Genomic DNA, 56,916 nt, shown 5'->3' on the forward strand with positions numbered 1-56,916 from the left:
CCACCAGGTGCACGTCCACGCCGGCCGCCTGGGCCTGCTCAACCAGCGCCTGCGCCACCGGGGAAAAGCCCCAGCACCAGGAACACATCGGGTCCATCACATAGAGCAGGCGCGCGGACATGGGTCAGGCCTCGGAAGGGGTTTGCTTGTAGTTGAAGCCAATCGGATGCGGCAGGTTGCGCGCCTTGGCCAGCTCGATCTGCTTCTGCCGGTCGATGGCGCTGCGACGGGTTTTCTCCGGCAGCTTATCCCAGCAATGCGGGCAACTGATGCCGGCCACATAGTGCTCGGACGCACGGTCCTCGACGCTGACCGGTGTGCGGCAGGCATGACACTGATCGTAGTCGCCTTCGCTGAGGTCGTGACGCACGGTGACCCGGTTGTCGAACACAAAGCAGTCGCCTTGCCATTTGGTTTCTGCCTGCGGCACCTCTTCGAGGTACTTGAGGATACCGCCCTTGAGGTGATAGACCTCATCGAAGCCCTCGCTGAGCATGAAGCTGGAGGCCTTCTCGCAGCGAATGCCGCCGGTGCAGAACATCGCGACCTTCTTGTGTACGGCCGGGTCGAAGTGGGCCTTGATGTAGTCGGGAAACTCGCGAAAGCTGGTGGTCTTCGGGTCGATCGCACCTTCGAAGGTGCCGATGGACACTTCGTAGTCGTTGCGGGTATCGATCAACAGCACCTCGGGGTCGCTGATCAGCGCATTCCAGTCCAGCGGTTCAACGTAGGTGCCGACCTTTTTGTTCGGGTCGACGCCTTCGACGCCCAGGGTCACGATCTCTTTCTTGAGCTTGACCTTGGTGCGGTAGAAAGGCTGGTCGTCGCAGTAGGACTCTTTGTGGTCGATGTCGACCATGCGCGGGTCTTTCTTCAACCAGGCCATCAGGCCATCAATGCCCTCGCGGCTGCCGGATACGGTGCCGTTGATGCCTTCCTCGGCAATCAGCAGGGTGCCTTTGATGCCGTTGTCGACCATTGCCTGCAGCAGTGGCTCGCGCAGGGCAACGTAATCTTCGAGGGTGACGAACTTGTACAGTGCCGCCACGACGATGGGGTGGGTCATGGGTGTTCTCTCCAGGTGGCTACCCTCGTAAGGGGTGAACCGGATGCCAAAAAAAACGCGCCGACTGAGCGGCGCGTTGCGGATTCTATCAGGGAAAACCCGTCAATGTCCGCCGGCGCAGGTCGGCGAGGCCGGGGCTGCGTCGATTTTCGCCCATTCATCAGGCGTGTAGGTATGCAGCGCCAGCGCATGAAACTCGCTCATCAGGTCACCCAGGGTGGCGTAGACCGTCTGGTGGCGCTTGACACGGTTGAGCCCCTCGAACTGCTGGCTGACCAGCACGGCCTTGAAGTGGGTCTGCAACCCACGGCTGTGCATGTGGCTTTCATCCAGCACGCTCAGATGTTGCGGGCTCAGGGCGGCGAGCGCGGTTTCGATACGCTGTTGCATGGTCATTCCTGCTTACTTCTTCTTGGCCGGTGCGGCGGCTTTTGGCGTCAGCTCGTTGGTCATGTCTTCCAACAGCTTGTTCACTACCGGCACGGCGCTTTCCAGTTTGGCCTGGGTCATCTGGGCCGATTGCTGGGTCAGCTGCGGCATTTTTTCCAGCACTTTCTTGCCCAGCGGCGACTGGTAGAACGCAACCAGGTCCTTGAGCTCGGATTCGCTGAAGTTGGTGGTGTAGAGCTTGACCATGTCCGGTTTCAGCTTCGGCCAGCCGATGGCCTGGTCGAGCGCGGCGTTGGCCTTGGCCTGGTAGCTGTCCAGTACGGACTGCTTGGCGGCAGGCGCCTTGGTCTGTTCGAAACGCTGGGCGAACATTTGTTGCACTTGCATGTACACCGGGGTTCCCAGCTTGTCGGCATGGGCCAGGGTAAGGAAGGCTTCGGCACTGGCGTTGTGGCTGGCGGTATCGGCAAAAACCTGGCCGCTGGCGCAAACCAGAGCAACCGCGGTACAGATGGCACGAAGACGAGTCATCGAGTTTCCTTTTCTACAGGCGAGGTAAAACCCCAAGGGCGACCATTCTGCGCCTAAAAAACCTCGCGGCTCAACCCCAGGCCTTGTCGGACAAGGATCAGCGCCGCTTTAATCCGATGAAAAGTCTTTTATGGAACCCCCCTGCCCCATCACGGCCTAAACTGCGCTGACTGACTTCAAGGAGAGTGCCCGAATGAGCCGTATCGAAACCGACAGCCTGGGAGACGTCCACGTCCCGGATGACGCTTACTGGGGCGCCCAGACCCAACGTTCGCTGGTGAATTTCGCCATTGGCGAGCAACGCATGCCACTGGCTGTGTTGCACGCCCTGGCCCTGATCAAGAAAGCCGCCGCGCGGGTCAACGACCGCAACGGCGACCTGCCCGCCGACATCGCCCGCCTGATCGAACAGGCCGCCGACGAAGTGCTCGCCGGTACTCACGACGACCAGTTCCCGCTGGTGGTATGGCAGACCGGCAGTGGCACCCAGAGCAACATGAACGCCAACGAAGTGATCGCCGGACGCGCCAACGAACTGGCGGGCAACAACCGCGGCGGCAAGAGCCCGGTGCATCCCAACGACCATGTGAACCGCTCACAAAGCTCCAACGACTGCTTCCCCACCGCCATGAGCATCGCCACCGTAAAAGCGGTGCACGAACAATTGCTGCCAGCGATCACCGTATTGTCCGGCGGCCTGGCGGAGCTGGCGGCGCGGCACATGAAGCTGGTGAAGACCGGCCGCACCCACATGATGGACGCCACGCCGATCACCTTCGGCCAGGAACTCTCGGCCTTCATCGCCCAGCTCGACTATGCCGAACGCGCCATCCGCAGCGCCCTGCCCGCCGTGTGCGAACTGGCCCAGGGCGGCACTGCCGTCGGCACCGGGCTCAACTCGCCCCACGGTTTTGGCGAAGCGATCGCCGCCGAGCTGGCGGCCCTTTCCGGCTTGCCGTTCGTGACCGCGCCGAACAAATTCGCCGCCCTCTCCGGCCACGAACCGCTGGTGACCCTGCACGGCGCGCTGAAAACCCTGGCTGTGGCCCTGATGAAAATCGCCAACGACCTGCGCCTGCTCGGCTCCGGCCCCCGCGCCGGCCTGGCCGAAGTCAAACTGCCGGCCAACGAACCCGGCAGCTCGATCATGCCCGGCAAGGTCAACCCCACCCAATGCGAAGCCCTGTCGATGCTGGCCTGCCAGGTACTGGGCAACGACGTCACCATCGGCATCGCCGCCAGCCAGGGCCACCTGCAGCTCAACGTGTACAAGCCGGTGATCATCCACAACCTGCTCGAATCCATCCGCCTGCTGGCCGACGGCTGCAACAACTTCCAGGAACACTGCATCGCCGGCCTGGAACCGGACGCCGAACAAATGGCCGAACACCTGGAACGCGGCCTGATGCTCGTCACCGCGTTGAACCCACACATCGGCTACGACAAGTCCGCACAGATCGCCAAAAAAGCCTATGCCGAAGGCCTGACCCTACGCCAGGCCGCACTGGACCTGGGCTACCTCACCGACGAAGAATTCGACAAATGGGTACGCCCTGAAAACATGCTGGAAGCCGGCCATTAAAAAGCCTTTGATCCGCTCTTGATCTTGATCTTGATCTCAGGCGCCCCGTCAACCACGCTGGCCGAACGCAGGCTTGAATCCGTGGGTAACCCGGCAGGACGCCGGGTTAGCCGCACTGGGCCAGGGATGGCCCATTGCGGCGGCCCACGGATTCAAGCCTGCGTTCGGGCACACCGAGCCTGAGCGAGGTGCCGAGTGGTGGGGCGAGGACCTTTTGGTTACTTTTGGGTCCTTCCAAAAGTGACCCGCCGTAAGGGCGGAACCAATAGCCGCCATAACCGCAGCAACGGATATGTACACAACCAAACCACCATCGGGAGCAAGCCCCCTCCCACATTTGAAACGCTGTACGCCCTCAGGAAGCCAGTCTTAACCGACGAGCCCTGAGCCCCGCAATCAAAGAAGGCGCCAAGGCGACCATCGCCGACCCCATCACCACCACCAACGCCCCAAAATACCCCAACGCATTAATCTCCTCAGCCCGCACAAACCCAGGCCACCACCACGCCGCCAACGCCACCGCCACAAAAGTCACCAACGGCGTCAACGCCAGGGTCGCACTCACCCGGGATGCCTCCCAGTGTGCCAGCGCCTCCGCAAACGCCCCATACGCCACCAACGTATTCATACAACACGCCAGCAGCAACCACCCCTGCAACGGACTCAACGCCAACGCCTCCAGCGGCTGCGCCCATGGCGTCAACAACGCCGCGCAAAACAGATAAATCACCATCATCACCTGCAGCGAATTCCACACCGTCAGCAACTGCTTCTGCCCCAGCGCATAAAACACCCAGATCGTGGTCGCCAGCAGCACCGTCAACACCCCGGCCGTATAAGTGCCCATGGACGTGAGCAACTCCGCCAGACGCTGATTGAAGAACAACCCGAAGCCCACAATCAACACGACCAACCCCAAGCCTTGCCCCAGGCTGAAGCGCTCCTTGAACACAAAAACACTGGCGACCATCAGAAAGATCGGCCCCATCTGCACCACCAGTTGCGCGGTGCCGGGGCTGAGCATTTTCAGGCCCACCAGGTACAGCACGTAGTTGCCTACCAGTCCGCACACGGCCATTGCCACCAACCCGCCACCTCTGGGGCCCAGCACTTTCAAGCTGGGCAAGCGCCGGGTCGCCGCCAGGTAGATGAACAGGCAACCGCCGGCCACCATCAGGCGAAACCAGGTGACGGTAATCGGGTCCATCACTTGCAAGACCTGTTTGAGCTTGATCGGGAGAATGCCCCAGAGCAATGCGGTCAGCAGGGTCAGGAGAAAACCGTAGACCCAGCGACCGGAAGAGATGTGCATGAGGTGCCCCGAATGCCTGAGGTAGAAGAGCCTGCATTCTAGGGGCAAGCAAACAGATCGGGCTATGCCCTAATGCCGTTCAGTCAAGCGCAGATCCCCTGTGGGAGCAGTGGGTCAGTCAACATCAATGTTTGCTGGGCCGACGCCTTCGCAGGCAAGCCCGCTCGCCACAGAGGCTCCAGTTTGCTGCGCGACAGCGCTAGTTCAGCGCACAGCTTCAAAGAGTCCGCTCGCGCCCATGCCGCCGCCCACGCACATGGTGACGATGCCATAGCGCAGATGACGCCGCTGCAGCTCGCGCACCAGGTGCCCCACTTGCCTGGACCCGGTCATGCCGAACGGGTGGCCGATAGCGATAGCACCGCCATTGACGTTGTACCTGGCATTGTCGATTTCCAGCCGGTCACGCGCATACAGGCACTGGGACGCGAACGCTTCGTTGAGTTCCCACAGGTCGATATCCGCCACCTGCAAGCCTTTCGCCTTGAGCAGTTTGGGCACCGAGAACACCGGCCCGATGCCCATCTCGTCGGGTTCGCAGCCGGCCACGGTAAAGCCACGGAAAAACGCCTTGGGCTTGAGCCCCAGTGCCAGCGCTTTCTCCAGGCTCATCACCAGCGTCATCGAGGCGCCATCGGACAACTGCGAGGCATTGCCCGCCGTCACCGAGCCGTCTTCGGCAAATACCGGCTTCAAGCCGCTGAGGCTGGCTAGGGTGGTGTCGGGGCGGTTGCAGTCGTCGCGGTCGACCACACCATCGAGAATCTGCACGGCGCCCGTGTCCTTATCCTCGACCCGGTACTTGACCGCCATCGGCACGATTTCATCATCGAACAGGCCATCCGCCTGCGCCTGCGCGGTGCGCTGCTGGCTTTGCAGCGCATACGCGTCCTGCGCTTGGCGGCTGACGTGGTAGCGGCGCGCGACAATTTCGGCGGTCTGGCCCATGGGGAAATAGATGCCCGGCACCTGTTCCTTGAGCAACGGGTTGATGAGGTTGTCAGTGTTGATGCTCTTCAGGGTCAGGCTGATGGACTCGACGCCGCCGGCGACAATGATCTCGCTGCAGCCCGAGGCAATCTGGTTGGCCGCCATGGCAATCGCCTGCAGGCCGGACGAACAGAAGCGGTTGAGCGTCATCCCCGCCGTTCCTGTGCCCAACCGCGACAACACCGCCACGTTGCGCCCGATGTTTTGGCCCTGGGCGCCTTCGTTGGAGGCCGCGCCGACGATGCAGTCTTCCACCGTCGCCGGGTCAATGCCGTTGCGGGTGAGCAGCGCGTTGACGCAATGGGCCGCCATGTCATCCGGGCGAGTCTGGTTGAACTTGCCGCGAAAGGACTTGGCCAGGCCGGTTCGAACGCTGTCGACGATCACTACTTCACGCATGGGCTACCTCGATCTTGTGGTTGTTGGCAGATCAATCGAGGATAGATCCAGACCCGCCCCACCGCGATGATCATTCACCCGGCCTATACAAAAGCATGGTGATCAGGCTGCCTGTGGCAAACGGCCGGCGGTTATTTCTTTTTCTTCTTCTCGCGCTTGCCAGCGTGCTCGAACGCCTCTTCCAGCGCCCGGTTGATCGTGCGCAACACCTTGACCCGCGCCCAGCGCTTGTCGTTGGCCTCCACCAGCGTCCAGCACGCAACCTCGGTGCTGGTACGGTCGACCATATCGCCGACGGCGGTGCGGTAGGCGTCCCACTTGTCGCGGTTGCGCCAGTCGTCCTCGGTGATCTTGAAGCGCTTGAACGGAATCTCCTCGCGCGCCTGGAAGCGTTCGAGCTGGGTCTGCTTGTCGATGGCCAGCCAGAACTTGACCACGATCACCCCGGCGTCGCTCAGTTGCTCTTCGAAGTCGTTGATCTCGCCATAGGCGCGCATCCAGTCGGCCGGGGTGCAAAAACCCTCGACCCGCTCCACCAGCACACGGCCGTACCACGAGCGGTCGAACACGGTGAACATGCCGCGCGCCGGAATCTTCTGCCAGAAGCGCCACAGGTAGGGTTGGGCGCGCTCGTCCTCGCTGGGCGCGGCAATCGGCACGATGTGGTACTGGCGCGGGTCCAGCGCGGCGGCGACCCGGCGGATGGCGCCGCCCTTGCCCGCCGCGTCGTTGCCTTCGAACACGGTGACCAGCGCGTGCCTGCGCATGCGCTTGTCACGCATCAGGCCAGAGAAGCGCGCCTGCTCGGTAATCAGTTGTTCTTCGTAGTCGTCCTTGTCCAGGCTCAATGTCATGTCGAGGCTGTCGAGCAGGCTTTTTTGATCGACCGAGGTCAGCAACGGTGCCGGGTTCATCCCACTGGTTTTGGCGTTGGGCAACTTCAATGCACTTTGCAGTCCCTCGAGGAGAATTTTGCCCACGGTGAGGCTGCGATAGTGCGCATCGACGCCCTCGATCACGTGCCACGGCGCATAGTCGCGGCTGGTGCGACGCAGGATGCGTTCGCCAAAATGGACAAACTTGTCGTAAGTCTTCGATTGCTGCCAGTCCAGCGGGCTGATGCGCCAGCTGTGCAGCGGGTCGTCGGCCAACGATTTGAGCCGCGCCTTCATCTGTTTTTTGGACAGGTGGAACCAGAACTTGAAGATCAGCGCGCCTTCGTCACACAGCATTTTCTCCAGCCGCTCGGCACCGGCGATGGCCTGGTCGAGCCGGGCATCCTTGATCTGCCCGTGCACCCGGCCCTGCAGCATCTGGCTGTACCAGTTGCCGAAGAAAATGCCCATGCGCCCCTTGGCCGGGAGCTGACGCCAGTAGCGCCAGGCCGGCGGGCGCGCCAGTTCTTCGTCGGTCTGCTGGTCGAAGGTGCGCACCTCGATCAGGCGCGGGTCCATCCATTCGTTGAGCAGCTTGACGGTTTCGCCCTTGCCGGCGCCTTCGATGCCGTTGATGAGGATGATCACCGGGAAGCGCTTTTGCTGGTGCAGCTCGTACTGCACTTCCAGCAGCGCTTCACGCAGCGCGGGAACCTCTGCCTCGTAGGTGTCTTTGTCGATGGCGTGACCGATTTCGGCGGATTCGAACATGGGCAGCTCCGTTTCAAGATGGCTCAAGACTAGCGGATTGGGCAACGACACGCGGGAGGAAATTCCACCAGCGCCTGTCATCGGGCAAATCATTGTCGGTTGATCGGCTAGAATGGTCGCCTTGCCTTTGCCGAGCCGCCCATGAACCCCGTAACCCACGCCCAGCTCGACTGGGACGACCAAGGTCGCCCACACTCGCGGGTCTTCGACGACGTGTACTTCTCCGACCAGTCGGGCCTTGCAGAAACCCGCTATGTGTTCCTTGAACAAAATCGCCTGCAGGAGCGCTTTGCTGCCCTGCCTGCGGGCGGTCGGCTGGTGATCGGCGAAACTGGCTTCGGCACCGGGCTGAATTTTCTATGCGCCTGGCAGTTGTTCGAACAGCACGCCGTGGCGGGCGCGCGGCTGCATTTTGTCAGCGTCGAAAAATACCCGCTGAGCCACGCCGACCTGCAACGCGCCCTCGCCCTCTGGCCGGAACTTGCACCGTTCGCCGCACAACTGCTGGCCCAATACATTGCCATCCACCAGGGTTTCCAGCGCCTGGTGCTGGACAATGGCCGCGTGACCCTGACCCTGTTGATCGGCGACGCGCTGGAGCAGTTGCCGCAACTGGACGCGCAGATCGATGCGTGGTTTCTCGACGGGTTTGCCCCGGCGAAAAACCCGGACATGTGGACCGCCGAGTTGTTCGTCGAACTGGCGCGTCTGGCCGCGCCGGGGTCGACCATTAGCACCTTCACCAGCACCGGCTGGGTACGCCGGCTGATCAATGCTGCCGGGTTCAAGATGAAACGCACGCCGGGCATCGGGCATAAATGGGAAATTTTGCGCGGTGAGTTTCTTGGCTGGCCGGCGCAATCACCCGCACCGCCCACGGCCAAGCCCTGGTTCGCACGCCCCCGGCCATCGAAGGCGAGCGCCACGCCATGGTGATCGGTGGTGGCCTGGCAGGTTGCGCGACGGCCGCCAGCCTCGCCGCACGCGGCTGGCGCGTCAGCCTGTTGGAGCGGCACGCCGCCCTGGCCCAGGAAGCTTCCGGCAATCCCCAGGGCGTGCTGTACCTCAAGCTGTCGGCGCATGGTACGGCCCTGTCCCAACTGATACTCAGTGGTTTCGGCCACACTCGGCGGTTGCTTGAACACTTGCATCGCGGCGTCGACTGGAACGATTGTGGCGTACTGCAACTGGCCTTCAATGCCAGGGAAGCTGAACGCCAGGCGCAGTTGGCCGACGCATTTGCGCCGGGCCTGTTGCACCTGCTGGACCAAACCGCGGCCCAGGCACGCGCAGGTGTGACCCTGGATCAGGGTGGCCTGTTTTTTCCGGAGGGCGGCTGGGTGCATCCACCGGCGCTGTGTCAATGGCAGGCGCAACACCCGCTTATCGAAGTGCTGACCCATCATGAAGCCCTTGAGTTGCAACGGGTCGAGGGCCAATGGCAGGCGCGGGCCGACGACACACTGCTGGCCAGCGCCAGCGTGGTAGTGCTCGCGGGCGCCGCCGACATCAAGCGTTTCCCGGCCAGCGCCGACCTGCCGCTCAAGCGTATTCGCGGGCAAATCACCAGCCTGGCACAAACCCCCGACAGCCAGGCGTTGGCCACCGTCGTGTGCGCCGAGGGCTACGTCGCTCCCGCGCGCCTGGGCGAACATACCCTGGGCGCCAGCTTCGACTTCAAGCGCGATGATCTTGCGCCCACAGTTGCTGAGCATATTGGCAACCTGGAAATGCTGCGGGAAATCTCCACCGATTTGCTGCAACGCCTGCGCGCCGAGCAATTGCCGCCGCAACAGCTGCAGGGCCGCGCGGCGTTCCGCTGCACCAGCCCGGACTACCTGCCGATTGTCGGGCCATTGGCCGATCACGCTGCCTTCGACCGAGTCTACGCCGCCCTGCGCAAGGATGCCCGCCAGGTGCCCGACGCCGCATGCCCCTGGCTCGATGGTCTGTATATCAACAGCGGCCACGGCTCGCGCGGTCTGGTCACCGCGCCGCTGTGCGCGGAGCTGCTGGCGGCCTGGCTCGACGATGAGCCGCTGCCGCTGCCCGCCAGCGTGGCCGAGGCCTGCCATCCGAACCGGTTTGCCCTGCGCGGATTGATTCGCGGCAAAGCCCATTCATAGAAGTGGGGCGCGGCAGACATTCAGTCGATCAATCTTGAGCGCATCCTCGGTCAGGCTTTCAAGCCTGGCTTTTTCAGCCTGGGCCTGCTCACTCAGCACCTGTTCCATCTGCACACGGTAATCGGCGTCATCCAGGGTCAGCACCTGGTCAAACACCTCCTGCATGCGTTGCTCGAACGGCTGGTTCAAACGTTCGAACTGGCGGTTGAAGGTTTTCTTCAGATAGCCATTCCACAGCGGCAACTCGATCAGGTATTTCAACAACGCCGGGGACAGCTCCGCCGTTTGCAACTGGCCAGCCGCTGACGCAATGACCTCGGACGTTACCCCACCCAGGCGGGCAAAGCGCATGTGCTTGGGTTGGCCCGGCAAATAGAAGCGGTCGGCCAACCCGGTGCGAAAGGCCAGGCTCACTTCCAGCGGGTCGACACTGGGATGGCCTGCAATGTGGGTTTGCGCGTACCGCTCAAGCTGATCAAGCCGAAACAATCCCTTGCCCAGGCGCAACAGCGGTTTGGCCGTCAGCACCCCGCCCTCAACGCCTTTGGCCGCTTTATGTACCTCAGTCAGCACTTCAAGGTTGGCAAAGCTCACCGCTGCGGCATCATCACAATTGAGCGGTGTGGCGGCGCGTTCGAAAATCTCTGCACGCAGTTGCGCGTCGGCTTCAGCTGCGCTCAACACACGCCACACCCGCTGGCTCAAGTCCTCATGGACCTGGCTGGCATCCGCCGTGCCACCCAGTTCGGACAGCAGTTGAAACAGCCCGTCAGAGCCGCTTTCATCCTTGAGCCCGTTCCAGGCGATTTTTCTCGCGGCATAATCCGTCCGGCTGCTGTCCAGCCATAGCTCGCGGGCTTTCTGCTCGTTCAAGCGGGCGATGTCGTCTTCCAGGAAGCCCATGCCGATGCCGGTGCGCCGACGATAATTACTCAGCAACTGACGACTGGGACCGTCCAGTGGATTCTGTCGCAGGTTAAGAGGCCGTGCAGCGTTACGAGGGAGATCGAACAGCCACTTGGGCAAGGCTGCGATCTCATTGTCACGCAGGTCGAGGTAGTCCAGGTAAGGCAGCTTGCGCAGAGCGACGGGCAAGTCCGTGAGCCGGCAGTTACGCAGGAACAGCTCACGCAGGCTGAACATTCGATCGAGCGCAGGCGGGTCCAGCAGCGGGTTGTTGCTCAGGTTGAGCACCTGGAGGTCGGTCATGCCCGCCAGCTTGGCGCGGGTGTATTCGGTAAGTTGCAGGCGGTTGTCGTCCAGGTACAAGCGCTTCAGGTCAGGCATCAGCGACAGCGCTTCGGGCAAGCGGCTGATCCGGTTGTCCTGCAGTTCAAGGGTTTCCAGGCCCTTGAAGTGCTTGAGGAAATATCCCACATCGTCGCTGAGTTCCAGGTGATTGAGCGACAACTGGCGGATATGGCCAAAGTTGACCGTATTCGGCAACGTCGGCAGCGGCCCCATCACCATGCCATCCAGGTCCAGCGTCGGCACCCTGACACCCTGTTGATCCGGAGCGAGGATCATGCGCCTCCAGGCATTTTCGATCCGGTGCCTCACGTAATAGCGACTGACGCGGTAATCCTCCACCGGATAGGGTAGCCCTCGCAGCGAGTTATTATCGCGTTGCCACACCTTGAGTGCCCGGTGCAGGGCATCAAACTCACGCTCCAATGCCTGCACCGCCCTGGCGCGCGACAGGTGGTCAGTGCCTTGCTCGTCGAGAAACGCCGTTATCTGCAGCTCATCGAATAAGGGATACAGCTTTCTGACCTTGGCCACCAACGGCTTCGGATGCTGCTGGACATTGACCAGTGCCTGCGCCACACACAGCGGCTCAGGCTCGGATTCCGGCGCAGTATGCTCCGGCCGCAGATACCGCGAAATCTTCCCTCGCTGCGCTTGGGCCTGCGCCCACAACGAGTCGCGCAAATGGCTGCGGGCGCTCGGCCCGGACATCCTCAACACACCGCGTTGCTCGGCGGACAGCGCATCGAGCATGGCCTGATACAGGCCCTCATGTCCCTCGGCCACGCTCGCCAGGGCCTTGCCCTGCTCATCAAAGGCCTGAACACCTTGGGCCGACTTGACCAGGGTGCGCTTCATCGTTGCCGACTGGTTCCCCACCTCGCCCATCAGGCGCCCGTTAAAAGTTTCGGCGCGCACCTGCAGCGCAAGCTCCCGGGGCCAACCGGGCAAACGCGCGAGCAGGCCCGTGGCCATGCGCGTCGTGTCTTCGGTGGCCAGTTCCGGGAGCAACAGGCCGAGCAATGCGTGATCTTCCTCGAAGGTCTCCAGGGTTTCGCGAGCGTGTTGCGCCAGCAGCAACGGCACACGCCGGGTGTCCCGCATTTGCCGGCGATGCCGTAGCGACATTTTGAACAGCAAGTCCCTGACCATGCGGTTCGGCAAACGAGGGTAGCGCGACTTGAGCAGATCATAGGCGGAATGCGCCGGTTCATCGGCGCTCACATACAGCTGCTCATACACCTGCCGATGCGTGCGTTTGAGCGAAGCCAGCAGCTTGCGCGTCAAGGTTGCCTGGCGTTCGCCCGCCTCGACCTCGCCTCCCAGCAGCGTTTCGGCTTCCTCAGGGTCAAGCGCTGCCAGCAGGGTCGGCATCACTTCACCGTCCTCTACCTGTTGCTCGGTGATGTGGATGCTCAAGTCCTCGTAGTCAAAAGGCGACGTGTCCGGATAGCGTTCGAGCAAATTGCCATGGTTGTCCAGCACCTCGAAAAATCGGCCTTTGGGCCAGCCCTCCAGCAACGGCAGAGCCCGCAACTGCGCAAGGGCCGTATTGGCATCCGGCCGGGGCTGGTGTTCAAGCTGCCACGCCAGGTCACGCACCTTCTGGTTTTGCCGCAGACGCACCACACCGTCGCGAAAGCGTTCCGGCAGCGGCATGCTTTCTCTGGCCAGGGTTCGAAGACGGGGGAGGGTCAAGCCGGTGATCGACGCGATGCCGCGCAATTGATCTTCGGGAATGGAGAGGAGGCCTGGATCGAGCCGGACCAGCAAATGGCGTTCATCAAACCATTGATCCGCACGTTCAAACGTGAACTGCCAGCCACCTTGGCCGTTGTGCCGCAACGGGGGGCGATACGCGGTATTACGCAGAGCATGACGGGCGCGCCAGTGCCCCAGCCGCGCGTCATAGGTAATCGAATACAACGCGCCGTCGACCTTGATATAGGACTGGCCGTTGGCCTGGTAGATACCCTGCGAATTGGCGATGGCATGCGCATCGATTTCCCACAGCTGACGGTAGGCACCCAAGCGCCGTCGCCATAATCGAGGCGTGTCACCCGGGTGCCGAATGGCCTCCACCTTGTCGAAAAATGCCGCAGGCGCGATCTTTGTCGCCTTGATCACTTGACTCACCGTTTTCACGCCAGCGGCGAACAAGACCATGCCTGCAATGTTTTCCACTACATTCAGCACATGCTCCAACGCTTGGGACTGCTCGCCATGGCTCCAGTCCTCCACCGCTTCGAACATCTCCCCAAGCATCTCCCCCACGGCCACGCCCATCATCAACTGCCCGAACACCGGCACCACCAGCCCGGCGAGGTTCAACAAGGTCAGGCCGGCCTCCAGGTAGGCCTGCAAACGCTTGCGGCGCGCTTCTTCGTCGACCTCTGCCGTCGGCACCGCCAGCACCTGGGCATCGAGCTGGATCCTGCGGGTCAGGGCGCTGAAGAAAAACCCCGATGGACTGGCCAGCACCGACATTGGTGCCACGCGCTCCAGTGTCTTGTTTTTGTCAAAATGCTGGAGAAACTCAAGGCGTTCTGACTCATCCAGGTAACGCGCGAAAAAGCTGCAATAAGCCGGCACTTGCAGCTTGAGCGTCAGGTAGGTCTTGAAGTCCTCAATCGTGGGGTATTCAAACCAGGGCCGTGTCGGTTCATTGGGCATGTAGACCAGTAAAGGCCCGGCGGGGAATCCCTCGGCCGCTCCATGACTGAAGATCAACACGCCCCACACGCAAGCGTCATGGATCGACAAAGCCTGCCAGATTAATGGCTTACCTTGGAACGACAGGCCCTTGAGCTCAGCAGCCGGTAAGTCGGCCTTGAGCACCTTCAGCAACGCCGCATAGGCATGCTCACTGATGTTCGCCTTGGCGAAGGCAATATGCAGATCGATTTGCATGTCCATCGACTTGCATCGACCTATGTCGCCAACTGCCGGGTTATAAGCACTCGACACGCTCTGCCCATCGTCAGAATCGGACAGTTCGAACACATCGCGCAGATGCTGTTGATAGGCCTCGCCCACGTCCGCTTCCCGGCAGTAAGCCGCGAAGGTCTCAGCGCCCAGGCGAGGCTCCACCTGCTGACTGGCAGCCAAGCGTATCAGCGACCCTCTGGGCATTCCCCCCTTGACGGCCTGGGCCGAAGTGAAGTTGTGCATGGCAGCCTGCAGCAGGCTGTGCTTTTGCACCGCCGTCGTGCCAATCGTGAGCCCGGGAAAACCGCCAACGCCAATGATTTCGCGCACCGGCATCTCTATCTGGTCATTCTCGATGTCCAGATGAGCAAACCCCTTGCCCACCAGCAAGGTGCGCAGACGTTCGGCGCAAAATCGATCAAGCGGCGTGATCCGGCTCAGCAACGCCTCAGCCCGTTCGCGCGGCTGCTGACTGGCCAGGTGTGCGTCCTTGAGGGCGTGGCGGGTGGACGGGGTGGCTGTCGTCAGCCACGGCGGCAGGGTGTTTTGCAGTACCTGGGCCTTGTCGAGATCTCCGGTTATTTCCAGCAATGCCCCGGTAATCTGGTCCTCGGTCACAGGGGCGGGCGTCCGGGCTACAGCCTGTTGTTGCGTCATGGGCAACGGTCCTTATTGCGTTGAAGAATGACCCCCGACAATAAGCATTGCGCTGCCGTGGAAGGGTTCAAATAACCGTTCGATCACAGGCCGCACCCCACCAGAACTTGTATCTCTCCTTGACCTTTTTACCGCCACTCACCCGCCACCCGCGACGCCCGTTACGTGGCTGGCTGCCAGTCAAGGCGGATTGCCTTATAACGGATTGTTCTAAAACTCCGCCAATCTGCTCGGGTCAGTCTCTGGGTACCCGTCATTTTGGCGCGGTGCCTTTTATCCCTCCCCAACGGAAAAACCGGTAAGGAATATATGTGCGGATTAGCTGGCGAGTTACGTTTCGATCTTCAACCTGCCGACCTGGCAGCCGTGGAGCGAATCACCCATCACCTGGCCCCACGCGGCCCTGACGCGTGGGGCTTTCATGCCCAGGGGCCGATTGCCCTGGGCCATCGCCGCCTGAAAATCATGGACCTGTCGGACGGCTCGGCGCAGCCGATGATCGACGCCCAACTGGGGCTGTCCCTGGCATTCAATGGTGCGATTTATAACTTTCCGGAGTTGCGTCAAGAGCTGGAAGCCCTGGGCTACGCTTTCTATTCCGGCGGTGACACCGAAGTGTTGCTCAAGGGCTACCACGCCTGGGGCGAAGCCTTGTTGCCCAAGCTCAACGGCATGTTCGCCTTCGCCATCTGGGAGCGTGACGCCCAGCGCCTGTTCATCGCCCGTGACCGTCTCGGCGTCAAGCCGTTGTACCTGTCGCGCACCGGTCAGCGCCTGCGCTTCGCCTCGGCCTTGCCGGCGCTGCTCAAAGGCGGCGATATCAACCCGATCCTGGATCCGGTGGCGCTGAACCACTACCTGAACTTTCATGCGGTGGTCCCCGCGCCGCGCACCTTGCTGGCAGGCATCGAAAAACTGCCGCCGGCGAGCTGGATGCGCATCGACGCCAATGGCGATACCGAGCAGAAAACCTGGTGGACCCTGCCCTACGGCCCCCACGAGGATGAGAAAAACCTGAGCCTGGAAGACTGGACCGACCGCGTGCTCGACAGCACCCGCGAAGCCGTGGCCATTCGTCAAAGGGCGGCAGTGGACGTGGGCGTGCTGCTCTCCGGCGGCGTCGATTCGAGCATGCTCGTCGGCCTGTTGCGCGAAGTGGGCGTGCAGGACCTGTCGACCTTCTCCATCGGCTTTGAAGATGCCGGCGGCGAGCGTGGCGACGAATTCCAGTATTCGGACCTGATCGCCAAGCACTACGGCACCCGCCATCACCAATTGCGCATTGCCGAAAGCGAGATCATCGAACAACTGCCGGCGGCGTTCCGCGCCATGAGCGAGCCGATGGTCAGCCACGACTGCATTGCCTTCTACCTGCTGTCGCGGGAAGTGGCCAAGCATTGCAAGGTGGTGCAGAGCGGCCAGGGCGCCGACGAACTGTTTGCCGGCTACCATTGGTACCCGCAGGTGGACGGCGCCAGCGATCCATACGCGGCCTATCGCGATGCGTTTTTCGACCGCAGCTACGACGATTACGCCGCCACCGTCGCGCCGAAATGGCTGACCGCCAACGACGCCGCCGGGGATTTCGTGCGTGAACACTTTGCGATGCCCGGTGCCGATGCCGCCGTGGACAAGGCCCTGCGCCTGGACAGCACGGTGATGCTGGTGGACGACCCGGTCAAACGCGTCGACAACATGACCATGGCCTGGGGCCTGGAAGCGCGCACGCCGTTTCTGGACTATCGCCTGGTGGAACTGTCGGCGCGGGTACCGGGTAAATTCAAGCTGCCCGACGGCGGCAAGCAGGTGTTGAAAGAGGCGGCGCGCCGGGTGATCCCGAGCGAAGTCATCGACCGCAAAAAAGGCTATTTCCCGGTGCCGGGCCTCAAGCATTTGCAGGGCGACACCTTGAACTGGGTGCGCGAACTGTTGCTGGACCCGAGCCAGGATCGCGGCCTGTTCAACCCGGCCATGCTCGACCGCCTGCTGACCGATCCGCAGGGCCAACTGACCCCGCTGCGCGGCTCCAAGCTGTGGCAACTGGCGGCGCTGAACCTGTGGCTCAGCGAACAAGGAATCTGATTGATGAAACAGAACGCCGCGGCTTACAGCCAACGCTTGCTCAAGGGCCAGGCGCCGACCTATGAGCGCCTGCAAGCCCGCCTGGCCGAGGACGGCAACCCGCAGAGCCCCGGCCATATCGCGGTGCATTGCGGCTGGGGGCGGCTGTTGATCGGCCATACCTTCCCGGACCCGGCGAGCCTGGCCGAGGAACTGCTCAATGAACAAGCCGGTGAGCGCGACATTGCGTTGTATGTAGCCGCCCCCCAGCAGATCCTCGGGATTGATCCGCAGCAGTTGTTCCTCGATCCGTCCGACACGTTGCGCCTGTGGTTCAGCGACTATCGCCCGGCCACTCGGGTGTTTCGCGGCTTTCGCATTCGCCGGGTGCAGAGTGAGGCGGACTGGCAGGCGGTCAACCGCCTCTACCAGGGACGCGGCATGTTGCCGGTCGATACCGAACGCCTGACCCCGCGTCATCAGGGCGGCCCGGTGTACTGGCTGGCCGAGGACGAAGACAGCGGCGCAGTGATTGGCAGCGTGATGGGCCTCAATCACCAGAAAGCCTTCAACGACCCGGAAAACGGTTGCAGCCTGTGGTGCCTGGCGGTCGATCCGCAGTGCACGCGCCCAGGCGTGGGCGAGGTGCTGGTGCGCCACCTGGTGGAGCACTTCATGAGCCGTGGCCTGAGCTACCTCGACCTGTCGGTGCTGCACGATAACCGCCAGGCCAAGAGCCTCTACGCCAAGCTGGGCTTTCGCGCGCTGACCACCTTTGCGATCAAGCACAAGAACGGCATCAACCAGCCGCTGTTTCTCGGTCCGGGCCCGCAGGCGGGGTTCAACCCGTATGCGCGGATCATTGTCGAAGAGGCGCATCGGCGCGGTATCGATGTGCAGGTGGACGACGCCGACGCCGGTCTGTTCACCCTCAGCCATGGCGGGCGCCGCGTGCGTTGTCGCGAATCGTTGAGCGACCTGACCAGCGCCATCAGCATGACGTTGTGTCAGGACAAGAGCCTGACCCACAAGGTGCTCAAGGGTGCCGGCTTGAACGTGCCCTCGCAACAACTGGCGGGCAGTGCCGATGACAACCTGGAGTTTCTCGACGAACACCAGCGCATCGTGGTCAAGCCGCTGGACGGCGAGCAGGGCCATGGCGTGGCGGTGGACCTGCGCACCATCGAAGAGGTGCAGCAGGCCATCGAAGCGGCGCGTACGTTCGACAGCCGTATTTTGCTCGAAAGCTTTCACGAAGGCCTGGACCTGCGCATTCTGGTGATCGGTTTTGAAGTGGTGGCCGCAGCGATCCGCCGCCCTGCCGAAGTCAAAGGTGATGGTCAGCATTCCATCGGTGCGTTGATCGAGGCTCAGAGTCGGCGGCGCCAGGCCGCGACCGATGGCGAAAGTAAAATCCCCGTGGATGCGGAAACCGAACGCACCCTGCACGCCGCCGGCTACGACTACAGCAGCATCCTGCCCCGAGGTCAGACCCTGGCCGTGCGCCGCACTGCCAACCTGCACACCGGCGGCTGCCTGGAAGACGTCACCGCGATCCTGCACCCGACGCTGGTGGACGCTGCCGTGCGTGCCGCTCGCGCTCTGGACATTCCCATGGTGGGCCTGGACCTGATGGTGCCCGCCGCCGACCAACCCGAGTATGTCTTTATCGAGGCCAACGAACGGGCCGGCCTGGCCAATCATGAGCCGCAGCCGACTGCCGAGAAATTTGTGGATCTGTTGTTTCCACACAGCCAGTCAACGGTTTGAGAGAGGCGTTGCCTGATCGGCCGCCTCGCGGGCAAGCCCGCTCCCACAGGTTGACCGCATGCCACTGTGGAAACCGGCTTGCCCGCGAAGGCGCCGATACCGGCGCCACCCTCCCTCAGGCCTGCCACTTCACCAGGAGTCCTTATGACCCGAACCATCCCCGAACCGGACCTGAATTACCTGCAGAAAGTCCTGCTGGAAATGCTCGCCATTCCCAGCCCCACCGGCTTTACCGACACCATCGTGCGCTACGTCGCCGAGCGCCTGGAAGAACTCGGCATTCCGTTTGAAATGACCCGGCGCGGCACCATTCGCGCCACCCTCAAGGGCCAGAAAAACAGCCCGGACCGCGCCGTGTCGGCGCACCTGGACACTATCGGCGCCGCCGTGCGGGCGATCAAGGACAACGGTCGCCTGACCCTGGCCCCGGTGGGCTGCTGGTCGAGCCGATTCGCCGAAGGCAGCCGCGTCAGCCTGTTCACCGATAACGGCGTGATCCGTGGCAGCGTGTTGCCGCTGATGGCTTCCGGGCACGCGTTCAACACCGCCGTCGACGAAATGCCGGTGAGCTGGGACCACGTGGAACTGCGCCTGGACGCCTACTGCGCGACCCGTGCCGACTGCGATTCGCTGGGCATCAGCGTGGGTGACTACGTAGCCTTCGACCCGCTGCCCGAGTTCACCGAGAGCGGGCATATCAGCGCGCGACATCTGGACGACAAGGCCGGCGTGGCCGCCCTGCTCGCGGCACTCAAGGCGATCATCGACAGCGGCGAGCCGTTGCTGATCGACTGCCACCCGCTGTTCACCATCACCGAAGAAACCGGCAGCGGTGCCGCGGCCGCCCTGCCGTGGGACGTGAGTGAGTTTGTCGGCATCGATATCGCCCCGGTCGCGCCCGGTCAGCACTCCAGCGAACATGCGGTGAGTGTGGCGATGCAGGATTCCGGCGGGCCGTATGACTATCACCTGTCGCGTCACCTGCTGCGCCTGGCGGCGGACAACGACCTGCCGGTACGCCGCGACCTGTTCCGCTATTACTTCAGCGATGCGCACTCGGCGGTGACCGCCGGTCACGACATTCGCACCGCCCTGCTGGCGTTTGGTTGCGACGCGACCCACGGTTATGAGCGCACCCACATCGACAGCCTGGCAGCGTTGAGCCGTCTGCTGGGCGCTTATATCCTCAGCCCGCCGGTGTTCGCCAGCGATGCGCAACCGGCCCAGGGTTCACTGGACCGGTTCAGTCATCAGATCGAGCATGAAACGCAGATGGAGAGCGACACGCGCGTGCCGTCGGTGGACAGCCTGGTCGGGAACAAGACCTGATACTGGCAACTCGGGTCCCGGCACAGTAGCATCGCCGGGACCCGCTACCTGAGGCTTGTATGCTGATTCCCTACGATGCACTTGAAGTCGACACCCTGACCCGCCTCATCGAAGATTTCGTGACCCGCGACGGTACCGACAACGGTGACGACACACCCCTGGAAACCCGCGTATTGCGCGTGCGCCAGGCGCTGACCAAAGGCCAGGCGCTGATCGTGTTCGACCCTGACAGCGAGCAATGCCAGTTGATGCTCAAGCACGACGTGCCCAAGCATCTGTTTGACTGAAACCCTGCAATCAGGGATTGGGCACCGGCACTGGATGGGTGTTGGCGTCCTGGCTACGCTGGATTTTCTGGTAGACCTCGGCGCGATGGATGTTGACGTCCGCCGGCGCCGCGACGCCAAACTTCACCTGGCCTCCATTGAGTTCAAGAATGTGCAGAGCGATGTCATCGCCGATGGCAATGATTTCGCCCACTGCGCGGCTTAATACCAGCATGTCGGTTGTCCTTTTCGAATGACAGGACCTCGACCATGCGCGCTTGGGGGATGTTGCGACAATGGCGCGCGATCAAATCAGACCTCACCCACACCGCTGGGTAATTTGCCTGACAGACCACGCCCAAATCAGCCTTTAACGGCCTGCGCCTTGGCGCGCATTTTGTCGGCCATCGTGGTCATTTCGTCATACAGCAACTGGGGATTTTTCTGCTTCAATGTCCAGGCCATGCGCCCTTGCTCGTGGGGCAGAATCATGAACTCGCCTGCGGCCACGCGCTGGTAGATGTAGTCAGCGATGTCCGCCGCCGAAATCGGTGAGCTTTCGAGCAACTTGCCTACCTGCGCTTTCATCGCCGGGGTCGGCCCGCGGAACGAATCCAGCAAGTTGGTCTGAAAAAACGAAGGGCACACCACGTGCACCCCCACTTCCTGCTGCTTGAGTTCCACCAGCAGGCTTTCCGACAGCGCCACCACGCCGGCCTTCGCCACGTTGTAGTTGCTCATCGCCGGCCCCTGCATCAAGGCGGCCATCGACGCGATATTGATGATGCGACCCTTGCTCTTTTCCAGCAGCGGCAGGAACGCCTTGCAGCCCTTGACCACACCCATCAGGTTGATCGCGATCTGCCAGTCCCAGTCTTCCAGGGACAGCTCGGCGAAGAAGCCACCCGAGGCCACGCCGGCATTGTTGACGATTACATCAATGCCACCTAGCTTGACCTCGCACGCCTGGGCCAGGGCGGTGAGCTGGCTGTAATCACGCACGTCGCAGCGCTGGGTGAAGCCGTCACCGCCCGCCTCGCGTACCCTTTTCAAGGTGTCCTGCAGGCCCGGCTCGCTGACGTCCGACAAGGCTAGCTGCCACCCCTCACGGGCCCAGCGCAGAGCGATTTCACGACCCAGGCCGGACCCGGCGCCAGTGATCATCATGCGATTTTGCATAGGAAAGCTGCCTTGTGGTTCACGGAAGAAGTGAGCGGCAGTGTAGCGAAGGATTTTGCGCCAACCACGCACCATCAGGGTGATGAATGCCCCAGGCAAACCTTCGGCCCGGTCGGCTGACGATCTATCGTCAGAGGCCATTTTTTCAACTAAGGGGAAGGTTTTTTGTTGAGTGAAAAAGAAATAAGCAACTAATCGAAATACTTTAAAAAAATACTGAATTTTTTATCGCACCCTCTAGTCCGAGTTGTTAAGGCGTACGCAATTAACGGTGCGGGCCTATTGTTAAATAACCGGTCTCGCTGAAGGCCTATAAGGAAATAAAACCATGAGCCTCATTCTGATCATTATCCTGATTCTGCTGCTGGTCGGCGGTCTGCCGGTGTTCCCGCACTCGCGTAACTGGGGTTACGGCCCGTCGGGTATCCTGGGCGTTGTTCTGGTAGTACTGGTGGTGCTGTTGTTGCTCGGCCGCATCTAAAAGCCGGACAAAAAAAGAGGCCTTTTAAAGGCCTCTTTTTTATTGCCCGTGAATTAGTCGGGCTTGCCGTCCACCACGCCGGCGGTGTTATCCAACAGGCTCTTGGTGGCCGTTTGCAGGAACGATTCAAGTTTCTGCTTCAATACGGCTTCGTCCGGCGATTCAGCGATCACTTTACCGGTCGGGTTGGCGCCCAGTTCGTATTGCCACAACTTCGGCGGCATCTCTTTAGGCAATACCAGAACGCGGTCGCCGGTGAGCAAGGCCACGGTCTGGTCGCTGCCCGAAGGCTTGATCACGCCGAAGCCCTTGTCGCCTTCGGGCAGGTTCAGCAGGTCGCGGCCCCAGCACTGGTGCAGGGTATCGCCACCGAGGCGGCCCATGATGGTCGGCACGATATCGATCTGGGTGCCCACGGTGTGGTCACGCTCGCCGAATTTTTCCTGCATGCCCGGTGCAATCATCAGCATCGGCACGTTGAAGCGGCCCAGGTCCATTTCGGTGATCTGCTGCTCATTGCCAAACCCGTGGTCACCGACGATCACGAACAGGGTTTCCTTGAAGTAAGGCTCCTTGCGCGCCTTTTCAAAGAACTGGCCCAGGGCCCAGTCGGAGTAGCGCATCGCCGTCAAATGCTCGTCGAGGCTGCCACGGCCGGTGACTTTGTCCACCGGCAAGGGGTTGGGCAACGCGTACGGCGTGTGGTTGGACAGGGTTTGCAGCAGCGCGTAGAACGGCTTGCCACCTTCGCGGGCTTTGAGCTCTTCAAGGCCACGGTTGAACATGTCCTGGTCGGACACGCCCCACGTCGGGTCGGAGAACACCGGGTCGACGAAGTCATTGCGCCCGATGAAGTTGGTCATGCCCTGGTTGCTGAAGAAGCCCGACTGGTTGTCCCAGGCGAAATCGCCGTTGTAGACATACACATCGTTGAAGTCACGCGCGCTGAGCAACTGTGGCAGGCCCGACAGCTTGTGGCTGCCTTCCGGGGTCTGCATCAGGTATTCGAAGCCCGGCAGGTTCGGGAAGCAGGCCATGGTGGCAAACATACCCTGGTGGGTGTGGGTGCCGTTGGAGAAGAAACGGTCGAACAGCAGGCCTTCCTTGGACAGTTTGTCGAAATAAGGCGTGATGTTGCCCGGACGGCCCAATGCGCCCACCGAGTGACCGGCGAAGCTTTCCATCAGGATCACTACGACGTTCTTGATCGGCAGGGTCTTCTCGGCCGGTGGCGTGTAGTCGCGGCGCACGGCGGCGGTGTCGGTATCCACCAGTTTTTCGCTAGGCAGTACCAGCATGTCGCGCACGGTTTGGGTGGCCAGCGGCTGTTCCAGGGTGGCTTTCCACACGTTGTCGCGGTGCTCGGAGAAACGTGCCTTGGCGGCGCCGATCAACGACAGCGTACCGTTGAGGCCCAGCTGGTTGGCGAAGTTGGAATCGGTGGTGTACACGTCACCCCAGCGCAGCGGCGGGCCCTGGCGCAGGGTGCCACGGGCGGCGACCACGGCGATCAGCAGGCACACCACAAACACGGCGATGCGGCTGTACCACGGCGCCACCTGGCGGGTGCCGATACTACCGCCGCTGAACGGGCCGCGCGGACGGGTGGCGCGGTCGGCGCCCTTGAACGCCATACTCAGGATCAGCGTGCCCACGGCCCAGGTCAGCAGGTAGCGCACCACCGGAAAACCGTACCAGAGCATGCTCACTACGGTCTTGGGGTCTTCCTTTACGTACTGGAACACCAGGCCATTGAGACGCTGGTGGAACTCGCGGTAGAAGTCCATTTCCATCAGGCCCAGGAACAGCGCGATGCTCGAGGCAATGGTGAGCCAGAAACGGAAGAACCCGCGCGCCGCCATGGCTCGCACGCTGAACAGCGCCAGCAACAACGGGATCAGCAGGTACACCACCAGGCGCAGATCCAGACGCAGACCATTGGCGAACGCTTCGAGGAAGGTCGCAGCCGGCGTGTCGAGGATCATCTCGCGGTTGTAGACCAGCAGCGCCAGGCGCAGCAGGGAGAACATCACCATCATGACCAGTGCACAGAGCAGCGTATAAGCCAGATGGGATTTGACGGTCGGTTGCAGCAGGCGATTCGAAGCTCGCTGCTGACTCAGGGCGTCCGGGTTTGCCATGTCGTTTTCAGGACCCATTGGAAGTTAAGTGACGAAGCATTGCAGTGGCGCGAATGGTGCCCGATCAGTGCCGGCAAGGCTATTAATTACTGAACGAGTAACGCTGCCACGCCTTTAAAAGCGCCCAGGGCAGGCCCGTGGCCAGAGGATACAGCCAGCGAATTCTCTTGGATGAAATGTGAAAATTCTGTGCAGCGAATATTTCGACACACAAATCTCCCCTGGCACCGTAATGCAAATGTGGGAGGGGGCTTGCTCCCGATAGTGGTATTTCAGTACCAGATTGACTGGCTGAAACACCGCTCTCGGGAGCAAACCCCTCCCACACTTACCGTGCCCACTCCAGCTATAGAGGGGTGTCAGATCCGCACGTTGCCCCGTGGCCCGGCGATTGCCCAGATGATCAGGCCAAGCACAGGCAGCAGCAGAATCAACAGGATCCACAACACTTTGGCGCCGGTACTCGCACCACTTTTGAACACGTTGATGATCGCCCAGATATCCAACGCCAGGATGATCAGGCCAATCAGGCCATTAAAGGTAGAACCCATGGTGTCGCTCCTTAAGTGAGGTCATGCCTGTTTAGGATAGGCGCTGCCGGCCATCGTTCCGTTTTAATTCAGACATGTACGGCCACACGCAGGGCTTCCAGGGCCGGTTCAGCCTGGATGCCGACCTCCGCGCAGCGTTGCAAGACGCGCGGCAGGTGATTGCCATGCACCAGCACCACCTGAATGGCGTCATCCAGCAACTGGCTGAAATTCACCAGCACATAGCCGCCGTCTTCGGCACTCAACGCGCTCATCTGGATCTGAATGCGATTGAGCGCCGTGAGGTCGTCGGCCTTGACCAGTTGCTTGGGCTTGAGATTAAACGCCACGCCTGGGCCGAACGAGGCAACGATCTGCGCGAACAGGTCAGCATAACTGTCGGCCTGGAACAGCACGGTGTCCGGCAGGCTGCCGACCACCACCCACTCGCCCAAGGGGATTGGGAAGCTGTCGTCATAGTTGATGTCCGGGTTCGCCGCCAAAAACGCCGCCGGGTCGGCATACGCCTGGGCGGCTTCATCGGCGATGCGCGCCACCTCGTCCTCGCCCATGACGCCGGCGCTGATGTGGCTGATGAGTTCGACGAGGGCGGTTTTCATGGGGCAATCCTGTTGCGGGCGGGTTTTGGAGGGCGCAAAGCCTACACCAGTTTCTGCAACTTCGCCGCCGCATCCACCGCGCCCATGGTCTGCGCCGCCGCCAGCGCCGTGGCGCCCTGTGCATCGGTCGCCTTGGGGTTGGCGCCCTGTTCCAGCAGGTAGTCGAGCATTTCGATACGGTTGAACATCGCCGCCATCATCAATGCGGTACGGCCATCGGTGGATGCGGCCTCCAGCGGGGTGCCACCTTCTATGAGCGCCTTGACCACGGCCATATGGCCCTTGAACGCCGCGCCGGCAATCGGCAGTTGGTTCTTGTCGTTGGCAATCAGCGGGTCGGCCTTGAATTCGAGCAGCACCTTTACCGCTTCGGCGTGGCCGTGATAGGCCGCGAGCATCAGCAAGGTGTCGCCATTGTGATTGCGGAAGTTGGCGGGCAACCCCTTGGCCAGCAGCGCGGCGAGCATGGCGGCGTCGCCTTTGCGGGCAACATCGAAGACCTGCTCGGCAAATTCGGCAGCTTCGTCGTCGGTCATCTGTTTGGGTTGGTCTGACATGTGAGGCTCCTTGATCAGTACTGAATAGGCGCCAGTGTTGCGAGGGAGTTCCCGCCTGTCATGGCTTTTTTGTCAAAAGTCGTCATAGCCACAATCAATCACCTGTTCAGACCGGCAGCAACGACAGAAGGGAATTTAACCGTATGTTTCGAGTCTTTTAGCTTAGGGACCTTGCAGCCGCCGCTGACCAGACAGCGCAAAATGCAGGGGTGCACGATGGCCCTTCATGCAATTTGCACGAAACCGAAAATTCCGTATAAGTTCAAGCCATTGATTTATAACAATATTTTAAATAGCCATTAGCTGGCACAATCACTGCACCTATCACTCCATGCTTGCCAACTTGAGCCAACGGAGCTGATAGACATGAGCCTGATCCAAGATAAATTCGCTTCAGTATTTTCCCAATACGACGTCACCACTCAGCCCCGTCCGGACGGCGGCATCCTGTTGACCCTGCGCAACGGCGAAGGCAAACAGGTCAAGCGCTCGATCTCCTATCAGCAGTTGCACACTGCCGACCAGTTGACCTGGGTAATCAGTGCCATCCGCCGCGACCTGGCTGAGCAAGCCAGTGATCTGCCGCAGATTTCGATGCTGCAAAGCCAGAACCGCTTTGCCCTGCCGACCTACCATTCGGCTTAAGCAACGGCTTTTTAAGAGAAGGGCCGCGACGTCGTTGAACGTCGCGGCCCTTTTTCATGCGTTCAATACAGCCGTTGGCGCACCGCCTCATTGACTGCCTGCACGCGATTGCTCACCTGAAGCTTGCCGTAGATATTGCGCAGATGAAATTTGACCGCCGCCTGGGAGGTCGCGCGAATCTTGCTGATTTCCCAGACGGTCTTGCCCTCCGAGGCCCAGCGCAGGATTTCCAGTTCCGTGGGCGTCAGGGGTTTGCCGGACAGACTCAAGCGCTTACGCGCCGCCATGGGCGTGTCGCACAGCCCGGTCGCTGGTGGATACAACTCCTGTGGGCCACTCATGCCGCTCTCCTTCTTGCTAAGCGCTTGGCGGATGCCCATACCGACCTTCGGATTCCTCCTATTGACAGCCGGGATAAGCACCGAAGCTTGAGAGCGTTACATAACCCACGCAGCCGTACGCTTGGTCGCGACATAAATAGCCGTCACCTACACGTAAATACGGCTCTTCCCACAAAAAACTCCAACTCTTTGGGGTTGAACATTTACCTGGCTATTGCACTACCTCGCCCTGTCAGCGCGTACGGACCATCAGTCATCCAGTCCCGGTAAGCCTGCAGTCACCGCGCCCACCGTGAACTCGGGCGTCAGCCCCTGCACACTGTTGGACAGGCACAACGTCACGCAGCAGGGGTTCTCACCTATGTCGAACCCGTGTGACAAGCCGGCCGGAATCACCAGCAGGTCGTTTTTTTCACAGCGCACCGCATACAGGTAGTCACCCACTTGCAAGGTGTACAACCCCTGCCCTGCGATGAACAAACGCGCATGCTCCTCGCTGTAGCGTCGCGCCTTCAGGTGCCTGGCGCGCAACTCTTGCTTGTGCGGCTGATCGCTGCCGACGCTGAATACCTCGACCGCGCCGTAGCCCAGGGCGTCGATCTGCGGCTGGCACGCGGCAATCATTTCCGCCTCGCTGGCGCCCTTCTCCAGCGGACCAGGCTGCCAGCGCTCGAACCGCACACCGTGGTCGGCCAGGGTCGACGCAATGTCTTCGGCGTGGGTAAGGACTTTGTTCGGGGTATCCAGTGTGGCTAGGGCGTAGACGGCGACATGGCTCATGGGACGGTTCCTTGATTCTGCTCGTGCAAGCGAAGGCCGATGATAACGGCGGCGGCCAGGGCGGCGGCGCTGGCGATGCCGAATGTGAGGGTCGGGCCCAGCAGGTTCCAGCTGTAGCCCGAATAGAGGGCGCCGAGGGCGCCACCGGTGCCGACCAGGGCGGCGTATAGCGCCTGGCCCTGACCCTGCTGTTTATCGCCGAAGCTGCGTTGCACAAAAGCAATCGCTGCGGCGTGAAAGCTGCCGAAGGTCGCGGCGTGCATCACTTGCGACAACAGCAGCACCCAGAAAAATTCGGCAAAGCTGCCCAGCAGCAGCCAGCGCAGCGCCGCCAGCAGGAAACTGGCCAGCAGCACCCGGCGCAGGGAAAAGCGCATGAGGATGCGGCTCATCGCCAAGAACATCAGCACTTCGGCTACCACGCCCAGGGCCCACAGCAGACCGATCATGCCACGGCTGTAGCCCAGGTGTTCGAGGTGCAGGGTGAGAAAGGTGTAATACGGGCCGTGGCTCAATTGCATCAGCGCCACACAGGCATAAAACGCCAGCACGCCGGGGCGGCGCAGCTGTTTGAGGAAACCGTCGCCGGCCAAGCGGTTGTCGTGGCCGACGGGTTGCGCGTTCGGCACCCACAGGCTGGCCACGATAATCCCGGCCATGATCACCACGACCACCACCGGGTAAATGTCCAGGCTCAGCCAGTCGAACAGGCGGCCCATGAGCACCACGGTGAGGATAAAGCCGATGGAACCCCACAGCCGCAGCTGGCTGTAGCGTGCGGTCTGCTCGCGCAGGTGCGCCAGGGTGATGACCTCGAACTGCGGCAATACCGCGTGCCAGAAGAACGCATGCAGGGCCATGACCAGCGCCAGCCAGGCGTAGGTTTTGCTCACGAAAATCAGCGCAAAACTGGCCAGGGTGCACACCGCGCCAAAGCGCACGATGGCCAGGCGCCGGCCGGTGTAGTCGCCCAGCCAGCCCCACAGGTTGGGCGCGATGCAGCGCATCAGCATGGGGATGGCCACCAGCTCGCCAATGCGCGCGCTGGAGAAGCCCAGGTGATCGAAGTACAGCGCCAGGAACGGCGCAGTGGCCCCCAGCAGGGCGAAGTAGAACAGGTAGAAGCTTGAGAGGCGCCAGTAGGGGAGCGTTGAAGTCATAGGTTACAGGGGCCGCTTCGCGGCCCAACGCGAGCAAGCTCGCTCGCCACAGCGGACCGTCACAGCTGGCCCAGCACCGGGGTGTTCACGTGTACATCGGCGTTCTGCCCACGGTGGCGCAGCAGATGGTCCATCAGCACGATGGCCATCATCGCTTCGGCAATCGGCGTGGCGCGAATGCCCACGCAGGGGTCATGGCGACCCTTGGTGATGATGTCCACTGGATTGCCGTGCACGTCGATCGAGCGGCCTGGCGTGGTGATGCTGGAGGTGGCCTTGAGCGCCAGGTGCGCCACGATCGGCTGGCCCGAGGAGATGCCGCCGAGGATACCGCCTGCGTTGTTGCTGAGAAAACCCTGCGGGGTCAGCTCGTCGCGATGCTCGGTGCCGCGTTGGGATACGCAGGCAAAACCGGCGCCGATTTCCACGCCCTTCACTGCATTGATGCTCATCAGCGCATGGGCCAGCTCGGCGTCCAGGCGGTCGAAGATCGGCTCGCCCAGGCCCGGCTTGACCCCTTCGGCCACCACGGTGATGCGCGCGCCGACCGAGTCCTGGTCGCGGCGCAACTGGTCCATGTAGGCTTCCAGTTCCGGCACCTTGTCCGGGTCGGGGCAGAAGAAGGCGTTGTCTTCGATGCTGTCCCAGGTCTTGAACGGGATTTCGATGGGCCCCAGTTGGCTCATGTAGCCACGGATCACGATGCCCTGGCTCGCCAGGTATTTCTTGGCGATGGCGCCGGCGGCCACGCGCATCGCAGTCTCGCGGGCCGAGCTGCGGCCACCGCCACGGTAGTCGCGTTCGCCGTATTTGTGATGGTAGGTATAGTCGGCATGGGCCGGGCGGAACAGGTCCTTGATCGCCGAATAGTCCTTGGACTTCTGGTCGGTGTTGCGGATCAACAGGCCGATGGCGCAACCGGTGGTGCGGCCTTCGAAGACGCCGGAGAGGATCTCGACTTCGTCGGGCTCCTGACGCTGGGTGGTGTGGCGGCTGGTGCCGGGCTTGCGGCGGTCGAGGTCACGCTGCAGGTCGTCCAGGGACAACTCAAGCCCGGGCGGGCAGCCGTCGACAATGGCGACCAACGCCGGGCCATGGCTTTCGCCCGCGGTGGTGACAGTGAACAACTTGCCGAAGGTATTGCCGGACATGCAGGGCGCTCCGTGAAATCAGTTGAATCAAGTCAACCGTAATAACTTAAGGCGGCCAGTATACGCAGGCTAACCGACTAGTTCATCCTCGAAACCTTAGCGGTGGACACGGGTCCAACCGGCACCTTCCAATGATGGCGCGATGATGCTTCGAGTTCTGCTGTTAGCCCTTACCCTCTTTACAAGCCTGGCCCATGCCGCCTCCCCGGTGGTGCTGCAACGCCCCATCAGCCTCGACACCGGCAGCGGCGAGCTGTTCGGCTCGCTGCTGTTGCCGCAATCGGAAAAACCGGTGCCGGTGGTGCTGATCATCGCCGGCTCCGGCCCTACCGACCGTAACGGCAACAGTGCCGACGGCGCGCGCAACGACAGCCTCAAGCGTCTGGCCTGGGTGCTTGCGCGGCATAACATCGCCAGCGTGCGCTACGACAAGCGCGGCGTGGCCGCAAGCCTTGCGGCCACACCCGACGAGCGCAACCTCACCCTCGACGCCTACGTGGCCGACGCCGTGGCCTGGGGCAAACTGCTCAAGGCGGACACCCGCATGGGCCCGCTGATCGTGCTGGGGCACAGTGAAGGCGCACTGGTCGCCGCTCTCGCCGCGCCGCAACTGGATCCGGCCGGGGTGGTGTCGCTCTCCGGCAGCGCGCGCCCGGTCGACCAGGTGATTCGCCAGCAACTGGCCGACCATCTGCCCCCTGCCCTGTTGCTGCGCAGCAATGAAATCCTCGACCACCTCAAGGCCGGCCAGGTGGATGCCGATGTGCCAGCTCCCCTCGAAGGGATCTTCCGGCCCAGCGTGCAACCTTACCTGATCAGCCTGTTTCGCGCCGACCCATCGGCCGCGTTCGCCAGGCTGCGCATGCCGGCACTGATCATCCAGGGCACCAACGATATCCAGGTCGGTGTGGGCGATGCACGGCAACTGCAACAGGCCAAGCCCGACGCGCAGTTGACCATCATCGAAGGCATGAACCACGTAATGCGCATCGTGCCCAATAACGTGAAGCAACAACTGGCCTCCTACAACGACCCGAAACTGCCGCTGGCCGCCGAGCTGGGCGAGCGTCTGGTGCGCTTTATCGACGGACTGCGCTCCCGTTAAGCAGGTATTGGCCTCCAGTCCTGGCAAAACCGGCCGATAAGCCCTGGGTCGACAGTAAAAAGACTGTTGGCTTGCACGGCTTGGACAGGATCGCGCCGCATGACAATCACCGAAGCAACACCGGAACCGACCACCGACACCCCGGCCGACGCGCCCGAGGCCGTCGAGGCAGCGGCCCTGCCGTGGGCGGACGTGCAGGCCGAACATTTCAAGATGCTGCGCCTGGCGCCCCTGGCAATCGACCGTGCCACCGGAGCACGGCCCTTGCGCTTTGTGCAGTTCGGCTACGCCGAGCGGCATGATGCGCAACGCAGCCTGTTGCGCATGGTCATCGAGTTGCCAAGCCAGCGCGTGCGGCGTGAGCAGAACCAGCTCGACGTGTGGGTGGACCACGAAACACACCGCGTGCACTTCGGCCCGGGCAACAGCCTGGAGATCGAACCGGTCAACCGTGGCCTTGGTCGCTTCCTGGTGGCGCAGGCCGCCGCCTGGGCGAAAAGGAAGTGGTCACACTATCGCGTCGACGGCGTGAGCCTGGCCAACAAGGATGCGCTCAACGAGGCCACGCGCCTGCGCCGTGATCACTTCCTGCGCATTCAGGGTTTCGATGTGGCCTACGCCGATGTGCAGCATTTGAAAGGCAATGTGCAGCCGGGCAAGGTCAGCGACGTGCTGGACAGTTGGAACACCGAGAAGGTGCAGTTCGTGCAGATTCTGGAAGCGGCGCAGATGCTGCAACAGGCCGAGCAGAACCTGCAGGAGCAGGAAGTGAAGCTGCGCAAGGAGGAGGAAAAGGTCACCAAGTTCAAGCGCGAGGACAGCGGATTGCGCTTTACCATTACCTGCCTGGTGGCGTTTACGGTGTTTCAGGCGGGACTGTTGATCTGGATTGCCACGCACCGCTGATAAATTGCAATGAGATCAACATGTGGGAGGGGGCTTGCTCCCTCCCAACATTGACCTCACTTCCTCAGCTAGACCCGGGCGGCAAAGACGGCCTGATGCTCGCGGCACTGCTCAGCTGTGAGCATGAACACGCCATGGCCGCCGCGCTGGAAGTCCAGCCAGGCAAAATCCACTTCCGGGTACAGCGCCTCGACGTGCACCTGGCTGTTGCCCACTTCGACAATCAGCAAGCCCTTCTCAGTCAAGTGGTCCGCCGCCTCGGCGAGCATGCGCCGTACCAGGTTCAAACCGTCGTCACCGCAAGCCAGGCCCAGCTCCGGCTCGTGCTGATATTCGTCGGGCATATCGGCAAAGTCTTCGGCATCCACGTAGGGCGGGTTGGACACGATCAAGTCAAAACGCTGGCCCGGCAGGCCATCGAAGCCATCGCCCTGCACGGTGTACACACGCTGATCCACGCCATGGCGCTCGATGTTCTGGTTGGCCACCTCCAATGCTTCAAAGGACACATCACCCAGTACCACTTCGGCCTCCTGGAACTCGTAGGCGCAGGCAATGCCGATGCAACCGGAGCCGGCGCACAGGTCGAGGATGCGCGCAGGCGGCTGGGCCAGCCAGGGTTCGAAGCGGTTTTCGATAAGTTCGCCAATCGGTGAACGCGGGATCAACACGCGCTCATCGACGATAAACGACAGACCGCAGAACCAGGCTTCCTTCAACAGGTAAGCAGTGGGCACGCGCTCATGGATGCGGCGATGCAGCAAACGCTGCACGTGGGAGATTTCCTCTTCTTCGAGGTTGCAGTCCAGATAGCTATCGGCAATTTCCCAGGGCAGATGCAGAGCGCCGAGCACCAGTTGCCGGGCTTCGTCCCAGGCGTTGTCGGTGCCATGGCCAAAAAACAGGTCTTCCCCATGGAAACGGCTGACAGCCCAACGGATATGGTCGCGCAAGGTGCGCAGGCGGGAAGTGATCACGGGGCAAGCTCCTGGAAAAAACGACTGGCGATTCTAACAGCCTTCGCCGGGACCGACGATGAGTGCAGTGCTCTCGCCATCTGTCGGATTTCATCCAAATGGCTGCCCTCTGGTTAAACACGGCAGTCTCTTGACAGGGCTGCACGCCAGCAACGGCGTAGCTTGCGATGGTAGCGATTCACAGAACCGCTCTGCCAGTGGACAATGTCGCAAACGCCCCCCTGACAGGAGCCCCAGAATGTCCGTTCCAAAGACGATGTTTCAACTCAGCGGTCGTGGTTACGCAGCAGCGAACCTTGCCCATGCGACCCTCGTGATCATCGACGCCCAGAAGGAATACCTCAGCGGCCCGCTCGCCCTCTCGGGCATGGATGCGGCCGTCGCCAACATCAGGCAACTGGTGACCTCGGCGCGCAATGCCGGGCGCCCGATTGTGCATGTGCGTCATCTCGGCACCGTCGGCGGCCTGTTTGATCCCCAGGGCGAACGCGGCGAATTCATCCCGGGCCTTGAGCCTGAGGGTGACGAAACCATCATCGGCAAGCTGTTGCCGAGCGCCTTCCACGGCACCGGCCTGGAAAAACACCTGCAGGACCTGGGCTCGCTGGACCTGATCGTCTGCGGTTTCATGAGCCACTCCAGCGTCAGCACCACCGTGCGCGCTGCCAAGAACCTGGGCTTTCGCTGCACGCTGGTGGAAGACGCCTGCGCCACCCGCGACCTGCCTTGCAAAGGCGGTATCCTGAGTGCCGAGCACGTGCAGCAGACCGAAATGGCCATCATGGCCGACAACTTTGCGACCCTCGCGCTGACCAAAGATCTGATTTGATCGACCTGCGGGTGAGCGGTGTGTTTAAACCCCACTCATCCGCAAAGCCCTTTCATTTGGCGCATTTACCCCTCCACCCGGAACAACCTGTGTATCTTCCGGTCGAAGGGCCGATACCCTGGAGGAAAGGTCGGAATGAAGATATCCGATGGTTTTGATGCTCGTCGCTTGCGCCCCAAGGGCCCGAGCAACTGGCGTCTGCGTCTGGTGGCGTGCTTTGCCGCGCTGCTGACGATGTGTGGTCTGTTGTTGGCCGGCGCTGGTGGCGCCGGTTTGTTTGGTCACTCGCCGGCTCTTGGCGAGCTGAATGCCAGCCCCGGTGGCTCGGCGATTCTGCTGGTAATCGGCCTGCTGGTGCTGTGGTTCGGCGTATGGCTGTGGCGCCGCAGCCGTCGGAGAATGCGCCAGACCTCGTCACTGAATATCGCCTCGCACCTGATGAAAAAGCACGACTGATGGCGCCTGGATAGCGTTTCCTGCGCCCTGGCCGCCGCGATTAGGTAAACTGCCCGCCCCTCGCGGAGGCTGACATGCAAGACGACGACTTTTCCCTGTTCAAAAACGAGCTGCGCGGCGTCAAGCCGATCAAGCACGACCGCGCCGACACTGGCAAACCCAAAGCTGACCGGGCGCAGATCGCCAAGCTGCGCCAGGCCGCTACCGTGCGCAACGATGCCACCACCGTGGATGGTCTGTCGGACCAGTTCGTGATCGATGTCGGCCCCGAAGACGAGCTGATGTGGGCCCGCGATGGCGTGCAGGAAAGCCAGATGCGCAAGCTCAAGCTCGGCCAGATCCCCTTTGAAGGCAGCCTCGACCTGCACGGCATGACCGTGGAAAAAGCACGGGAAACCCTGTGGGCCTTTCTTGCCGAAGCCACGAAATTCGAAATCCGCTGCGTGCGCGTCACCCACGGCAAGGCTGTGCGCCTGGACGGCAAGCGGCCGATGATCAAGAGCCACGTCAACACCTGGCTGCGCCAGCATACCCAGGTGCTCGGCTTTACCTCCTGTCAGGCCCGCCACGGCGGTGCCGGTGCGGTGTATGTGATGCTCAAGCGCACCATGATGGAAGGCCGCGACGAGTAACAAGTGCCATCGTCAGGCTTGCAGCGATGTGTCCGCCCCCGTAACCTTGCGCTTTGCGAAAATCCAACAGGTAGTTTCATGTCCCTGGAACAGAATTACACAGAGATTCTCGGCCAGCTCGGCGAGGACGTCTCCCGCGAGGGCCTGCTCGACACGCCAAAGCGTGCCGCCAAGGCGATGCAGTACCTTTGCCGCGGTTATGAACAGACACTCGAAGAAGTCACCAACGGTGCCTTGTTCAGCTCCGACAACAGCGAGATGGTGCTGGTCAAGGACATCGAGCTGTATTCGTTGTGCGAACACCACCTGCTGCCCTTTATCGGCAAGGCACATGTCGCCTATATCCCGAGTGGCAAGGTGCTGGGCCTGTCGAAGGTAGCGCGGATTGTCGACATGTACGCGCGCCGCCTGCAGATCCAGGAAAACCTCAGCCGTCAGATCGCCGACGCGGTACTGGAAGTGACCGGCGCGCTGGGCGTGGCCGTGGTGATCGAAGCCAAACACATGTGCATGATGATGCGCGGCGTGGAGAAACAGAATTCGTCGATGATCACTTCGGTGATGCTCGGTGAGTTCCGCGAAAACGCGGCCACCCGCAGCGAGTTTCTCAGCCTGATCAAGTAACCGGCTGCCTCGATAAAAAAACCGGCGTTCATCGCCGGTTTTTTTTCGCCTGCAGAATTCAGGTAAGCTGCCACCCCTCAAGTTTAGGGCCAGAGGTTTCAGCCATGTTCGTCAAAGCACTTCGAGTGGGCCTGGGCCAACTCATCATCGCGGGCGACTTTCTTACCCGCCCCCGCAAGAAACAGCGTCCCGCCGAGCAACAGGCCCAGGTGAATGCGGCGGCCAGGGACCTGACCCTGTACCAGTTCCACGCCTGCCCGTTCTGTGTGAAAACCCGTCGCACCCTGCACCGCCTGAATGTGCCGGTGGCCTTGAAGGACGCGAAGAACAATGAACACGACCGCCAGACCCTGCTGGAGCAAGGCGGCCGGATCAAGGTGCCGTGCCTGCGCATCGAAGAGAATGGCCAGACCACCTGGATGTATGACTCCAAGGTGATCATCGACTACCTCGACAAGCGCTTCGCTGCGGTCTGACCGCCCTGCGAATATCCCTGTGGCGAGCAGGCTTGTCCTGCGTTGGGCTGCGCAGCAGCCCCTAAACAATGTGCTGCGCAGTAGCCTCTAAACAATGTGCTGCGCAGTAGCCTCTAAACAATGTGCTGCGCAGCAGCCCAAAACAATGTGCTGCGCAGTATCAGGTACACCGCGTTTTGCTGGATTGGGGGCGCTTCGCACCCCAACGCGGGGCAAGCCCGCTCGCCACAACATGCCCGCTTGCCACTGTTCGAAGATTTGGTCACCTTCAGTCAAATATTGTCAGCTCCAACAACGCCGAGCCCAGGCACTTGCCATGGGCATCCAGCGCCAGCGAGCGGGTCACGCCGCCGCGCAGGATCCCCGGCAGCACGAAGTTCAGCGCCTGCACGTTGGGCAGTTCATAGCGCCGCACCGGCGCAGCTCCCGGTTCGCGCAAGCCTTCGAAAAACTGCGCCACGCGTTCGGCGGTCAGTTGTTCACATAACAGCGGGTAGTCCTGCGCGCGGTAGGCAATGATCGAGATGTTCGACGTGTCGCCCTTGTCCCCGGTACGGGAGTGGGCCAGGGTGTGCAATTTCATGCTTCGATCCTCGCGTTGACCTTGTCACGGGGCAGCATCAACGATGCCACCGCCACCACCTGGCGTACGCTTTTGCTTGCGCCCCCGCCGCCGGCCGGGCCATTGGTGTAAAGGGTTTCCACTTCATTGCCGACGCGCACCGCGTCGCTGCGCTCATCACAGCGCGCCGCCACACGCAGGCGCACTTCCCAGGGTTCGACGCTGCTGCGCGGGCCATGCAGCGCGTCCATGCCGATCAGTTCGGCGCGCACCTCCTGCATCTGTACGCCCGTCAACGCCAGGCGCTTGAGGACGATGTCCCGCGCCAGTTGCGCCCGCGCGACCGCTCCCGGCCCGCCATAGGACATTTGCCCCTCGCCGATCCAGCCATCCAGATAACCGACGCTGACTTTCAGCTGCTCCGGCCGCGCCCGCCCCGACGCCCCCTCGGCGCGCACGCGGTCGATGCCCTCCTGGGTAAAGGCCACCTGGGAAAAGTCCGCCGTCACGTCCGGGGTCAAATACGCCGCCGGGTCATGCACTTCATAGATCAACTGTTCGGCGCAGGTAGCAGGGCTGACGAGACCACCGGAGCCAACCACCTTTGTGATCACCGCAGCACCGTCTGCGTCGACCTCGGCCAGCGGAAAGCCCAGGCGCGCCAGATCATCCACGTCCTTCAAACCGGGCTCGGCGAAGTAGCCGCCGCTGACCTGCCCCGCACACTCGAGCAGATGCCCGACCAGAGTGCCGCGCCCCAGCAGTTCCCAATCGTGCGCCGCCCAGCCGAATTCAAACATCTGCGGTGCGAGAAACAACGAAGGGTCGGCCACCCGCCCGGTGATCACCACATCGGCATCCTCGCGCAGGGCATCAAGAATGCCATCGACGCCCAGGTAGGCATTCGCCGAGATCAGCCGCTCGCCCAGCGAGCCGAGCGTCTGGCCGTTATCCAGCACATGCTCGGGGCGCAACCCCTCCAGCACATCATCCCCGACCACGGCCACGACCTTGCAGCTCAGGCCCAACTCACTGGCGATGCGCCGTACCTCGGCGGCCGCCGACACCGGATTGGCTGCGCCCATGTTGGTGATCACCCGCAGGCGTCGCTTGCCCGCGAGGCGACCCACAAATGGCAATACCCGGCGCATGCGCTCGGCCAGCAACGGGTCGTAACCGCCAGCAGGGTCGCCGATGCGCGCCTGCTGGGTCAGGGCGATGGTGCGTTCGGCCAGGCATTCGAACACCAGATAATCCAGGTCGCCCTGCTCGGCCAATTCCACCGCAGGTTCGATACGGTCGCCGGAGTAACCGGCGCCGGAGCCAATGCGCAAGGTTTTCATCTCAGATAACTCCCAGGAGCAACGCGGTGAGGGTCATCAACACCGACGCGGCAAACAGAAACGGAATGGTGAAACGCTGGTGATCGGCCAACTCGATCTTGCACAGGCCCACCAGCAGAAACGTCGCGGGGGTCAGCGGGCTGACCGGAAAACCGGTGGTGTGTACGCCGAGCAGCGAAGCCTGGGCCACCTGCAGCGGGTCGACGCCCAGGGCCTTGCCGACTTCGGCGATCACCGGCATCACGCCGAAGTAATAGGAGTCGGGGTCAAACAGCATGCTCAGCGGCATGGAGATAAAACCCACCACCGCCGGGATCAGCTTGCCGTGACCGGCCGGAATCTGTGCCACTGCCACTTCGGCAATCGCCTTGAGCATGCCGGTGCCTTGCATGATGCCGGTGAATACCCCGGCGGCGAGCAGGATACTGGCCATGGTCAGGGCGGTCCTGGCGTGGGCGTCGATGCGCGCGCGCTGGGCATCGACGTTGGGGTAGTTGATGCACAGCGCCAACACCGTGCCGAGCATGAACATCACCACCGGATCGACCCAGCCGGCGATCATCACCACCATCACCGCGAGTGTCAGCATCAGGTTGACCCAGAACAGCCGTGGCCGGCGCAGCTTGATGTCGTCGTCGCTGAGCACCCGTTGCGGCACCGCGTCCACCGTGGAACCGGCGCCCAGGCCCAGGCGCTTTTCTTCACGCCGGCCCAGCCACCACGCGCAGGCGAATACGAAAATCAGGCCGACGATCTGCACCGGGATCAGCGGCTGGAACAGGTCTGCCACCGGCACATGCAGCGCCGCCGAAGAGCGCAGCACCGGGCCGGTCCAGGGCAAGAAGTTGACCCCGGCGGCCATGGCGCACACGCAGGCCAGGATGCGTTTGTCGATGCCCAGGCGGGTGTACAGCGGCAGCATCGCTGGCACCGTCACCAAAAAGGTCACGGCGCCGGAGCCATCCAGGTGCACCAGCAGCGCCAGGGTCGCGGTGCCCACCACAATGCGCGTAGGACGCGTGCCGACCGTGCGCAGGATGCGGTCGATGATGGGGTCGAGCATGCCGGCATCGGTCATGATCCCGAAGAACAGAATCGCGAACACGAACATGCCCACCACGGGGGCGACGTTCTTGATACCGGTGATGATGAACGCGCTGGTTTGCAGACCGAACCCGCCGAGCAGCGCGGCGATGATCGGCAACGCGATCAGGGCGACAAGGGGCGAGAGGCGTTTGCTCATGACGGCAGCGAGCAGGCACAGAATGGTGATGACTCCCAGAGTGGCGAGCATGGGTTACTCCAGAGCGGCCTTGGTGGCCGGTTATTGTTTTCCCCGGAGTATCAAAAGCACGCCAGCCTTTGTAAATTGGAATATTCAGCCCTGTGTGTTCGGAAAAACAAAATGAAAAACTCAGTCCAGCATATCCAGGCCTTCCTCGCGGTGGCGCGCCTGGGCAGCTTCGTTAAAGCCGCCAACGAACTGAATCTGTCGCCCTCGGCCCTCACCGTGCAGGTGCAGCAATTGGAAGAATGGCTGTGCGTCGCCCTCCTCGACCGCAGCCCACGCCATCTGAGCCTCACCGCCGCCGGCCGCGACGCCCGTGGCCCCATGGAAAAACTGCTGCTGGACCTGGACAACATCGTCACCGGCTCGCGCGATCTCGCGGCCCTGCGTCGCGGCGTGGTCACCCTCGCCGCCCTGCCCTCGGTGTGCGCCGACACCCTGCCCCCGGCCCTGCGCCTGTTTCGCGAGCGCTTTGCCGGGATCGAGGTGCGTCTGCATGACCTGGTGGCCCAGCGCATTCACGCCGAGGTCCGCGCCGGTGCAGTGGACTTCGGTATCGGCGTGCGCGCCAAACTCAGTCATGGCCTGGACTTTATGCCGGTGTTCAATGACCGGTTGTGCGCATTCGTGCCGCTGGATCACAGCCTCAGTTGCCACCGCCGGGTGACGCTGGCACAACTAGCCGAGCACCCGATCGTCCTCACCGGGCGCGACAGCAGCGTGCGCGAGCAAGTGGACAGGCTGTTCGATGAGACACGCTTGACGATGAACGCGGGGATTGAGGCCAACTACATGTCAACAGTGCTGGCACTGGTGCGCCAGGGATTGGGGATCAGTATTCTGCCGGAGTCGGCGGCGGACAGCCTGGAGGGATTGAAGCGCGTTGACATCGATCATCCCGGCGTTAACCGGGAGATCGGGTTGATCAGCCGCACGGGGATCGCGTTAAGCCCGGCGGCACAGCGCTGTTTCGAACTGCTGCATGAGCACTTATCTGAATAACGTTCGAACTGAATGTGGGAATCAGCGCATGGATCAATCCAGCATCGCCACATGCCCGGGATGGTCGGCCACCCGTGCCAGCCACGCCTGCACGCCCGGATAGGCATCCAGGTCAAACCCGCCCTCATGGGCCACGTGGGTGTAGGCATACAGCGCCACATCGGCAATCGAGAACTGCTCCCCCACCAGGTACGGCGTCAGCTGCAACTGGCGCTCCATCACCTTGAGCGCCTTGTAGCCGCCTTTGTGCAACTTCTTGTATTCCTCCTGACGCTCCTGGGGCAGCCCCAGGTAAAACTGGATGAACCGCGCCACCGCAATATACGGCTCGTGGCTGTATTGCTCGAAGAATTGCCACTGCAGCACCTGGGTACGCAGGCGCGGCTCGCTCGGCAGGAACTCGCTGCCGTCAGCGAGGAAGTTGAGGATCGCGTTCGACTCCCACAGGCAGGTGCCGTCTTCGAGTTCCAGCACAGGGATCTTGCCGTTGGGGTTCTTTGCCAGGAACTCGACGGTCTCTGTATCGCCGTTGAGAATATCCACGTCGATCCATTGATACGGGATGCCCAGCAGGTTGAGCATCAACTTGACCTTGTAGCAGTTGCCCGACTTGTAATCGCCATAAACCTTGTACATGAAGCTCCCCTTATGCCGCTTGCGCGAGCTGTGCTTGACGGACCACCGCGGCCAGACGCTTGAGCCCTTCATCCAGGCGGGCCGGGTCGATATGGCTGAAGTTGAGGCGCAATGAACCCAGGTGCAGGTCCGGCTCGGAAAAGAACGGCTCTCCGGGCATGAATGCGACGTCCTGCTCCAGTGCTGGCGCCAATAAGGTGCGGGTGTCGAGCGGTTGTTTCAAGGTCAGCCAGAAGAATAATCCCCCCTGGGGCACTTGCCAGTCGGCGAGGTCACCGAAGTGGCGCGTCAATGCAGTCTGGAATGCGTCGCGACGCTCGCGGTAAAAGCTGCGCAGTTCGGCCAAGTGCTGCTGATACTGTTCGGTACCGATCCACTGCATCGCCTGCCATTGGCCGACGCGGTTGGTGTGCAGGTCAGCCGATTGCTTGAGCTTGAGCAGGTGCGGGAACAGGTCCGGGCTGGCGATCAGGTAGCCCACACGCAGGCCCGGCAACAAGGTCTTGGACACAGTGCCGGTGTAGATCCAGCTGGCCTTTTTCAGGCGACCAGCGATGGGCTTGGCACTGCCGCCATCGAAGGTCAGTTCGCGATAGGGCTCGTCTTCGATCAGGGTCACGCCGAACTCGTCGAGCAGCGCCGCGACGGCTTCGCGCCTGGCTTCGCTGTAGCGCACCGCGGAGGGATTCTGAAACGTCGGGATCAGGTAGATGAACGCCGGGCGATGGCGTTCGAGGTTGGCGCGCAAGCTGACCAGATCGGGACCGTCAGCTTCCAGTTGCACAGTGAGGCAATCGGCGCCGAACAGTTGGAATATCTGCAAGGCGGCCAGGTAAGTCGGGCCTTCCAGCAGGATTTTAGTGCCCTTGTCGATATACAGCTTGGCCGCCAGGTCCAGGGTTTGCTGTGAGCCGCTGACCACCAGCACCTGGCTGACCTCGCACGGTACACCGAGGGCGCGCGCCTGCGCGGCGAGCAGTTCACGCAGTTGCGGCTCGCCCTCGCTCATGCCGTATTGGCCGATATTCAGCGGCATGTCATCCCAGTTCAGCGCCGGCAGCATGGTCTCGGCCGGCAGGCCACCGGCGAACGACATCACATGCGGGCGCTGGGCCGCCGCGAGGATTTCACGGATCAGGGAGCTTTTTAAGCGCGAAACACGTTCAGAGAAGGCCATGAAAGTCACCGGTAGCGAAGGCTGTGGGAAATACGTCAAACTGCTTGACCGAAATTACGACGACTTGCGTGGATACGTCAAGATGATTGACCTTAAAAATTCAACCAGCCAGCAGCAGGCCATGGAAGCATTCTTCTTCGGCTATCAGGCCTTTACCGCCAAGGCCGATGAAATGCTCGAGCGCCGGGGCCTGAGCCGGGTACACCAACGCATCGTGTTTTTCATCGCGCGTTACCCGGCCTTGAGCGTTAAGGAGCTGTTGGAATTGCTGGGCGTGAGCAAACAGGCGCTGAACATACCGCTGCGCCAATTGCAGGAAATGCACATGGTGGACAGCGTGGCGTGCGACACCGACAAACGTAAGCGCCTGTTGCAACTGACCGACGAAGGCCTGCGTTTCGAGCAGTCGCTGCGCCGCGAACAGGTGAAGTTGTTGCAGCGCGCATTCAGTGAGGCCGGCGAAGCAGCGGTGATGGGATGGCTGGCGGTCAATCAGGCCCTTGCCCGATAGCCTTGCACGTTCTCTGGTCAAGTTAATCGAAAACACTATTTGCTTTATTTGTATACAAAAGCATAATTCGCTTCGTGCTAGTTTCTGACCATATGGTCAACAAACTCGCCACTCCCTCACAGCGCCGCAGCCCAATCAGGTGAGCAGCGCTGGACATAACAATAAAATGCTTGAGGAGTACTCGCTGTGGATAGCCGCAAACCCGAAGCTTCTACGCTCGACCTCGCCGCGCCACGCAGCGGCTTGCTCGAACGCCTGTTCAAACTGAGCGTGCATGGCACCACTGTGAAGACCGAACTGCTCGCCGGCCTCACCACCTTCATCACCATGGCCTACATCATCTTCGTCAACCCCAACATCATGGCGGACGCCGGCATCGATCACGGCGCGGCATTCGTCGCCACCTGCATCGCCGCCGCGCTGGGCTGCCTGTTGATGGGCCTGTACGCCAACTGGCCGGTGGGCCTGGCGCCCGGCATGGGGCTCAATGCGTTCTTTACCTACACCGTGGTCGGCACGATGGGCTACAGCTGGGAAACCGCACTCGGCGCGGTATTCATCTCCGGCGTGCTGTTCATGATCCTCACCCTGTCGCGCATTCGTGAATGGCTGCTCAACAGCATTCCGGTAAGCCTGCGCCACGCGATGGGCGCCGGGGTTGGCCTGTTCCTCGGGGTCATCGGCCTGAAAACCGCCGGCATCATTGTCGACAGCCCGGCCACCCTGATCCGACTCGGCTCGTTGCATGAGCCGGCGCCGCTGCTGGCGGCGGTGTGCTTTCTGCTGATCGCCATTCTGAGCTATCACCGGGTGTTCGGCGCGATTTTGATCAGCATCATCGCCGTGACCCTGGCCGGCTGGGGCCTGGGCCTCGTGCACTACAACGGCATTCTCGCCGCCCCACCGAGCCTGGCACCGACCTGGATGGCAATGGACGTGATGGGTGTGTTCAATGTGAGCATGATCAGCGTGGTATTTGCCTTTCTGTTTGTACACATGTTCGACACTGCCGGTACACTGATGGGCGTTGCGCAACGGGCAGGCCTGGTGAATGCCGACGGCAGGATCGACAACCTGTCCCGCGCCTTGAAGGCCGACAGCGCGTCCAGCGTGTTCGGCGCCATGGTCGGTGTGCCGCCGGTGACCAGCTACGTGGAAAGTGCTGCGGGCGTCGCGGCGGGTGGGCGCACCGGGCTGACGGCGGTGACCGTGGGCATCCTGTTCGTGGCGGCGATGTTTTTTGCGCCATTGGCGGGCATGATCCCGGCCTATGCCACCGCTGGCGCGCTGATTTATGTGGCGATGCTGATGATGGGCAGCATGGCCCATATCAATTGGGATGAGGCCACCGACAGCATTCCGGCGATCGTCACCGCGATCATGATGCCGCTGACGTTTTCGGTTGCCGACGGGATTGCCCTGGGTTTTATTACGTACGTGGCGCTCAAGGCGGGTACCGGCAAGTACCGTGAGATTTCCGTCAGCCTGTGGGTGCTGTGTGCAATCTTTATCGCCAAGTTTGTATGGTTATGAAAACGTGCAGTCGCCAAACACTGGAGCAATGAAATGACGCTTGAAACCTGGCTGCTGTTCAGCGGCGCCGCACTGATCGTGATCCTGATTCCCGGCCCATTGTCGCTGCTGATGATCAGCAACAGCCTCAACTACGGGCTGCGTCGCTCGTACCCGGCGTTTCTCGGCGGGGTGTTTGCTTCAATCTGCCTGCTGAGCGCTTCGGCGCTGGGCCTGGGCGCGTTGCTGCTGGCTTCGGAGCACCTGTTCAACGCGCTGAAAATTGTCGGCGCGCTGTACCTGTTCTACCTCGCCTGGCAAAGCTGGCAGCAGTCGCGCCTGCCGGCCCAGGCAACCAACGTGCCGCAGGCGCCAGCCGTGCCGCGCTTTCGGGCGCTGTTTGGGCGCGCCTTCGTGCTGGGGGCCAGTAACCCCAAGGACATCCTGTTTTTCGCCGCCTTCCTGCCGCAGTTTCTCGGCAGCCAGCAGCCGTTCCTGCCGCAACTGCTGATCATGATCGTGACCTGGACGGTGCTCGACCTGCTGTGCAAGCTGGCCTACGGCCTGGGCGCCCATGGCGCGGCGCGCTACCTGCGCAGCGGCGCCGGCCAGAGCTGGTTCAATAAGGTCAGTGCCGCGTTGTTTTCCTGTGCCGGCGCGGCCTCGTTGATCAGTCGGTAACCGCCGTTTCCAGGCGGACTCATCCCAGATCTGCCGGTCGCAAAAAATACACCGTCGCTGGATCAATGCTTTGAATACCTGCAAACAGCTTGACCAGTCGACCCTCGTTCAGAGCCGCCATAACCGGCCTGAACGCGTGCGGATACACGACGCTTTTGTCTTGCAGCCAGGCATTGGAAAGTAATCGACCCCTACCCCTCTTCATGTCCAAACTTCTGGTATCCATCCATTTGGGCACAATGTAATAAAGGTTACCGGATGAGGGGTGTGTAGCCAGAAGATGGGGAAGATTGGGCGCATAAGCAAACTGCAGGGGAGGCTCCATGTGAAATCCCAGCGTCTGCAGCGTTCGCGTGGCGGCGTCGGCAGAAGCGGCTGCGCGCCTGAAAGTGACGGGGTCGCGGCCTGTGGTCTTGCGCAACAATGACGCGTCAAGGGCATGAGGCAGGTAAAAATCAATCCGCTCAAAACCGCCCACCTCACCGTCAACGCCGATGTAGAGACTGGTCACGCGCCGCGGATTCACAGGTCGAAGCATTGTCAATAAATCATCAGTGCGGGCCATCTGCCCTGCCGCTGCGGGCGTCCACCTGTCCAATGCGGCGCGTATGTTCAACAAGCGAGTGGTCGTCAGGGACGTCTGACCTGGATCAGCCAGTTCAACCAGCCTGTGTGCCGCCTGTTGAACGCTGGCGTTGGTCATGTCCGGGAACCTGGCTTTTATGGAGGCAGGCAAAGGCTCGCTGAACAGCGGTGCGCGGGCAGTCCACCGCAGGTCTTCGCCGAAGGTAAACAGCACAGGTTGCGCAACGGAACTGTCCCCCAAGCGCGCACCAATCCCTTCCAGGCGGTCAAAAAGCGATCCCGGCGGCTTGATGAACCTCACATTGGGATGGGCCTGCGAGCCGGCCGGAAAGGTCTCATAAAAAAACTCGCCTATTTTCAGACTTGGATTGACCGCACCTTGAACGCTGTAGAGTTTGCTGCCTGGAGATACGGGTGTCGCCTTGGCGGAGTCGAGCACTTGCCCCCATTCGCGCCAGGCACTCGACAGGTTGCGCGCCCGTCTGGCCAACTCTGCAGACGACACCCTGGGTGGCGCGCTCCAACTGACCGGAGTACGCAAAGGCGTAGGAGGCGCTTGCAATGGCGTAAGGCGCGAGCTTGGACCCGGCGTCGGCTCCGGGGCATCGGCCCCCAACAACCACTGGCGCGGCTCATCAATCAACAAAAACAGCTCATTTTCTCCAGGGGTCTGTCTGTTTTTGAAACGAAGCTGTTGCTCCCCTTCGCGCCGATACACGCCATAGCGCGAGCCTTCGGCATTGGTCATGAATTGTTCGCCCTCTTTGACAAACGAACCTCTATGGTTCGGCCTTTTCAGTTCGATCGCATCAGTGACAATCCCAGGCATTTTGTAGGGTTCCAGCCCGTTGCTGGTGATGGGTGATGGGGGCCGGTTAACGGACCATTCGCCCTGGCCTCGGTGGCGTCGCCTCAACTGTTTGAAGCCCTTGCTAAATAAGCCGGCAAAGGACCTCGCACCGACTTTGCCTAGTTGCGCAGTGCTCGCGGAAATAAACGTCATGGCTATTTCCAGGAGGATCTGGTGCAGGGCGATCAGCAAGTCCACCGCATTGTCGGCAGTGGTGCTGTGATAAAAACGCCGAGCGGCGAGCAGCGCTTCGTAGGACAACACGGCTATGGACACAAACGGTATCAGTGACAAAAACCCTCTGATCCTGCGACCTGCCTGTTCATCCAGTCGCCACTCACGATAAGCGTCCAGATACTCCCGGGAATTGGCTTCGGCACGGCCCTGGCGCTGCGCCTGCAAGACCTTTGCATGGGCCAGAGCGCCTACCATATTACGTGCGTCAGTTTCAGTCAGAGCCAACCAATTCGAGGGGTCTGCCCTTTGCTGCTCAAGGATCTCCGCTTGTATCTCGGTCAATGCCGTCGCCGGAAACACGCGGTGCGACTCAAACCATCGGTAGAGATGCCTGGCCAATAAAACCTCACGGGGTTCGTCAATCGGCGGCACCGCAAAGAGATTCAACTGCTCCAACATGGAGCGCCAAAGCCACTGCGGTTCAACCACCGGCCTGAGCTCACCCGGATAACCGGCAAGCGCCCTGAACTCGGAATCGGGCGCGATGTAGTGTGCCAGTTCGATGGCTTTTTCCCGGGGCTGCAAGTGAGTCATCAGCGCTGCAAGCAGCGCCTTGCGGTCGGGATATTCCGACAGCGCCGGGTAGTCGAACTGGCCTGGCCAATAAAGAAGGCACTGCTCACCCTCGCGGTCCTGAATCACTACAATCCCGGCAATGTGACGCGCCCATGGCACGGTCAGCGCCTCAAGCCTCAGGAAACAAAACCGCAACCCCGTTTTTGCCTTCACTGCGCGCTTGAACAGGCGCATGCCGTGCTCGCTCAGCTTCAGGTGTTCGGCATTGATCATGTCCAGTCGGGTTTGACGCTGAACGGGCCTGCGCAGCAGCTCATGGAGCAGAGGCGCGGTGTGCGCAGTCGTCTCGCGATCGCCCTCGCCATAGCAAACGTCGAGGATCCTGCGATCATATTGCCCACTTATGTCCAGCGCCGAGATGGTCTTGATCAGGTAATCCACAGACAAACGCGTGCGCCATGCCGGATCAAGGTAGCGCGCGCGGTTCAGCCGCCACCGCGTCCAGGGCGCCTGCGGATCGAGGTTGCTCAATGCAAGCTGCATAAAGCTGAACGTGCTGCGCTCTTTGCTGACCACGACTTTTGGCCCCGACTCACCTATGGTGCGTTCAGGATGACTGGCCCAGACACTGCTCACGTCATCGGGAATGTCGAACAATGGCTTGTCGATATCCAGCTCCGGATAAAAACCATCGACGGTCAACTGCCGGATCAGCAGCGCGCGAGCGAAGGTTTGCACGTCTCCCAGTTGCGTCACCAGATAACGCTGCAAATTGAGCTCACTGCGTTGCTGCTGACGTAAGTGACGTTCGTATCGCTTGCGCTTGGAGACCGGCAGACGGGTATGCCATGTCGGTAGCCTGGTCGCGAGCCTCGCGGCGACCATCACTGTATTCACCTGGGTCAACGCCTGCTCCCTCGCCTCGCTGGTCGGGACCTGCAGGCTTTGGGCGAACTCTACGGACAACAATGTCGTCGCCAGGACAGCGTCTGTGACCTCAGTAAATACCTTCGTGCCCTGCAAAATGTTCTGCCGCGCGTCAGTAAAACCTTTGATCTGTTCATTCAAGCCGGTCAGCAATACCTCACCTTCAATGTCCTCGAAGGTCAGCACCATCGGCTCGTCCGCCCTCAGCCCTCGGGCCCAGGCTCGCGCCGCGTTACGCTCGCCACGCCCGATGCACTGCCACAGCGCACCCGGTTCGCGCGCCTTGAAGCTAGCCTTTAAGCACCGCTCCAGCAGCGTAAGAGTCCTGAATCGTTGCAGTCCGCCTTCCACACCCGGCACATAGAGCAACGCCGCCTGACGGGCGTCTAGAGTTGAGGAAGCCGCATCCCTGACCAGCACGAACGCCGCCTGCAAGCGGTATCCGGGTTGACCGCGAGCACCGACGCTCATCGACAGTGCCCTGAAGCCGCAGGTGCGCCATTGCAACGGGTTCTCGACCAGCAGGCGGAGCCCATCCAGCAGCGTTTTGTCGATGAATTTCAATCGATACTGCAACTGGGCTTCTTTGATCAGGGCCGCGCCTCGGACCGATAGCAGGCGGCGTTGAATGCTCTGCTGGTCGTTGCAATCAGCGGCCCAGAATGCGTGGTCACCCAACCTGTGCTTGCTGCCTTCAAGCAAGGCCGATCCTTGCGCACGCAATGCCAACCATTGCTCGTGCTCGGCGGTGAAGGCCACATAGTCCGCGCTTTGCGCCTCAGGTTTCTGCGGGTCGAGCAAGGCGCCAACAGCACGTTCATACTTGCGCTGCTTCATTTCACACATGCGCAATGGCAAATGCCTGGAGAGGCTGGCGAAGCTGATCTCCAGATGTCGCTGTTTTTGATCGCGCACCAGTAGCTGTGCAAGCGCCGACCTCAAGCCCGGGGTTACAACGATCTGCCTGCGCCCTTGCTCCACCTCCAGCAAGCGCTCCGAGGGGCTCATGTACGCGCCCTTGATCGCATTGCCGGGAAACAGAAACGCGATATTGATATCCATCAGGGTTGCCAGTTCGTTATCCCATTGCACGTCCAGAAGCGCCGTGGCGCTGTGGGTGATGGCATCTTCGACGATCAACGGGCCCGCCTCACCCACCACGATGGGTAGCAACGACGCGGCGGTCACATCGGGCAGCTCATGGCGCCTGCGCAGCGGCAGCAGCGGCCACAATGCTTGCACATGAGCACTGACCAGCCTGGGAAATCGCCGCTGCCACTGCTCCAGAGTGTCGAACTCGTAAAACACCGGCGTCAGGCCCGGCAGGAACAGCACCTGTCGCGGATCGCCCTGCGCCCCGTCGTAGTAAAGATGCAAGGCACCGCTGAAGGGAATCGAGCCCTGCGAGCGGCCCGGACAGACCACTTGCGCGACGTTCAAATGGGCCCATTCGCCTCCTGCGCGTGCGCGCTGCGCAGGTGTCGGCGCTTCAACCATCGCCATGATCATCGCCAGTCCAGCATCGGACAATTGATTCAAGCCATGTGCCAGAACGGCCTGGTCAGCGATGAACGACCCGTACAATTCGCACCAGTGCTCCTTGCGGGAAATGAAGCGGCTGTTGGACAGCGCCTGCCAGGCGGCCGGCACCGAGGATTCGATCCGCTTCAGTAGATCCACATTCAGTACACGTCCCAGAACATCATCGGCCAGTTGCCTGGCCTGGCACGCCTCGCTCGACAGGCCCTGCCTGACGCAAGCGCGCTCGGCCAGCAACCTCATCACCGTATCGGTCAGACTGCGGCTCCACCGGGGTGCATGGGGAGACAGCGGCACATTGAGCAGCAACGAGTCGGGGTCCATCTGGAAGGTGTCGCGCAAGGTCTGGCGAATCAAGCGACTGATCCTGGGGGATGCTCTTTGCGCCTGTTGCAACAAATGGATATGACGCTCGCAACGTGAGTTGACCAGGTAGAGCTCATTGAGCTGCCGGCTGGATTTGGGCGTGGCGGTGAGATGATCAAGCATCAGACTGCTGTCGTGCTCACTGCGTCGTTGCCGTGGCGTGCTCTCACTGGCCGATGCCTGCTGTCCGGATTCCATGTCTACGTCCACTTCTGCTTGAAAAAAGCAGGGTAGAGAGGCGGCAGCGGACCCAGGCGCTATTTAAATAACGGCTGGCGGCGCGCCCTTTTGGGCAGACAAAAAAAACCCGCCGTGTGGGCGGGCAAAAAACCAACGAAGCGCTTGTGAGGCATGAGTCGAGATGACGCTCAACTGCCGCGATACGTTGAGTAGCTGTAAGGCGAAATCAACAAGGGAACGTGGTAGTGATCCTGTTCGGCGCTGATGCCGAAACGCAGCACCACCACATCCAGAAAAGCCGGCTCGGGCAACGGTACACCCCGAGCGCGGTAGTAATCGCCGGCGCTGAACTGCAACTGATAGACGCCGCTGCGGTAGTCGTCGCCCTGCAGCAGCGGCGCGTCGCAACGGCCGTCGCTGTTGGTCACGGCCGTGGCCACCCGTGCCAACTGCGCCCCCTCGACGCGGTACAGCTCGACCTGGATATGGCTGCCGGGGCAGCCGTGTGCGGCGTCCAAAACGTGCGTGGTCAAACGTCCCATGGCGTTATGCGCCTCCCGAAGTCAGTAGAAGAAGAGCCGCACTTTTTCAGGGCAACAAAAAGTCGGCGATGGCCGATTAAGACACTTTTTAAAAAAACTGTACACAATAATTTCAACACGCGCCCCGTCCCCTGCAGCAGCGAGCTCGCTCGCGAAAAACGTCAACGATAACGCGTTCGTTCAGCATAAAAGTGGCGTACTGGAGATCTTCGCGAGCAAGCTCGCTCCTGCAGTAGGATTTTTATGGATTAGCTGACCAGCCAGGCAAGTTTCTTGCAGTGATTCCTCCAGGAAAAAATGCAGAAATGCAGGCTTACAAATTTCGCATCAAGTTGTATACAATCACTCATTGCCGTGACGCCACCCCGTCTTTTCAGGGCCCGGCCGCCACACACCTGCTACCACGCACAAGAAGGAAGACTGCAGTGAGCGCTGACTACCCACGCGACCTGATCGGTTACGGCAGTAACCCTCCTCACCCCCATTGGCCGGGCAAGGCACGTATCGCGCTGTCGTTCGTGCTCAACTACGAGGAAGGTGGCGAGCGCAATATACTGCACGGCGACAAGGAGTCCGAAGCCTTCCTCTCGGAAATGGTCTCGGCCCAGCCGCTGCAGGGCGCGCGCAACATGAGCATGGAGTCGCTGTACGAATACGGCAGCCGTGCCGGCGTGTGGCGCATCCTCAAGTTGTTCAAGCAGTTCGATATCCCGCTGACCATCTTCGCCGTGGCCATGGCCGCCCAGCGCCACCCGGACGTAATCCGTGCGATGGTCGATGCCGGCCACGAAATCTGCAGCCACGGCTACCGCTGGATCGACTACCAGTACATGGACGAGGCCCAGGAGCGCGAGCACCTGCACGAAGCGATCCGCATCCTTACCGAGCTGACCGGTGAGCGCCCACTGGGCTGGTACACCGGCCGCACCGGCCCCAACACTCGGCGGCTGGTGATGGAAGAAGGCGGTTTCCTGTACGACTGCGACACTTACGACGACGACCTGCCCTACTGGGAACCGAACACCCCCACCGGCAAGCCGCACCTGGTGATCCCCTACACCCTCGACACCAACGACATGCGCTTCACCCAGGTGCAGGGCTTCAATAAGGGCGATGACTTTTTCGAGTACCTCAAGGACGCCTTCGACGTGCTGTACGCCGAGGGCGCCGAGGCACCGAAAATGCTCTCCATCGGCCTGCACTGCCGCCTCATCGGCCGCCCGGCACGCCTGGCCGCGTTGCAGCGGTTTATCGAATACGTCAAAGGCCATGAACAGGTGTGGTTTACCCGTCGCGTCGATATCGCGCGACACTGGCACGCCACCTACCCGTACACGGGAGTTGCGAAATGAGCGCCTTCAACACGCTGAAACCCTCGAGCCTGAGCCGCGAGGCGTTCGTCGCCGCGTTTGCCGATATCTATGAGCACTCGCCCTGGGTGGCCGAAAAGGCTTTCGACCTGGGCCAGGATGCGTCCATCGACCAGATTGAAACCCTGCATCAGCGCATGAGCGATATCCTGCTCAGCGCCGATCACGCCAGCCAGTTGGCCCTGATCAACGCGCACCCGGACCTGGCCGGCAAAGCCGCCGTCCAGGGCCAGTTGACCGAAGCCAGCACGAATGAACAGGCTGGCGCCGGTATTCACCAGTGCACGGCCGAAGAGTTTTCTCGCTTCACCGAGCTGAACCAAGCCTACAAGACCAAATTCAAGTTTCCCTTCATCATGGCGGTAAAAGGCAGCAACCGGCACCAGATCCTCGCTGCGTTCGAAACGCGCATTCATCATTCGGCGGACACCGAATTCAAATGCGCACTGGACGAGATCAACAAGATCGCGTTGTTCCGTTTACTCACCCTTTGAAGACCCGCCCCAGCCACTCAACTCAAGGCAGACAAGAAGAATGAAAGCTCACGCCGTACCTTTCGAGAAGTTCGTCAACCTCGCCGACGCCCGCCTGGGCACCCGGATTCTCTCGGTGACCGATGACTGGTTCGCCGACGCCAATCGCCTCTTCCAACCCACCCCGGCCGTGTGGAAGGAGGGCGTGTTCGATGACAACGGCAAGTGGATGGACGGCTGGGAGTCGCGCCGCAAGCGCTTCGAAGGCTACGACAGCGCGGTGATTCAGCTGGGCGTGCCCGGCTCGATCAAGGGCGTGGACATCGACACCTCATTCTTCACCGGCAACTACCCACCGTCGGCATCCCTCGAGGCGTGCTTCCTCGCAAGCGGCGAGCCGGATGACAACACCCAGTGGGTTGAGATCCTGTCGGCCGTCGAGCTACAGGGCAACAGCCATCACTTCCACGAGATCAACAACGACCAGGCGTTCAGCCACCTGCGCTTCAATATTTACCCGGATGGCGGCGTGGCCCGTCTGCGAGTGTACGGCGTACCGTTTCGCGACTGGTCGGCGGTGGGCGACAACGAACAACTCGACCTGGCCGCGGCCTTGAATGGCGGTCGTGCGCTGGCCTGTTCCGATGAACATTTCGGGCGCATGAGCAACATCCTCAACCCGGGTCGTGGCGTCAACATGGGCGATGGCTGGGAAACCGCGCGTCGTCGCACGCCCGGCAATGACTGGGTGATCGTTGCCCTGGGGCATGCTGGCGAGGTCGAGAAAATCATCGTCGACACTCTGCATTTCAAGGGCAACTACCCGGACACCTGCTCGATCCAGGCTGCTTTCGTGAAGGGCGGCACCGACAGCCAGATCGAAACCCAGTCGCTGTTCTGGCGCGAACTGCTGCCGGCACAGAAGCTGGAAATGCACGCCGAGCATACGTTTGCCGAGCAGATCAAGGCATTGGGGCCGATTACCCACATTCGCTTGAATGTGTTCCCGGATGGTGGGGTGAGTCGCCTGCGTGTCCTCGGTAAGGTTTCGAAGTAAGCGGTGGAGCCATCGCAGGCAAGCCAGCTCCCACAGTTGAAATGCATTCCCTGTGGGAGCCGGGCTTGCCCGCGATAGCACCAGACCAAACAACACAGCATTCGGATAAGAGACAGCCATGCGCACACTGATGATCGAACCCCTGACCAAAGAAGCCTTCGCCCCTTTCGGTGACGTTATCGAAACCGACGGCAGCGATCACTTCATGATCAACAACGGGTCGACCATGCGCTTTCACAAGCTGGCAACGGTAGAAACCGCCCAGCCTGAAGACCACGCGATCATCAGCATCTTCCGCGCCGACGCGCAGGACATGCCCATGACCGTGTGCATGCTGGAGCGACACCCGCTGGGCAGCCAGGCGTTCATTCCGCTGCTCGGCAACCCCTTTCTGATCGTGGTCGCGCCACTTGGCGATGCACCTGTATCGGGCTTGGTCCGCGCCTTCGTCACCAACGGCAGGCAGGGCATCAATTACCATCGCGGCGTCTGGCACCACCCGGTGCTGACGATCGAAAAGCGGGATGACTTCCTGGTGGTTGATCGCAGTGGCACAGGCAATAACTGCGATGAGCATTTTTTCCAAGAGGATGAGCGGTTGATCCTCGCCCCCCACCAATAAGAGAAGGCCGGATCACCCGACAACAAGGGTGACAGGCGAGAGGTAAAGACTGTGGAAGCACATCTGTTGGAATGGCTGAACCTCAGCGTGCGCTGGGTTCACATGATCACCGGCGTCGCCTGGATCGGCGCTTCTTTCTACTTTGTCTGGCTGGAAAACAACCTCAACCGCGTCAACCCCAGGGACGGCCTGGCCGGTGACTTGTGGGCGATCCACGGTGGCGGCATCTATCACCTGGAAAAATACAAACTGGCCCCGCCGACCATGCCGGACAACCTGCACTGGTTCAAATGGGAAGCCTATTTCACCTGGATGTCGGGCGTTGCGCTGTTGTGCGTGGTGTTCTACTGGAATCCGACCTTGTACCTGCTGGCGCCGGGCAGCAGCCTCAGCGGCACCGAAGGCGTGTTGCTGGGCATCGGCTCGCTGTTTGCCGGCTGGTTCATCTACTCGTTTCTCTGCGACTCGGCACTGGGCAAGCGCCCCGCCCTGCTCGGCCTGATCCTGTTCGTGCTGTTGATTGCAGCGGCCTACGGTTTCAGCAAGGTATTCAGTGGCCGTGGCGCCTACCTGCATGTGGGTGCGGTGATCGGCACGATCATGGTGGGCAACGTGTTCCGCATCATCATGCCCGCCCAGCGCGCACTGGTAGCGGCCATCGCCGAACACCGCACACCCGACCCGGCGCTGCCGGCCAAGGGCTTGCTGCGCTCGCGCCACAACAACTACTTCACCTTGCCGGTGCTGTTCATCATGATCAGCAACCACTTTCCGAGCACCTACGGCAGCCATTACAACTGGCTGATCCTGGCGGGGATTGCGGTGGCGGCCGTGCTGGTGCGGCATTACTTCAACACTCGGCACAACAGCCAGAAGTACGCATGGACCTTACCGGTGGGTGCCCTGGCGATGATTTGCCTGGCGTACGTGACCGGGCCCAAGCCAACGGTGGACGTGGCCAAGTCGCCGGCTGCCATCGAGTACCAGCCGTTGCCGGAAACCGCGCTGGGCGGTGGCTTGAAACCCGCCGCTCCCGCTGCACCACCTGCCGAACCGACACCGGCCCAGGCTGCCATCGATTTCGGCCAGGTGCACAGCGTGATCGAACAACGCTGCACTGTGTGCCATTCGGCCAGGCCCACCAGCCCGTTGTTCAGCACCGCGCCAGCCGGCGTAATGTTCGACACCCCGGCGCAGATCCAGCAGCAGGCCGCACGCATCCAGGCGCAGGCTATCGCCAGCCCGATCATGCCGCTGGGCAACATCACCCAGATGACCCAGCAGGAGCGGGACTTGATCGGCACTTGGATCAACCAGGGCGCGCACATCAACTGACAGGCTGACGCAAATCCAATGGGAGGGGGCTTGCTCCCTCCCACAGGGAAAGTGTTGTGCGCTGATGAAGCGCAATGCGTGACGCGTGCGCCGCAACGGCGCACTTGAGCCCCGGTGCGCGAGTCAGTATTCTCCGCGCCCGCTCGAATTGATTGCCACTGCCTGCCTTGGCGCGGCTCTTGCTATCAGTATCAAAGCTGACCGATCAGACGATTTTTGCAGCGAACCCAAAGGCGCCAGACCAGAGCGCCATTAGAAGAAACACACCACCTTAAACTCGGGAGCACCGAATGAAACCTATGTTCAAAGGCCTGATGCTGGCAGGATCCCTGCTGGCCGGCGGCCAGGCCATGGCCGATGATTTGCTGCAGTGGCAGAACAACAGCCTGACCTACCTGTGGGGCAAAAACTTTACGGTCAACCCGCAGATCCAGCAAACCGTGACCTTCGAACATGCCGACGCCTGGAAATACGGCGACAACTTCTTCTTCCTCGACCGCATCTTTTACAACGGCAAGGAAGACGGCAACGTCGGCCCGAATACCTACTACGGCGAGTTCAGCCCGCGCCTGTCATTGGGCAAGATTCTGGACAAGGACCTGTCGCTGGGCCCGATCAAGGACGTGTTGCTGGCCTTCACCTACGAGTTCGGCGAAGGCGATAACGAGTCCTACCTGCTCGGCCCGGCCTTTGATTTGAACATCCCCGGTTTCGACTATTTCCAGCTGAACTTCTATCAGCGCCAGACCGAAGGCAATCGCCCGGGTGACGGTGTCTGGCAGATCACGCCGGTGTGGGCCTATACCCTGCCGGTGGGCAACTCGAACATCCTGATTGATGGTTTCATCGACTGGGTGGTGGACAACGACCGTAACGCCCGTGGCACTTACCACGCCAACCTGCACTTCAATCCGCAGGTGAAATATGACCTGGGCAAGGCGCTGCACTGGGGCGAGAAGCAGTTGTATGTCGGCTTTGAGTACGACTACTGGAAGAACAAGTACGGCATTGAAGATTCCGGCGCGTTCAAGACCACCCAGGACACGGCGAGCTTTTTGGTCAAGTACCACTTCTAAACGTTGATGGGGGCAAGCCGAGGAATCGGGTGATTTCCTCGCGCTTGGCCAACGCATCACGCCTGCCCAACTCAATCAACTCGCTGCAATACCCTGCCTCGAACAGCAAGTAACTCAACACCCCCGCCCCGCTCGTCTTCGTCGCCCCCGGCCCCTTCAGAAACACCCGCAGCGCCGCCGGCAATTCCTGGCGATGCCGCGCGGCAATTTCATCGATCGGTTGGCTGGGCGCGATCACCAGCACCTCCACTGACGCAACGCCGGGCGCGGCATGACTGAACTGGTTCAACCGCTCCAGCAACTCGATATCGCTCTCCAGGCTGTCGATGAACGTGCTGTTGAGCATATGCCCGCCGATCTGCGCCAGGGTCGGTTGCTGGCCGGTGAAGCTGCGCGGCATCGACGGTTCATGACTGCGCGGATTGCCGCTGACGCCCACCACCAGCACCCGGCTGGCGCCCAGGTGCAGGGCCGGACTGATCGGCGCGGATTGGCGCACAGCGCCGTCGCCGAAGTATTCCTGGTCGAGTTTTACTGGAGCGAACAGAAGAGGGATCGCGGAGCTTGCCAACAGGTGTTCGACGGTCAGTTGCGTGGGGACGCCGATGCGCCGGTGGCGCAACCAGGCCTCAATGGTG

The 56,916-nt window shown here is 61.5% G+C and carries 51 protein-coding genes and 1 pseudogene (2 of these 52 only partly in view); 25 read left to right on the plus strand and 27 right to left on the minus strand.

Annotated elements, in window-relative coordinates; genetic code table 11:
- The 4 genes from VRB54_RS16000 to VRB54_RS16015 form a co-directional block, all read right to left on the minus strand.
- On the minus strand, positions 1 to 121 hold the beginning of the coding sequence (locus VRB54_RS16000; protein ID WP_338477955.1) for a DsbA family protein. Its footprint begins 515 nt before the window's first position; only the first 121 of its 636 coding nucleotides appear in the window; it begins with the start codon at positions 119 to 121; its stop codon lies beyond the left edge, outside the window.
- A 3-nt stretch (positions 122 to 124) separates the two neighbouring features.
- Entirely contained in the window at positions 125 to 1,066 is a 942-nt protein-coding gene (locus tag VRB54_RS16005; RefSeq protein WP_338477956.1) for a rhodanese-related sulfurtransferase, read from the minus strand.
- A gap of 102 nt (positions 1,067 to 1,168) precedes the next feature.
- Positions 1,169 to 1,462, minus strand: coding sequence for a BolA family protein (locus VRB54_RS16010; RefSeq protein ID WP_209983295.1), 294 nt, complete (start codon positions 1,460 to 1,462; stop codon positions 1,169 to 1,171).
- 6 nt (positions 1,463 to 1,468) lie between these two features.
- Positions 1,469 to 1,987: a DUF2059 domain-containing protein gene (locus tag VRB54_RS16015; protein WP_003236690.1), complete on the minus strand. Its 519-nt coding sequence runs from the start codon at positions 1,985 to 1,987 to the stop codon at positions 1,469 to 1,471.
- 193 nt (positions 1,988 to 2,180) lie between these two features.
- Between VRB54_RS16015 and VRB54_RS16020 the strand changes: the two genes are divergently transcribed.
- The gene (locus tag VRB54_RS16020; RefSeq protein ID WP_209983297.1) at positions 2,181 to 3,569 is read left to right on the plus strand and encodes a class II fumarate hydratase; all 1,389 of its coding nucleotides are present in this window, start codon (positions 2,181 to 2,183) and stop codon (positions 3,567 to 3,569) included.
- A gap of 355 nt (positions 3,570 to 3,924) precedes the next feature.
- On the opposite strand, the gene VRB54_RS16025 is transcribed toward VRB54_RS16020, so the two are convergent.
- The 3 genes from VRB54_RS16025 to pap all read right to left on the minus strand — a co-directional run bounded on the left by VRB54_RS16025 (position 3,925) and on the right by pap (position 7,916).
- Positions 3,925 to 4,881, minus strand: a complete 957-nt coding sequence (locus VRB54_RS16025; RefSeq protein WP_338477957.1) for a DMT family transporter — start codon at positions 4,879 to 4,881, stop codon at positions 3,925 to 3,927.
- Positions 4,882 to 5,085: 204 nt separating this feature from the next.
- Positions 5,086 to 6,270 carry a thiolase family protein gene (locus VRB54_RS16030; protein ID WP_338477958.1) on the minus strand — a complete coding sequence of 395 codons (1,185 nt, stop codon included), beginning with the start codon at positions 6,268 to 6,270 and terminating at the stop codon, positions 5,086 to 5,088.
- Between the two features lie 131 nt (positions 6,271 to 6,401).
- Entirely contained in the window at positions 6,402 to 7,916 is a 1,515-nt protein-coding gene (pap, locus tag VRB54_RS16035; RefSeq protein WP_338477959.1) for a polyphosphate:AMP phosphotransferase, read from the minus strand.
- 141 nt (positions 7,917 to 8,057) lie between these two features.
- Here pap and mnmC point away from each other — a divergent pair.
- Positions 8,058 to 10,042 (plus strand): annotated as a pseudogene (mnmC, locus tag VRB54_RS16040) (bifunctional tRNA (5-methylaminomethyl-2-thiouridine)(34)-methyltransferase MnmD/FAD-dependent 5-carboxymethylaminomethyl-2-thiouridine(34) oxidoreductase MnmC).
- Here mnmC and VRB54_RS16045 read toward each other — a convergent pair.
- Positions 10,037 to 14,875, minus strand: a complete 4,839-nt coding sequence (locus tag VRB54_RS16045) for an NEL-type E3 ubiquitin ligase domain-containing protein (RefSeq protein WP_338477960.1) — start codon at positions 14,873 to 14,875, stop codon at positions 10,037 to 10,039. The pseudogene mnmC and the gene VRB54_RS16045 sit on opposite strands and share 6 nt — an antisense overlap.
- A gap of 309 nt (positions 14,876 to 15,184) precedes the next feature.
- On the opposite strand from VRB54_RS16045, the gene VRB54_RS16050 reads away from it, so the two are divergent.
- The 4 genes from VRB54_RS16050 to VRB54_RS16065 all read left to right on the plus strand — a co-directional run bounded on the left by VRB54_RS16050 (position 15,185) and on the right by VRB54_RS16065 (position 20,322).
- Positions 15,185 to 16,957 carry an N-acetylglutaminylglutamine amidotransferase gene (locus VRB54_RS16050; RefSeq protein ID WP_338477961.1) on the plus strand — a complete coding sequence of 591 codons (1,773 nt, stop codon included), beginning with the start codon at positions 15,185 to 15,187 and terminating at the stop codon, positions 16,955 to 16,957.
- A gap of 3 nt (positions 16,958 to 16,960) precedes the next feature.
- Positions 16,961 to 18,706, plus strand: a complete 1,746-nt coding sequence (gene ngg, locus VRB54_RS16055) for an N-acetylglutaminylglutamine synthetase (protein ID WP_338477962.1) — start codon at positions 16,961 to 16,963, stop codon at positions 18,704 to 18,706.
- A gap of 144 nt (positions 18,707 to 18,850) precedes the next feature.
- Positions 18,851 to 20,035 carry an osmoprotectant NAGGN system M42 family peptidase gene (locus tag VRB54_RS16060; RefSeq protein WP_057008098.1) on the plus strand — a complete coding sequence of 395 codons (1,185 nt, stop codon included), beginning with the start codon at positions 18,851 to 18,853 and terminating at the stop codon, positions 20,033 to 20,035.
- A gap of 59 nt (positions 20,036 to 20,094) precedes the next feature.
- Positions 20,095 to 20,322, plus strand: coding sequence for a YheU family protein (locus VRB54_RS16065; protein WP_003236706.1), 228 nt, complete (start codon positions 20,095 to 20,097; stop codon positions 20,320 to 20,322).
- A 10-nt stretch (positions 20,323 to 20,332) separates the two neighbouring features.
- Here the strand turns inward: VRB54_RS16065 and csrA are convergent, their stop codons facing one another.
- Together csrA and VRB54_RS16075 are read right to left on the minus strand one after the other, a co-directional pair.
- A complete protein-coding gene (csrA, locus tag VRB54_RS16070; protein WP_338477963.1) occupies positions 20,333 to 20,536 on the minus strand; it encodes a carbon storage regulator CsrA in 204 nt (67 codons plus the stop codon).
- 128 nt (positions 20,537 to 20,664) lie between these two features.
- Positions 20,665 to 21,480: an SDR family oxidoreductase gene (locus tag VRB54_RS16075; protein WP_338477964.1), complete on the minus strand. Its 816-nt coding sequence runs from the start codon at positions 21,478 to 21,480 to the stop codon at positions 20,665 to 20,667.
- 328 nt (positions 21,481 to 21,808) lie between these two features.
- Between VRB54_RS16075 and VRB54_RS16080 the strand changes: the two genes are divergently transcribed.
- Entirely contained in the window at positions 21,809 to 21,961 is a 153-nt protein-coding gene (locus VRB54_RS16080; protein ID WP_003236711.1) for a DUF3309 family protein, read from the plus strand.
- Positions 21,962 to 22,014: 53 nt separating this feature from the next.
- Here the strand turns inward: VRB54_RS16080 and VRB54_RS16085 are convergent, their stop codons facing one another.
- The 4 genes from VRB54_RS16085 to VRB54_RS16100 form a co-directional block, all read right to left on the minus strand.
- Positions 22,015 to 24,102: an LTA synthase family protein gene (locus VRB54_RS16085; protein ID WP_338477965.1), complete on the minus strand. Its 2,088-nt coding sequence runs from the start codon at positions 24,100 to 24,102 to the stop codon at positions 22,015 to 22,017.
- A gap of 359 nt (positions 24,103 to 24,461) precedes the next feature.
- Positions 24,462 to 24,653 (minus strand): PLDc N-terminal domain-containing protein, encoded by a 192-nt coding sequence (locus VRB54_RS16090; protein ID WP_003172956.1) that lies wholly within the window; start codon positions 24,651 to 24,653, stop codon positions 24,462 to 24,464.
- A gap of 68 nt (positions 24,654 to 24,721) precedes the next feature.
- Positions 24,722 to 25,252 carry a hypothetical protein gene (locus VRB54_RS16095; RefSeq protein ID WP_338477966.1) on the minus strand — a complete coding sequence of 177 codons (531 nt, stop codon included), beginning with the start codon at positions 25,250 to 25,252 and terminating at the stop codon, positions 24,722 to 24,724.
- Between the two features lie 41 nt (positions 25,253 to 25,293).
- Entirely contained in the window at positions 25,294 to 25,809 is a 516-nt protein-coding gene (locus VRB54_RS16100; RefSeq protein ID WP_338477967.1) for an ankyrin repeat domain-containing protein, read from the minus strand.
- Positions 25,810 to 26,175: 366 nt separating this feature from the next.
- Here VRB54_RS16100 and VRB54_RS16105 point away from each other — a divergent pair, with 366 nt between their 5' ends.
- Complete coding sequence (locus VRB54_RS16105; RefSeq protein ID WP_003236719.1) at positions 26,176 to 26,454, plus strand: DUF3509 domain-containing protein; 279 nt, start codon at positions 26,176 to 26,178, stop codon at positions 26,452 to 26,454.
- 62 nt (positions 26,455 to 26,516) lie between these two features.
- Here VRB54_RS16105 and VRB54_RS16110 read toward each other — a convergent pair whose 3' ends face one another.
- From VRB54_RS16110 to aroC, 4 genes are all read right to left on the minus strand, one after another.
- Positions 26,517 to 26,795, minus strand: a complete 279-nt coding sequence (locus VRB54_RS16110) for a helix-turn-helix transcriptional regulator (RefSeq protein WP_338477968.1) — start codon at positions 26,793 to 26,795, stop codon at positions 26,517 to 26,519.
- Positions 26,796 to 27,044: 249 nt separating this feature from the next.
- Positions 27,045 to 27,575 (minus strand): acireductone dioxygenase, encoded by a 531-nt coding sequence (locus VRB54_RS16115; RefSeq protein ID WP_338477969.1) that lies wholly within the window; start codon positions 27,573 to 27,575, stop codon positions 27,045 to 27,047.
- Complete coding sequence (locus tag VRB54_RS16120; RefSeq protein ID WP_338477970.1) at positions 27,572 to 28,735, minus strand: MFS transporter; 1,164 nt, start codon at positions 28,733 to 28,735, stop codon at positions 27,572 to 27,574. Before VRB54_RS16120 ends, VRB54_RS16115 begins: the two co-directional genes overlap by 4 nt.
- A 59-nt stretch (positions 28,736 to 28,794) precedes the next feature.
- Positions 28,795 to 29,886 carry a chorismate synthase gene (gene aroC, locus VRB54_RS16125; protein ID WP_338477971.1) on the minus strand — a complete coding sequence of 364 codons (1,092 nt, stop codon included), beginning with the start codon at positions 29,884 to 29,886 and terminating at the stop codon, positions 28,795 to 28,797.
- Positions 29,887 to 30,028: 142 nt separating this feature from the next.
- On the opposite strand from aroC, the gene VRB54_RS16130 reads away from it, so the two are divergent.
- Positions 30,029 to 30,991 carry an alpha/beta hydrolase gene (locus VRB54_RS16130; RefSeq protein WP_338477972.1) on the plus strand — a complete coding sequence of 321 codons (963 nt, stop codon included), beginning with the start codon at positions 30,029 to 30,031 and terminating at the stop codon, positions 30,989 to 30,991.
- A 99-nt stretch (positions 30,992 to 31,090) separates the two neighbouring features.
- Positions 31,091 to 31,897, plus strand: coding sequence for a hypothetical protein (locus VRB54_RS16135; protein WP_338477973.1), 807 nt, complete (start codon positions 31,091 to 31,093; stop codon positions 31,895 to 31,897).
- 68 nt (positions 31,898 to 31,965) lie between these two features.
- Here the strand turns inward: VRB54_RS16135 and prmB are convergent, their stop codons facing one another.
- Positions 31,966 to 32,874: a 50S ribosomal protein L3 N(5)-glutamine methyltransferase gene (gene prmB / locus VRB54_RS16140; RefSeq protein ID WP_338477974.1), complete on the minus strand. Its 909-nt coding sequence runs from the start codon at positions 32,872 to 32,874 to the stop codon at positions 31,966 to 31,968.
- Between the two features lie 238 nt (positions 32,875 to 33,112).
- Between prmB and VRB54_RS16145 the strand changes: the two genes are divergently transcribed.
- The 5 genes from VRB54_RS16145 to VRB54_RS16165 all read left to right on the plus strand — a co-directional run bounded on the left by VRB54_RS16145 (position 33,113) and on the right by VRB54_RS16165 (position 35,891).
- Positions 33,113 to 33,703 (plus strand): cysteine hydrolase family protein, encoded by a 591-nt coding sequence (locus VRB54_RS16145; RefSeq protein ID WP_209983337.1) that lies wholly within the window; start codon positions 33,113 to 33,115, stop codon positions 33,701 to 33,703.
- A gap of 135 nt (positions 33,704 to 33,838) precedes the next feature.
- Positions 33,839 to 34,159: a hypothetical protein gene (locus VRB54_RS16150; RefSeq protein ID WP_338477975.1), complete on the plus strand. Its 321-nt coding sequence runs from the start codon at positions 33,839 to 33,841 to the stop codon at positions 34,157 to 34,159.
- Positions 34,160 to 34,233: 74 nt separating this feature from the next.
- The gene (locus VRB54_RS16155; RefSeq protein ID WP_338477976.1) at positions 34,234 to 34,791 is read left to right on the plus strand and encodes a Smr/MutS family protein; all 558 of its coding nucleotides are present in this window, start codon (positions 34,234 to 34,236) and stop codon (positions 34,789 to 34,791) included.
- A 78-nt stretch (positions 34,792 to 34,869) separates the two neighbouring features.
- Complete coding sequence (gene folE / locus VRB54_RS16160; protein WP_003192797.1) at positions 34,870 to 35,415, plus strand: GTP cyclohydrolase I FolE; 546 nt, start codon at positions 34,870 to 34,872, stop codon at positions 35,413 to 35,415.
- A gap of 104 nt (positions 35,416 to 35,519) precedes the next feature.
- Positions 35,520 to 35,891: a glutathione S-transferase N-terminal domain-containing protein gene (locus tag VRB54_RS16165; protein ID WP_338477977.1), complete on the plus strand. Its 372-nt coding sequence runs from the start codon at positions 35,520 to 35,522 to the stop codon at positions 35,889 to 35,891.
- A gap of 268 nt (positions 35,892 to 36,159) precedes the next feature.
- Here VRB54_RS16165 and VRB54_RS16170 read toward each other — a convergent pair whose 3' ends face one another.
- From VRB54_RS16170 to VRB54_RS16180, 3 genes are read right to left on the minus strand one after another with little or no spacing between them, the layout of a single operon-like run.
- Positions 36,160 to 36,474 (minus strand): AtuA-related protein, encoded by a 315-nt coding sequence (locus tag VRB54_RS16170; protein WP_338477978.1) that lies wholly within the window; start codon positions 36,472 to 36,474, stop codon positions 36,160 to 36,162.
- Complete coding sequence (locus tag VRB54_RS16175; protein ID WP_338477979.1) at positions 36,471 to 37,796, minus strand: acyclic terpene utilization AtuA family protein; 1,326 nt, start codon at positions 37,794 to 37,796, stop codon at positions 36,471 to 36,473. Before VRB54_RS16175 ends, VRB54_RS16170 begins: the two co-directional genes overlap by 4 nt.
- 1 nt (position 37,797) lies before the next feature.
- Entirely contained in the window at positions 37,798 to 39,090 is a 1,293-nt protein-coding gene (locus tag VRB54_RS16180) for a CitMHS family transporter (RefSeq protein WP_209983346.1), read from the minus strand.
- Positions 39,091 to 39,201: 111 nt separating this feature from the next.
- Here VRB54_RS16180 and VRB54_RS16185 point away from each other — a divergent pair, with 111 nt between their 5' ends.
- Positions 39,202 to 40,086, plus strand: a complete 885-nt coding sequence (locus VRB54_RS16185) for a LysR family transcriptional regulator (protein WP_338477980.1) — start codon at positions 39,202 to 39,204, stop codon at positions 40,084 to 40,086.
- A gap of 33 nt (positions 40,087 to 40,119) precedes the next feature.
- Here VRB54_RS16185 and VRB54_RS16190 read toward each other — a convergent pair whose 3' ends face one another.
- Together VRB54_RS16190 and VRB54_RS16195 are read right to left on the minus strand one after the other, a co-directional pair.
- Positions 40,120 to 40,722 carry a glutathione S-transferase family protein gene (locus VRB54_RS16190; RefSeq protein WP_338477981.1) on the minus strand — a complete coding sequence of 201 codons (603 nt, stop codon included), beginning with the start codon at positions 40,720 to 40,722 and terminating at the stop codon, positions 40,120 to 40,122.
- Positions 40,723 to 40,732: 10 nt separating this feature from the next.
- Positions 40,733 to 41,899: a PLP-dependent aminotransferase family protein gene (locus tag VRB54_RS16195; RefSeq protein ID WP_338477982.1), complete on the minus strand. Its 1,167-nt coding sequence runs from the start codon at positions 41,897 to 41,899 to the stop codon at positions 40,733 to 40,735.
- A gap of 82 nt (positions 41,900 to 41,981) precedes the next feature.
- Between VRB54_RS16195 and VRB54_RS16200 the strand changes: the two genes are divergently transcribed.
- The 3 genes from VRB54_RS16200 (at position 41,982) to VRB54_RS16210 (ending at position 44,603) form a co-directional block, all read left to right on the plus strand.
- The gene (locus VRB54_RS16200) at positions 41,982 to 42,410 is read left to right on the plus strand and encodes a MarR family winged helix-turn-helix transcriptional regulator (protein ID WP_338477983.1); all 429 of its coding nucleotides are present in this window, start codon (positions 41,982 to 41,984) and stop codon (positions 42,408 to 42,410) included.
- 186 nt (positions 42,411 to 42,596) lie between these two features.
- The gene (locus VRB54_RS16205; RefSeq protein WP_338477984.1) at positions 42,597 to 43,943 is read left to right on the plus strand and encodes an NCS2 family permease; all 1,347 of its coding nucleotides are present in this window, start codon (positions 42,597 to 42,599) and stop codon (positions 43,941 to 43,943) included.
- Between the two features lie 33 nt (positions 43,944 to 43,976).
- The gene (locus VRB54_RS16210; RefSeq protein WP_338477986.1) at positions 43,977 to 44,603 is read left to right on the plus strand and encodes a LysE family translocator; all 627 of its coding nucleotides are present in this window, start codon (positions 43,977 to 43,979) and stop codon (positions 44,601 to 44,603) included.
- Between the two features lie 19 nt (positions 44,604 to 44,622).
- Here the strand turns inward: VRB54_RS16210 and VRB54_RS16215 are convergent, their stop codons facing one another.
- Both VRB54_RS16215 and uraH read right to left on the minus strand, forming a co-directional pair.
- Positions 44,623 to 49,821, minus strand: a complete 5,199-nt coding sequence (locus VRB54_RS16215; RefSeq protein WP_338477987.1) for a dermonecrotic toxin domain-containing protein — start codon at positions 49,819 to 49,821, stop codon at positions 44,623 to 44,625.
- Between the two features lie 170 nt (positions 49,822 to 49,991).
- Entirely contained in the window at positions 49,992 to 50,345 is a 354-nt protein-coding gene (uraH, locus tag VRB54_RS16220) for a hydroxyisourate hydrolase (protein ID WP_338477988.1), read from the minus strand.
- Between the two features lie 425 nt (positions 50,346 to 50,770).
- Here uraH and puuE point away from each other — a divergent pair, with 425 nt between their 5' ends.
- The 6 genes from puuE to VRB54_RS16250 all read left to right on the plus strand — a co-directional run bounded on the left by puuE (position 50,771) and on the right by VRB54_RS16250 (position 56,278).
- A complete protein-coding gene (puuE, locus tag VRB54_RS16225) occupies positions 50,771 to 51,697 on the plus strand; it encodes an allantoinase PuuE (RefSeq protein WP_338477989.1) in 927 nt (308 codons plus the stop codon).
- Positions 51,694 to 52,209, plus strand: a complete 516-nt coding sequence (gene uraD / locus VRB54_RS16230; protein ID WP_338477990.1) for a 2-oxo-4-hydroxy-4-carboxy-5-ureidoimidazoline decarboxylase — start codon at positions 51,694 to 51,696, stop codon at positions 52,207 to 52,209. Before puuE ends, uraD begins: the two co-directional genes overlap by 4 nt.
- A 40-nt stretch (positions 52,210 to 52,249) precedes the next feature.
- The gene (alc, locus tag VRB54_RS16235) at positions 52,250 to 53,245 is read left to right on the plus strand and encodes an allantoicase (RefSeq protein WP_338477991.1); all 996 of its coding nucleotides are present in this window, start codon (positions 52,250 to 52,252) and stop codon (positions 53,243 to 53,245) included.
- Between the two features lie 118 nt (positions 53,246 to 53,363).
- Positions 53,364 to 53,867: an ureidoglycolate lyase gene (locus VRB54_RS16240; protein WP_209983370.1), complete on the plus strand. Its 504-nt coding sequence runs from the start codon at positions 53,364 to 53,366 to the stop codon at positions 53,865 to 53,867.
- A gap of 51 nt (positions 53,868 to 53,918) precedes the next feature.
- Positions 53,919 to 55,202, plus strand: a complete 1,284-nt coding sequence (locus VRB54_RS16245; RefSeq protein ID WP_338477993.1) for a urate hydroxylase PuuD — start codon at positions 53,919 to 53,921, stop codon at positions 55,200 to 55,202.
- Between the two features lie 290 nt (positions 55,203 to 55,492).
- Positions 55,493 to 56,278: an outer membrane protein OmpK gene (locus VRB54_RS16250; protein ID WP_338477995.1), complete on the plus strand. Its 786-nt coding sequence runs from the start codon at positions 55,493 to 55,495 to the stop codon at positions 56,276 to 56,278.
- Here the strand turns inward: VRB54_RS16250 and VRB54_RS16255 are convergent.
- On the minus strand, positions 56,262 to 56,916 hold the 3' portion of the coding sequence (locus VRB54_RS16255; protein WP_338477996.1) for a patatin-like phospholipase family protein. 494 nt of this gene lie beyond the right edge of the window; 655 of the gene's 1,149 nt are visible here — the last part of the coding sequence; the start codon falls outside the window, past its right edge; it ends in the stop codon at positions 56,262 to 56,264. The two genes, VRB54_RS16250 and VRB54_RS16255, sit on opposite strands and share 17 nt — an antisense overlap.

The sequence above is a fragment of the Pseudomonas trivialis genome (assembly GCF_036864995.1).
Classification (GTDB): domain Bacteria; phylum Pseudomonadota; class Gammaproteobacteria; order Pseudomonadales; family Pseudomonadaceae; genus Aquipseudomonas; species Aquipseudomonas trivialis.

Coding starts and splice junctions, on each gene's coding strand:
- VRB54_RS16045 (WP_338477960.1), bottom strand. CDS start 14,875: ATGACGCAACAACAGGCTGTAGCCCGGACGCCCGCCCCTGTGACCGAG.
- VRB54_RS16135 (WP_338477973.1), top strand. CDS start 31,091: ATGACAATCACCGAAGCAACACCGGAACCGACCACCGACACCCCGGCC.
- VRB54_RS16065 (WP_003236706.1), top strand. CDS start 20,095: ATGCTGATTCCCTACGATGCACTTGAAGTCGACACCCTGACCCGCCTC.
- VRB54_RS16105 (WP_003236719.1), top strand. CDS start 26,176: ATGAGCCTGATCCAAGATAAATTCGCTTCAGTATTTTCCCAATACGAC.
- VRB54_RS16120 (WP_338477970.1), bottom strand. CDS start 28,735: ATGACTTCAACGCTCCCCTACTGGCGCCTCTCAAGCTTCTACCTGTTC.
- VRB54_RS16025 (WP_338477957.1), bottom strand. CDS start 4,881: ATGCACATCTCTTCCGGTCGCTGGGTCTACGGTTTTCTCCTGACCCTG.
- VRB54_RS16075 (WP_338477964.1), bottom strand. CDS start 21,480: ATGCAAAATCGCATGATGATCACTGGCGCCGGGTCCGGCCTGGGTCGT.
- aroC (WP_338477971.1), bottom strand. CDS start 29,886: ATGTCCGGCAATACCTTCGGCAAGTTGTTCACTGTCACCACCGCGGGC.
- pap (WP_338477959.1), bottom strand. CDS start 7,916: ATGTTCGAATCCGCCGAAATCGGTCACGCCATCGACAAAGACACCTAC.
- folE (WP_003192797.1), top strand. CDS start 34,870: ATGTCCCTGGAACAGAATTACACAGAGATTCTCGGCCAGCTCGGCGAG.
- csrA (WP_338477963.1), bottom strand. CDS start 20,536: ATGCTGGTATTAAGCCGCGCAGTGGGCGAAATCATTGCCATCGGCGAT.
- VRB54_RS16115 (WP_338477969.1), bottom strand. CDS start 27,575: ATGAGCCATGTCGCCGTCTACGCCCTAGCCACACTGGATACCCCGAAC.
- VRB54_RS16110 (WP_338477968.1), bottom strand. CDS start 26,795: ATGAGTGGCCCACAGGAGTTGTATCCACCAGCGACCGGGCTGTGCGAC.
- VRB54_RS16090 (WP_003172956.1), bottom strand. CDS start 24,653: ATGGGTTCTACCTTTAATGGCCTGATTGGCCTGATCATCCTGGCGTTG.
- VRB54_RS16195 (WP_338477982.1), bottom strand. CDS start 41,899: ATGGCCTTCTCTGAACGTGTTTCGCGCTTAAAAAGCTCCCTGATCCGT.
- VRB54_RS16015 (WP_003236690.1), bottom strand. CDS start 1,987: ATGACTCGTCTTCGTGCCATCTGTACCGCGGTTGCTCTGGTTTGCGCC.
- VRB54_RS16210 (WP_338477986.1), top strand. CDS start 43,977: ATGACGCTTGAAACCTGGCTGCTGTTCAGCGGCGCCGCACTGATCGTG.
- VRB54_RS16155 (WP_338477976.1), top strand. CDS start 34,234: ATGCAAGACGACGACTTTTCCCTGTTCAAAAACGAGCTGCGCGGCGTC.
- VRB54_RS16240 (WP_209983370.1), top strand. CDS start 53,364: ATGCGCACACTGATGATCGAACCCCTGACCAAAGAAGCCTTCGCCCCT.
- VRB54_RS16215 (WP_338477987.1), bottom strand. CDS start 49,821: ATGGAATCCGGACAGCAGGCATCGGCCAGTGAGAGCACGCCACGGCAA.
- VRB54_RS16250 (WP_338477995.1), top strand. CDS start 55,493: ATGAAACCTATGTTCAAAGGCCTGATGCTGGCAGGATCCCTGCTGGCC.
- ngg (WP_338477962.1), top strand. CDS start 16,961: ATGAAACAGAACGCCGCGGCTTACAGCCAACGCTTGCTCAAGGGCCAG.
- uraH (WP_338477988.1), bottom strand. CDS start 50,345: ATGGGACGTTTGACCACGCACGTTTTGGACGCCGCACACGGCTGCCCC.
- VRB54_RS16185 (WP_338477980.1), top strand. CDS start 39,202: ATGAAAAACTCAGTCCAGCATATCCAGGCCTTCCTCGCGGTGGCGCGC.
- VRB54_RS16165 (WP_338477977.1), top strand. CDS start 35,520: ATGTTCGTCAAAGCACTTCGAGTGGGCCTGGGCCAACTCATCATCGCG.
- VRB54_RS16150 (WP_338477975.1), top strand. CDS start 33,839: ATGAAGATATCCGATGGTTTTGATGCTCGTCGCTTGCGCCCCAAGGGC.
- VRB54_RS16175 (WP_338477979.1), bottom strand. CDS start 37,796: ATGAAAACCTTGCGCATTGGCTCCGGCGCCGGTTACTCCGGCGACCGT.
- VRB54_RS16100 (WP_338477967.1), bottom strand. CDS start 25,809: ATGTCAGACCAACCCAAACAGATGACCGACGACGAAGCTGCCGAATTT.
- VRB54_RS16190 (WP_338477981.1), bottom strand. CDS start 40,722: ATGTACAAGGTTTATGGCGATTACAAGTCGGGCAACTGCTACAAGGTC.
- VRB54_RS16060 (WP_057008098.1), top strand. CDS start 18,851: ATGACCCGAACCATCCCCGAACCGGACCTGAATTACCTGCAGAAAGTC.
- VRB54_RS16180 (WP_209983346.1), bottom strand. CDS start 39,090: ATGCTCGCCACTCTGGGAGTCATCACCATTCTGTGCCTGCTCGCTGCC.
- VRB54_RS16030 (WP_338477958.1), bottom strand. CDS start 6,270: ATGCGTGAAGTAGTGATCGTCGACAGCGTTCGAACCGGCCTGGCCAAG.
- VRB54_RS16050 (WP_338477961.1), top strand. CDS start 15,185: ATGTGCGGATTAGCTGGCGAGTTACGTTTCGATCTTCAACCTGCCGAC.
- VRB54_RS16080 (WP_003236711.1), top strand. CDS start 21,809: ATGAGCCTCATTCTGATCATTATCCTGATTCTGCTGCTGGTCGGCGGT.
- alc (WP_338477991.1), top strand. CDS start 52,250: ATGAAAGCTCACGCCGTACCTTTCGAGAAGTTCGTCAACCTCGCCGAC.
- VRB54_RS16095 (WP_338477966.1), bottom strand. CDS start 25,252: ATGAAAACCGCCCTCGTCGAACTCATCAGCCACATCAGCGCCGGCGTC.
- VRB54_RS16130 (WP_338477972.1), top strand. CDS start 30,029: ATGATGCTTCGAGTTCTGCTGTTAGCCCTTACCCTCTTTACAAGCCTG.
- VRB54_RS16020 (WP_209983297.1), top strand. CDS start 2,181: ATGAGCCGTATCGAAACCGACAGCCTGGGAGACGTCCACGTCCCGGAT.
- VRB54_RS16200 (WP_338477983.1), top strand. CDS start 41,982: ATGATTGACCTTAAAAATTCAACCAGCCAGCAGCAGGCCATGGAAGCA.
- VRB54_RS16085 (WP_338477965.1), bottom strand. CDS start 24,102: ATGGCAAACCCGGACGCCCTGAGTCAGCAGCGAGCTTCGAATCGCCTG.
- VRB54_RS16005 (WP_338477956.1), bottom strand. CDS start 1,066: ATGACCCACCCCATCGTCGTGGCGGCACTGTACAAGTTCGTCACCCTC.
- VRB54_RS16145 (WP_209983337.1), top strand. CDS start 33,113: ATGTCCGTTCCAAAGACGATGTTTCAACTCAGCGGTCGTGGTTACGCA.
- uraD (WP_338477990.1), top strand. CDS start 51,694: ATGAGCGCCTTCAACACGCTGAAACCCTCGAGCCTGAGCCGCGAGGCG.
- VRB54_RS16170 (WP_338477978.1), bottom strand. CDS start 36,474: ATGAAATTGCACACCCTGGCCCACTCCCGTACCGGGGACAAGGGCGAC.
- VRB54_RS16010 (WP_209983295.1), bottom strand. CDS start 1,462: ATGACCATGCAACAGCGTATCGAAACCGCGCTCGCCGCCCTGAGCCCG.